General features: G+C 58.3%; 52 protein-coding genes and 2 pseudogenes (2 of these 54 running past the window's edge). 21 read left to right on the forward strand and 33 right to left on the reverse strand.

What is annotated here, in order from left to right:
• Positions 1-4,149, forward strand: the 3' portion of a protein-coding gene (locus tag J3P79_RS07410; RefSeq protein WP_434609354.1) for an RHS repeat-associated core domain-containing protein. It extends 657 nt beyond the left edge of the window; 4,149 of the gene's 4,806 nt are visible here — the last part of the coding sequence; its start codon lies beyond the left edge, outside the window; its stop codon occupies positions 4,147-4,149.
• A complete protein-coding gene (locus J3P79_RS07415) occupies positions 4,149-4,565 on the forward strand; it encodes a hypothetical protein (protein WP_434609357.1) in 417 nt (138 codons plus the stop codon). The genes J3P79_RS07410 and J3P79_RS07415 overlap by 1 nt, the downstream gene beginning before the upstream one ends.
• A 199-nt stretch (positions 4,566-4,764) precedes the next feature.
• Here J3P79_RS07415 and J3P79_RS07420 read toward each other — a convergent pair whose 3' ends face one another.
• The gene (locus J3P79_RS07420) at positions 4,765-6,546 is read right to left on the reverse strand and encodes a bifunctional diguanylate cyclase/phosphodiesterase (protein ID WP_434609360.1); all 1,782 of its coding nucleotides are present in this window, start codon (positions 6,544-6,546) and stop codon (positions 4,765-4,767) included.
• A gap of 129 nt (positions 6,547-6,675) precedes the next feature.
• On the reverse strand, positions 6,676-8,754 hold the full coding sequence (locus J3P79_RS07425) for a carboxy terminal-processing peptidase (RefSeq protein WP_434611391.1): 2,079 nt from the start codon (positions 8,752-8,754) through the stop codon (positions 6,676-6,678).
• 139 nt (positions 8,755-8,893) lie between these two features.
• On the opposite strand from J3P79_RS07425, the gene J3P79_RS07430 reads away from it, so the two are divergent.
• The 4 genes from J3P79_RS07430 (at position 8,894) to J3P79_RS07445 (ending at position 13,519) form a co-directional block, all read left to right on the forward strand.
• Positions 8,894-9,856 carry a zinc-binding dehydrogenase gene (locus J3P79_RS07430; protein WP_434609362.1) on the forward strand — a complete coding sequence of 321 codons (963 nt, stop codon included), beginning with the start codon at positions 8,894-8,896 and terminating at the stop codon, positions 9,854-9,856.
• A gap of 131 nt (positions 9,857-9,987) precedes the next feature.
• A complete protein-coding gene (locus J3P79_RS07435; protein WP_434609364.1) occupies positions 9,988-10,623 on the forward strand; it encodes a DUF1326 domain-containing protein in 636 nt (211 codons plus the stop codon).
• A gap of 2 nt (positions 10,624-10,625) precedes the next feature.
• Positions 10,626-11,414 (forward strand): DUF2182 domain-containing protein, encoded by a 789-nt coding sequence (locus J3P79_RS07440; protein ID WP_434609365.1) that lies wholly within the window; start codon positions 10,626-10,628, stop codon positions 11,412-11,414.
• Between the two features lie 638 nt (positions 11,415-12,052).
• Complete coding sequence (locus J3P79_RS07445; protein ID WP_434609366.1) at positions 12,053-13,519, forward strand: Ig-like domain-containing protein; 1,467 nt, start codon at positions 12,053-12,055, stop codon at positions 13,517-13,519.
• Between the two features lie 25 nt (positions 13,520-13,544).
• Here the strand turns inward: J3P79_RS07445 and J3P79_RS07450 are convergent, their stop codons facing one another.
• The 6 genes from J3P79_RS07450 to J3P79_RS07475 all read right to left on the reverse strand — a co-directional run bounded on the left by J3P79_RS07450 (position 13,545) and on the right by J3P79_RS07475 (position 18,903).
• Positions 13,545-14,198 (reverse strand): HAD family hydrolase, encoded by a 654-nt coding sequence (locus tag J3P79_RS07450; protein ID WP_434609369.1) that lies wholly within the window; start codon positions 14,196-14,198, stop codon positions 13,545-13,547.
• Between the two features lie 34 nt (positions 14,199-14,232).
• A complete protein-coding gene (locus J3P79_RS07455) occupies positions 14,233-15,222 on the reverse strand; it encodes an ABC transporter ATP-binding protein (RefSeq protein ID WP_434609372.1) in 990 nt (329 codons plus the stop codon).
• A complete protein-coding gene (locus tag J3P79_RS07460) occupies positions 15,219-16,019 on the reverse strand; it encodes an ABC transporter permease (RefSeq protein ID WP_434609374.1) in 801 nt (266 codons plus the stop codon). Before J3P79_RS07460 ends, J3P79_RS07455 begins: the two co-directional genes overlap by 4 nt.
• On the reverse strand, positions 16,006-16,842 hold the full coding sequence (locus J3P79_RS07465) for an ABC transporter permease (RefSeq protein WP_162488986.1): 837 nt from the start codon (positions 16,840-16,842) through the stop codon (positions 16,006-16,008). The genes J3P79_RS07460 and J3P79_RS07465 overlap by 14 nt, the downstream gene beginning before the upstream one ends.
• A gap of 5 nt (positions 16,843-16,847) precedes the next feature.
• Entirely contained in the window at positions 16,848-17,654 is an 807-nt protein-coding gene (locus tag J3P79_RS07470; protein WP_434609376.1) for an alkaline phosphatase family protein, read from the reverse strand.
• 181 nt (positions 17,655-17,835) lie between these two features.
• Positions 17,836-18,903 carry an ABC transporter substrate-binding protein gene (locus J3P79_RS07475; RefSeq protein WP_434609377.1) on the reverse strand — a complete coding sequence of 356 codons (1,068 nt, stop codon included), beginning with the start codon at positions 18,901-18,903 and terminating at the stop codon, positions 17,836-17,838.
• 350 nt (positions 18,904-19,253) lie between these two features.
• Between J3P79_RS07475 and J3P79_RS07480 the strand changes: the two genes are divergently transcribed.
• A complete protein-coding gene (locus J3P79_RS07480) occupies positions 19,254-19,979 on the forward strand; it encodes a UTRA domain-containing protein (protein WP_434609379.1) in 726 nt (241 codons plus the stop codon).
• A 7-nt stretch (positions 19,980-19,986) separates the two neighbouring features.
• Here J3P79_RS07480 and J3P79_RS07485 read toward each other — a convergent pair whose 3' ends face one another.
• From J3P79_RS07485 to minC, 6 genes are all read right to left on the reverse strand, one after another.
• Positions 19,987-20,169, reverse strand: coding sequence for a hypothetical protein (locus J3P79_RS07485; RefSeq protein ID WP_434609380.1), 183 nt, complete (start codon positions 20,167-20,169; stop codon positions 19,987-19,989).
• 139 nt (positions 20,170-20,308) lie between these two features.
• The gene (locus tag J3P79_RS07490) at positions 20,309-21,598 is read right to left on the reverse strand and encodes a M18 family aminopeptidase (protein WP_434609382.1); all 1,290 of its coding nucleotides are present in this window, start codon (positions 21,596-21,598) and stop codon (positions 20,309-20,311) included.
• An 84-nt stretch (positions 21,599-21,682) separates the two neighbouring features.
• Positions 21,683-22,318, reverse strand: coding sequence for an RluA family pseudouridine synthase (locus J3P79_RS07495; protein WP_018612476.1), 636 nt, complete (start codon positions 22,316-22,318; stop codon positions 21,683-21,685).
• 100 nt (positions 22,319-22,418) lie between these two features.
• Entirely contained in the window at positions 22,419-22,673 is a 255-nt protein-coding gene (gene minE, locus J3P79_RS07500; protein ID WP_039594520.1) for a cell division topological specificity factor MinE, read from the reverse strand.
• Positions 22,673-23,485 carry a septum site-determining protein MinD gene (minD, locus tag J3P79_RS07505; protein WP_039594519.1) on the reverse strand — a complete coding sequence of 271 codons (813 nt, stop codon included), beginning with the start codon at positions 23,483-23,485 and terminating at the stop codon, positions 22,673-22,675. Before minD ends, minE begins: the two co-directional genes overlap by 1 nt.
• Positions 23,486-23,687: 202 nt before the next feature.
• The gene (gene minC, locus J3P79_RS07510; protein WP_045156646.1) at positions 23,688-24,422 is read right to left on the reverse strand and encodes a septum site-determining protein MinC; all 735 of its coding nucleotides are present in this window, start codon (positions 24,420-24,422) and stop codon (positions 23,688-23,690) included.
• 118 nt (positions 24,423-24,540) lie between these two features.
• Here minC and J3P79_RS07515 point away from each other — a divergent pair, with 118 nt between their 5' ends.
• A complete protein-coding gene (locus J3P79_RS07515) occupies positions 24,541-25,473 on the forward strand; it encodes a lipid A biosynthesis lauroyl acyltransferase (RefSeq protein ID WP_434609386.1) in 933 nt (310 codons plus the stop codon).
• Positions 25,474-25,509: 36 nt separating this feature from the next.
• Positions 25,510-26,670 carry a patatin-like phospholipase family protein gene (locus J3P79_RS07520; protein WP_434609387.1) on the forward strand — a complete coding sequence of 387 codons (1,161 nt, stop codon included), beginning with the start codon at positions 25,510-25,512 and terminating at the stop codon, positions 26,668-26,670.
• A gap of 34 nt (positions 26,671-26,704) precedes the next feature.
• On the opposite strand, the gene J3P79_RS07525 is transcribed toward J3P79_RS07520, so the two are convergent.
• The 6 genes from J3P79_RS07525 to puuE form a co-directional block, all read right to left on the reverse strand.
• A complete protein-coding gene (locus J3P79_RS07525; RefSeq protein ID WP_434609389.1) occupies positions 26,705-27,490 on the reverse strand; it encodes an outer membrane protein OmpK in 786 nt (261 codons plus the stop codon).
• Positions 27,491-27,872: 382 nt separating this feature from the next.
• The gene (locus tag J3P79_RS07530) at positions 27,873-29,168 is read right to left on the reverse strand and encodes a urate hydroxylase PuuD (protein ID WP_434609390.1); all 1,296 of its coding nucleotides are present in this window, start codon (positions 29,166-29,168) and stop codon (positions 27,873-27,875) included.
• Between the two features lie 51 nt (positions 29,169-29,219).
• Entirely contained in the window at positions 29,220-29,723 is a 504-nt protein-coding gene (locus tag J3P79_RS07535) for an ureidoglycolate lyase (RefSeq protein ID WP_434609392.1), read from the reverse strand.
• Positions 29,724-29,877: 154 nt separating this feature from the next.
• Positions 29,878-30,873: an allantoicase gene (alc, locus tag J3P79_RS07540; protein ID WP_434609394.1), complete on the reverse strand. Its 996-nt coding sequence runs from the start codon at positions 30,871-30,873 to the stop codon at positions 29,878-29,880.
• Positions 30,874-30,939: 66 nt separating this feature from the next.
• Positions 30,940-31,455, reverse strand: a complete 516-nt coding sequence (gene uraD / locus J3P79_RS07545) for a 2-oxo-4-hydroxy-4-carboxy-5-ureidoimidazoline decarboxylase (RefSeq protein WP_434609396.1) — start codon at positions 31,453-31,455, stop codon at positions 30,940-30,942.
• Positions 31,452-32,378: an allantoinase PuuE gene (gene puuE, locus J3P79_RS07550; protein WP_434609398.1), complete on the reverse strand. Its 927-nt coding sequence runs from the start codon at positions 32,376-32,378 to the stop codon at positions 31,452-31,454. Before puuE ends, uraD begins: the two co-directional genes overlap by 4 nt.
• A 410-nt stretch (positions 32,379-32,788) precedes the next feature.
• Here puuE and uraH point away from each other — a divergent pair, with 410 nt between their 5' ends.
• On the forward strand, positions 32,789-33,142 hold the full coding sequence (gene uraH, locus J3P79_RS07555; RefSeq protein WP_434609401.1) for a hydroxyisourate hydrolase: 354 nt from the start codon (positions 32,789-32,791) through the stop codon (positions 33,140-33,142).
• A 127-nt stretch (positions 33,143-33,269) separates the two neighbouring features.
• On the opposite strand, the gene J3P79_RS07560 is transcribed toward uraH, so the two are convergent.
• From J3P79_RS07560 to J3P79_RS07580, 5 genes are all read right to left on the reverse strand, one after another.
• Positions 33,270-34,739, reverse strand: coding sequence for a hypothetical protein (locus tag J3P79_RS07560; protein ID WP_434609404.1), 1,470 nt, complete (start codon positions 34,737-34,739; stop codon positions 33,270-33,272).
• Between the two features lie 125 nt (positions 34,740-34,864).
• Positions 34,865-38,605, reverse strand: a complete 3,741-nt coding sequence (locus J3P79_RS07565; protein ID WP_434609406.1) for a calcium-binding protein — start codon at positions 38,603-38,605, stop codon at positions 34,865-34,867.
• Positions 38,606-38,736: 131 nt separating this feature from the next.
• Positions 38,737-39,366, reverse strand: coding sequence for a LysE family translocator (locus J3P79_RS07570; protein ID WP_434609409.1), 630 nt, complete (start codon positions 39,364-39,366; stop codon positions 38,737-38,739).
• Positions 39,367-39,429: 63 nt separating this feature from the next.
• On the reverse strand, positions 39,430-40,779 hold the full coding sequence (locus tag J3P79_RS07575; protein ID WP_039594375.1) for an NCS2 family permease: 1,350 nt from the start codon (positions 40,777-40,779) through the stop codon (positions 39,430-39,432).
• 223 nt (positions 40,780-41,002) lie between these two features.
• Positions 41,003-41,440, reverse strand: a complete 438-nt coding sequence (locus tag J3P79_RS07580) for a MarR family winged helix-turn-helix transcriptional regulator (protein ID WP_434609411.1) — start codon at positions 41,438-41,440, stop codon at positions 41,003-41,005.
• A gap of 81 nt (positions 41,441-41,521) precedes the next feature.
• Here J3P79_RS07580 and J3P79_RS07585 point away from each other — a divergent pair, with 81 nt between their 5' ends.
• The gene (locus J3P79_RS07585; RefSeq protein WP_434609413.1) at positions 41,522-42,688 is read left to right on the forward strand and encodes a PLP-dependent aminotransferase family protein; all 1,167 of its coding nucleotides are present in this window, start codon (positions 41,522-41,524) and stop codon (positions 42,686-42,688) included.
• Between the two features lie 145 nt (positions 42,689-42,833).
• Here J3P79_RS07585 and J3P79_RS07590 read toward each other — a convergent pair whose 3' ends face one another.
• The 3 genes from J3P79_RS07590 to J3P79_RS07600 form a co-directional block, all read right to left on the reverse strand.
• Entirely contained in the window at positions 42,834-43,205 is a 372-nt protein-coding gene (locus J3P79_RS07590; RefSeq protein ID WP_434609416.1) for a glutathione S-transferase N-terminal domain-containing protein, read from the reverse strand.
• A 101-nt stretch (positions 43,206-43,306) separates the two neighbouring features.
• The gene (gene folE, locus J3P79_RS07595; RefSeq protein WP_198726073.1) at positions 43,307-43,852 is read right to left on the reverse strand and encodes a GTP cyclohydrolase I FolE; all 546 of its coding nucleotides are present in this window, start codon (positions 43,850-43,852) and stop codon (positions 43,307-43,309) included.
• 22 nt (positions 43,853-43,874) lie between these two features.
• Positions 43,875-44,747, reverse strand: coding sequence for a tyrosine-type recombinase/integrase (locus tag J3P79_RS07600; protein WP_434609418.1), 873 nt, complete (start codon positions 44,745-44,747; stop codon positions 43,875-43,877).
• Between J3P79_RS07600 and J3P79_RS07605 the strand changes: the two are divergent.
• Positions 44,722-44,814 (forward strand): annotated as a pseudogene (locus J3P79_RS07605) (glycoside hydrolase family 19 protein); the annotation flags it as partial. The gene J3P79_RS07600 and the pseudogene J3P79_RS07605 overlap by 26 nt on opposite strands.
• Positions 44,796-45,361, forward strand: a pseudogene (locus J3P79_RS07610) (lysis system i-spanin subunit Rz). The pseudogenes J3P79_RS07605 and J3P79_RS07610, both read left to right, overlap by 19 nt.
• A 2-nt stretch (positions 45,362-45,363) precedes the next feature.
• Here J3P79_RS07610 and J3P79_RS07615 read toward each other — a convergent pair.
• On the reverse strand, positions 45,364-45,897 hold the full coding sequence (locus tag J3P79_RS07615) for a hypothetical protein (RefSeq protein WP_434609421.1): 534 nt from the start codon (positions 45,895-45,897) through the stop codon (positions 45,364-45,366).
• A 178-nt stretch (positions 45,898-46,075) separates the two neighbouring features.
• Between J3P79_RS07615 and J3P79_RS07620 the strand changes: the two genes are divergently transcribed.
• The 7 genes from J3P79_RS07620 to tnpC all read left to right on the forward strand — a co-directional run bounded on the left by J3P79_RS07620 (position 46,076) and on the right by tnpC (position 53,246).
• Positions 46,076-46,870 carry a DNA adenine methylase gene (locus J3P79_RS07620; RefSeq protein ID WP_434609423.1) on the forward strand — a complete coding sequence of 265 codons (795 nt, stop codon included), beginning with the start codon at positions 46,076-46,078 and terminating at the stop codon, positions 46,868-46,870.
• 811 nt (positions 46,871-47,681) lie between these two features.
• The gene (locus J3P79_RS07625) at positions 47,682-48,107 is read left to right on the forward strand and encodes a LexA family protein (RefSeq protein ID WP_041476085.1); all 426 of its coding nucleotides are present in this window, start codon (positions 47,682-47,684) and stop codon (positions 48,105-48,107) included.
• Positions 48,100-49,377 carry a translesion error-prone DNA polymerase V subunit UmuC gene (gene umuC, locus J3P79_RS07630; RefSeq protein WP_434609424.1) on the forward strand — a complete coding sequence of 426 codons (1,278 nt, stop codon included), beginning with the start codon at positions 48,100-48,102 and terminating at the stop codon, positions 49,375-49,377. Before J3P79_RS07625 ends, umuC begins: the two co-directional genes overlap by 8 nt.
• A gap of 202 nt (positions 49,378-49,579) precedes the next feature.
• Positions 49,580-50,896, forward strand: a complete 1,317-nt coding sequence (locus tag J3P79_RS07635) for a hypothetical protein (RefSeq protein WP_434609426.1) — start codon at positions 49,580-49,582, stop codon at positions 50,894-50,896.
• 74 nt (positions 50,897-50,970) lie between these two features.
• On the forward strand, positions 50,971-51,303 hold the full coding sequence (tnpA, locus tag J3P79_RS07640; protein WP_003173944.1) for an IS66-like element accessory protein TnpA: 333 nt from the start codon (positions 50,971-50,973) through the stop codon (positions 51,301-51,303).
• A complete protein-coding gene (gene tnpB, locus J3P79_RS07645) occupies positions 51,300-51,635 on the forward strand; it encodes an IS66 family insertion sequence element accessory protein TnpB (protein ID WP_003177794.1) in 336 nt (111 codons plus the stop codon). Before tnpA ends, tnpB begins: the two co-directional genes overlap by 4 nt.
• Positions 51,636-51,716: 81 nt before the next feature.
• Positions 51,717-53,246, forward strand: coding sequence for an IS66 family transposase (tnpC, locus tag J3P79_RS07650; protein WP_042944682.1), 1,530 nt, complete (start codon positions 51,717-51,719; stop codon positions 53,244-53,246).
• A gap of 17 nt (positions 53,247-53,263) precedes the next feature.
• Here the strand turns inward: tnpC and J3P79_RS07655 are convergent, their stop codons facing one another.
• Positions 53,264-53,722, reverse strand: coding sequence for a winged helix-turn-helix transcriptional regulator (locus J3P79_RS07655; protein ID WP_003429427.1), 459 nt, complete (start codon positions 53,720-53,722; stop codon positions 53,264-53,266).
• Positions 53,723-53,818: 96 nt separating this feature from the next.
• On the opposite strand from J3P79_RS07655, the gene J3P79_RS07660 reads away from it, so the two are divergent.
• Entirely contained in the window at positions 53,819-54,766 is a 948-nt protein-coding gene (locus J3P79_RS07660; protein WP_003173940.1) for an aromatic alcohol reductase, read from the forward strand.
• An 834-nt stretch (positions 54,767-55,600) separates the two neighbouring features.
• Here J3P79_RS07660 and J3P79_RS07665 read toward each other — a convergent pair.
• From J3P79_RS07665 to J3P79_RS07675, 3 genes are all read right to left on the reverse strand, one after another.
• Complete coding sequence (locus J3P79_RS07665) at positions 55,601-56,119, reverse strand: DUF2846 domain-containing protein (RefSeq protein ID WP_434609428.1); 519 nt, start codon at positions 56,117-56,119, stop codon at positions 55,601-55,603.
• Between the two features lie 211 nt (positions 56,120-56,330).
• Positions 56,331-57,044, reverse strand: coding sequence for a hypothetical protein (locus tag J3P79_RS07670; RefSeq protein WP_310365608.1), 714 nt, complete (start codon positions 57,042-57,044; stop codon positions 56,331-56,333).
• A 379-nt stretch (positions 57,045-57,423) separates the two neighbouring features.
• A protein-coding gene (locus J3P79_RS07675) for a Smr/MutS family protein (protein ID WP_045156639.1) crosses the window boundary here: on the reverse strand, positions 57,424-57,671 show its 3' portion. The gene runs 310 nt beyond the window's last position; only the last 248 of its 558 coding nucleotides appear in the window; its start codon lies off the right edge, out of view — the gene reads right to left on this strand; its stop codon occupies positions 57,424-57,426.

Genomic DNA, 57,671 nt, shown 5'->3' on the forward strand with positions numbered 1-57,671 from the left:
CGGTTGGGCAGCAGCGCGGACGAGCTGGTCAAGCTTGCCGAGTCGGCGCCACAGGTCATGGCGAAGCTTCAGCTACTCGTCAGCGACGAAGCGGCGCTATGCCTGCTGGTACGAACCGCCATGCTTTGGCTGGAGATGCTGCCACCCAGCGATTTAGCGGGCGGGACAGCGGCGGCAGTCGCCACGATGGCCGTGCAATTGGCGATCGATCTGCTGATCGGCGTGGTGCTGACCTTTGTCGGTGCGGGAGCGGGCATTGCCTATCTGACGATGCGTCTGTTCCGCTACGGTGCACGACTGCTGGATGCGGTGAAGCGTTTTATCAGCGCCATTTTCGGGTTGGTAAACGGCTTCATGGGCTACGTGGACCGCTACAAGACCGTGGCCGCACGGGGCATCGCCGCCGGTGTGAAGAAGGGGCGGATGCAGTTGCGCTGGGACGCGCAGCGCAATGCCTCGCTGAAAAAACAAGAACACCACGACGACGCCTCCTCCCAACCGACAAACCCCAACGGCGACCCCGCGGACAATGCCGCTCAGACCCGCACCAACGGCTGCCCGGTGTCGATGGTCACCGGCGAAGAACTGCTGACCCTGGAAGACGGCACCCTCGACGGACGCCTGCCGTTTATCTTCACCCGCCTCTATCGCAGCAGCGCCGCCGAGTTGGACATCGGCCTCGGTCGCGGTTGGAGCCATGCCCTGGCCCATCGCCTGGTGATCGAAGGCGAGCAGGTCATCTGGCTCGACCAGGAAAACCGTCGCACCACCTTCCCCCGGCCCAGCCTGCAACGCCCGGCCATCCATAACAGCCTGGCCCGCGCGGCGATCTACCTGAGCAATGAGCCAGACGAACTGATCATCGCCCAGCCCGGCGAAGAGGCGCCTTTCCTACACTTTCGCGACGGTCATCTGATCGCCTTGAGCGATCGGTACGACAACCGGCTGACCGTCCAGCGCAACATCTACGGCGACATCAGCCGCCTGGACAACGGCGCCGGACGTTGCCTGCGCTTGCGCTACGAACACCGCCACCTGGTCGCCATCGACTACCAGAGTTTTCACCCGGCGCCGACCCGCGACGAAAGCTGGCGCACTGAACAAACGCTGGTTTCCTACCGCTACGACGGCCGTTTCCGACTCATCGAAGCGACCAACGCCGCAGGCGAAAGCGAGCGCTACGACTACGACGACCAGCACGTCATCCTCCAGCGGCAACTGGCCGGCGGGGCGAGTTTTTACTGGGAGTGGCAAGGCCTCGGTCCGGCGGCCCGCTGCGTGCGGCACTGGGCGTCGTTCGCGCAGATGGACAGCCGCTACACCTGGGGCGAGGACGGCAGCGTCACCGTCCATAACCTCGATGGCAGCGAGGAAGTCTACGTCCACGACGACCGCGCGCGACTGGTGCGCCAGGTCGATCCCGCCGGCGGTGAACACCTCAAGGCTTATGACGAACAGGGCCGGCTGATCGCCGAGCAAGACCCGCTCGGCGCCGTCACTGAATACCGCTACGACGAAGTCGGACGGCTGGTGGCGCTGATTCCGCCTGAAGACGAGCCCACGTCCTACGAGTACCGCAACGGCTTCCTGCACGCTCGGCAACGCGGCAAAGCCGTGTGGACCTACCGCCGCAATGACCAGGGCGACGTCATCGAGGCCATCGACCCGGACGGCCAAAGCACCTGGTATCACTACGACGGCCAAGGGCAACTGAAAACCATCAGCTACCCGGACGCCAGCGCCCATTATTTTGTGCGCAACCCCCTGGGCCAGTTGACGGAAGAAACCCTGCCCGACGGTAGCCAGCGGTGTTTTTCCTACGACGCCCTCGGGCGTTTGCTGACCCGCCAGGACGAACACGGCGCCATTACCCGTTACCAATGGGACGCCGTGGGCCGCTTGCTGCAAACCACCTTGCCCGGTGGCGCCACCCGCGCCTGGCGCTACAACGCCTACGGCAAGGTCATCGCCGAGCAGGACGAACTGGGGCGCACCACCCGCTACGAATACGCCGACGACCTGCACCTGATCAGCCGCCGCCTCAACCCCGACGGCAGCGAAGTCAAATATCGCTACGACTCGGCGCGGCTGTTGCTGACGGACATCGAGAACGAATCCGGCGAACACTATCGGCTGGACTACACGCCCAACGGACTGATCCGACAGGAAACCGGCTTCGACGGCCAGCGCACCGGCTATGCCTACGACCTCAACGGTCATCTGCTGGAAAAGACCGAGTTCGGGGCCGATGGCAGCCAGCGCATCACCGCCTACCAACGCGACAGCGCCGGCCGCCTGCTGCGCAAGACCTTGCCCGATGGCACCACGGTCGATTATCGCTACGACGCCCTCGGACGTTTGGTCAGCGTCGACGACGGCCATTGGCCGCTGGCCTACGAATACGACAACCAGGACCGCCTCGTCGCCGAACACCAGGGCTGGGCGACCCTGCGTTATCGCTACGACAGCGTTGGCCGGCTGATCCACTGCCGACTGCCCGACCGCAGCACCCTCGACTACCGCCACGCCCACGGCGGCGCGCTGATCGCCATCGACCTCAACGGCACCTGCCTGACCGAACACCGCTTCAAGGGCGGCCGCGAAACCCAACGTCAGCAAGGCCTGCTGCTCAGCAACTATCGCTACGACGAGCAAGGCCGCCTCAAGTCCCAGACCGTCTGGCAAACCCAGCAACATCAGTTGTCATGGCGCGATTATTCCTACAGCGCCAACGGCAACCTCGCCGCGCTTTCCGACAATCGAAACCGCCGCAGCTACCAGTACGACACGCAAGATCGACTGCTCCGCATCGACTATGCCCACACCCAAGGCCCCGAACGCTTCGCCCACGACCCGGCCGGCAACCTGCTGCTGCAAGACCGTCCCGGCCCGACCACCCTCAAGGCCAACCGCCTGCTCATGGAGGGTGACCGCCACTACGACTACGACGCCTACGGCAACCTCATCCGCGAACGCCGCGGCAAAACCCAATGCCTCGTCACGCACTACCGCTACGACAGCCAACACCGCCTCATCGGCGTCACCAGCCCGGACGGCAGCGAAACGTCCTACCGCTACGACGCCTTCGGCCGACGCATCGAAAAGACCGTGGCCGGCCAGACCACGGAATTCATCTGGCAAGGCGATCAAGTCATCGCCGAAAGCAGCGATAGCCACTACCAAAGCTACGTCTACGAGCCCGGCACCTTCCGCCCATTGGCCCTGCTCGAAGGCGAAGGCCCACAAAACGCCACGCCGTTCCACTACCACAACGACCACCTCGGCACGCCCCAGGAACTGACCAGCCACCAAGGCGAAATCGTCTGGGCCGCGCGCTACAACGGCTACGGCAAACTCACCGAACTCCGGCACGGCGACGGCAAGCGCCTGCAACAACCGCTGCGTTTCCAGGGCCAATACCACGACCGGGAAAGCGGCCTGCATTACAACCGGCACCGGTACTACAATCCGGAGACGGGGCGGTATCTGACGCTGGATCCGAGCAAGCTCAAGGGTGGGCTGAATGGGTATCGGTACACCCTGAACCCGACGGGGTGGGTCGATCCGTTGGGGTTGGAGGGTTGTCCGGGTGACGGCGGGTGTAAGAAGCCGGCGGTTGGGGAGCAGGATCCGGCGGTTAAGGTTGGGGTTGATGAGGGTGAGCCGGCTCTGCCGATGACGGCGGAGCAGCGCCGGGCGCGGATTGACATGTTGTCGGAGGCGAATGCTAAGAGACGGGTTGTTGCTATGGAAGAAAAATACGGTATGCACACCGTCGAGAAGCACAGTCCTGAAATATCAGACGTTGCGCTCAAACAGCGGGCAATCAACGGGGCGAATCCGCATACGGGTGAGATTCCAAAAGGGGCTAATGGAAGCTTAAGCTCCCAATTCAATAGCTGGCGAATTCATTTGAATGCACTCAATAAAGCTATGACGAGAGAAAAACTTGGGCTGGATCCGTTTACAGGTCTGGACCACAAAAAAGACAGAATTGTCAGGCAGGAGCTGCCAGGCGCGGGGCGTGGTTACAAGCCAAATAAAAAGGATAAGAAAAATCCCAAGCTGAATGAGAATTTAAACTGGTTTGAGGTTAAGTTCGGCAAGGATGGCATACCTTATACCGGGTTCCCTATGGAGAAAAAATAATGTTAAGAAACCCTTTTTTAGATGAGGAGTTTGTCCCTGACTTGATGTGGTTCATTGGTCAGTTTGATGTGTATGATCTTGAAGAAACCAAGGGGGCAGAACTGGCTGTTTACAATCCAGATGACGAATGTGACAGAGAAAAATTGATAGTTGAATATGCTTTGGATTTGGAGTGCCTATCCTATAGGCACAAATTCGTATTGATGAGGTTTTTAGGTGAAAAACTTGATGACCCGAATTTTGACTTTCAGAGCTTGTTTGAAATACACGAGGACTGCGCGGGTAGTTGGCCTAGAGGAGAGTGGTATAACTTAAAGAGCCCTAAAGAGTTTCTTCAAAGTGTTTATGTTATTGCAAAAGAAATTTGGGAAAAAGATCTCAGAAAAGCCGCCATTGAAGACCCTGCTACTTGGTAGTTCAAAAAAATGCCAACGCCGTTTATGATGATTTTGTTAGAGAGCCTCAAGCGTTATCATCTAGCGCAATGCAGCCCTAACACAGGCCGCTCGGTCAGCCAGACACACCAAGGCGCTGCCCAAAAGAGGGGGCTGCTACGCAGCCCAGCGGGAGCAAGCTCCCTCGCCACGGGGTTTCGCCAGTGCAACCGATCCGCTGTCAAACCAACAACCCCGCAACCGGCACCCGCCCAACCCCCCCATCAATCAAATACACGCTCCCCCCAACAATCTCCTTGGCATGATGCTTGGCCTGCGAAGCCATCTCCGCCAACTGGCTGGCGTCCAGCTCCCCGCAGGCCTCCGAGCGCAGGTGCACTACCCCAATCGACAGCGACAGCAACGCAAACTCCTGCCGCATTCCCTGTCGATTCAACGCAGTAAAACATCCGGCCTCAAGGTGCTCGGGCCGGTAGAAGCGGCGACAGTGGTTCTGGAAGTCGTTCAGCAGTTGGGTCAGGCGTTTGCGCCAGTCATCCGGGCCGAGGACCAGCAGGAAGTCGTCGCCGCCGATATGGCCGACGAAGTCGCGGCTGGGGTCGATGCGTTCGTTCAGGCATTGCGCCAGGCACAGTAGGACTTCGTCGCCGCGGCCGTAGCCGTAGATGTCGTTGAAAGGTTTGAAGCTGTCGATGTCGACGTAGCAGATCACCGACTCCTGGCGTTGTTGAAGCAGGCGGGTGAGGCATTGCTGGATCGGGACGTTGCCGGGCAGCAGGGTCAGCGGGTTGGCGTAGCGAGCCTGTTGGATTTTCAGTTCGGTGATGAGTTTGAGCACGTCGATGACGCGCCCCAATCCCATGTAACTGCCGTTGAGGGTGATGATGAAATCTTCTTCGATGCGTTGCCGGGCGCGGCTGGTGATCAGGCGGCTGACTTGTTGCAGCGACTGATTGAGTTCCACCGCTAGGAAGTCATCACTCATCAGGCGGCTGATGGGTTTGCGTGCGAAGAGGTCGGTGGCGAAGGGTTTGAGCAGGGCATCGGAGAGCGAATGGCGATGGACGATGCCGCAGGGCTGGCCACGGTCATCCAGCACCGCCAGGGAGTTGAGGTTGGCCTGGCGGCGGAACGCCTCCAGGACTGCCGCCGTCGGGGTGTTGTGGGTCACCGCCGGTTGTTCGTTGAGCAGTGCGCCAAGGTCGTTGACTTCATCGCCCAGCGGCACCACGCCGCTGTCTCGGCGGGGCATCAGCGCCTTGGCGTCCTGGGAAGGGTGTTCCTGGGGGCGGGCAAGCAGGTAGCCCTGGACCAGATCGACGCCCATCTCGATCAACACGGTCAGTTCTTCCTGCAGCTCTATCCCCTCGGCAATCACTTGGGCCCGTGATGCCTGGGCGATTTTCAGAATGGAACCGACGAACTCGCGCTTGAGCGCGTCCTGGTGAATGCCATCGATGAAGTGCCGGTCGATCTTCACGTAATCCGGGCGCAGTTCCGACCAGAGCCGCAGGCTCGAATAACCAGCGCCAAGGTCGTCCAAGGCGATGGAAAAACCCATGGCTCGATAGTGATGCAAAGCGGTTTGCAGGAGCTGGAAATCATCGATCGGGGTTTGCTCGGTCAGTTCGATCACGACTTGGCTGGGTGGGATGCCGAAGTCTTGCAACAACTGCAATGTACGACCGGTCTGGTGCGCTGACTCGAGCAGCGATTCGGGCGACACATTGAGGAACAGCTTGCCCGGCAGTTTCTGTTCGTTGAACCGCTGGCAGGCGCTACGTCGGCAGGCCAGTTCCAGCTCACTGAGGCGCCCGGCCTGGCGAGCAACGGAAAGCAATGCGATAGGGGAGTGCAGCGGGCTGTTGGACGGGCCGCGGGTCAAGGCTTCGTAACCCAGGATGCGTCGTTCGGAGAGACAAACGATTGGTTGGAACAGGCTGTGCAAACCGCTTTGACTCAGGATTGAGCTCAAGGCACTCAGCTGTTCTATCGTGGTCATGGCAGTCTCTGGCGATAAAAAAAGGACGGGGCTCAACCTCTGCTGAGGTGCGCCCGGTCCTGTATTTCACGACAGACTGATGTCAGTTTGATGACACTCCGACGAGCATCACCATTAAATGGCCATCACTCAGTGCTTGGCGACCGCCGTGTTGAGTTTCAGGTAATCCAGGAGGATTCGCCCGGTTTCACTCAGGTAGGCATCGTCTTCCGGCTTGGTCTTTTCCGGTTCGGTGATCAGGTCTTCGTCTTCTTTCTTCAGCTCTTTGAGCGGTTCTTCGCCCTTGGCCTTGCGACGCAGGTTTTCCATCGCCAGTTGCCTGGCCTCGATGTCGGCATGCTGCGCGCGGCGCTCGGCTTCGTTGAGGGTGACGGTTTTTTCCATCATCAACTTCTGCGCCAGGGCCAGCTTGTCGCGGATGAACACGAACTCCGCGTCTTGGGACGAGCGCGCATCATGGTCGGACTTGAGTTGGGCCAGGAACGGCTTGAACGGGTCCACGGCCGGCTTGATCGCGGGGCGGATGGTGTCCCACGGCATGGCCTCGGGCAGGGCGCTTTCACCGATTTCCTTGGTGTCGATGATCGACGGGTAATCGATGTCAGGCAGCACGCCTTGGTGCTGGGTGCTCTGGCCGGAAACCCGGTAGAACTTCGCCAGGGTCAGCTTCAGTTCGCCGTGGTTCAGCGGCTGGATAGTCTGCACGGTGCCCTTGCCGAAGGTCTGGCCGCCGATGATCAAGGCGCGGTGGTAGTCCTGCATGGCGCCGGCGAAAATCTCCGAGGCCGAGGCCGACAGGCGATTGACCAGCAAGGCCATCGGGCCCTTGTAGAACGCGCCCGGGTTTTCATCTTCCAGCACATCGACCCGGCCATCGGCATTGCGCACGAGCACGGTCGGGCCTTTGTCGATGAACAGGCTGGTCAGTTCGGTGGCTTCCTGCAAGGAGCCGCCGCCGTTGTTGCGCAAGTCGATGACGACGCCGTCGACCTTTTCCTTTTGCAGTTCGGTCAGCAGCTTCTTGACGTCGCGGGTGGTGCTCTTGTAATCCGGATCGCCAGCGCGGAACGCCTTGAAGTCCAGGTAGAACGCCGGGATCTCGATGATGCCGAGCTTGTAGTCCTTGCCGTCCTGCTTGAGTTTCAGGACCGATTTTTTCGCGGCCTGTTCTTCCAGCTTCACCGCTTCGCGGGTGATGGACACGACTTTGCTGGTCTGGTCGTTCGGTGCATTGCTGGCCGGAATGACTTCCAGGCGGACCACCGAGCCTTTCGGGCCACGGATCAGCTTGACCACTTCATCCAGGCGCCAGCCGACCACGTCGACCATTTCCTTGTTGCCCTGGGCGACACCAATGATCTTGTCCGCCGGGCCGACCTGCTTGGTCTTGTCCGCCGGGCCCGCCGGCACCAGGCGCACGATCTTGACCTGATCGTTATCGCTCTGCAGCACTGCACCGATGCCTTCCAGGGACAGGCTCATGTTGATGTCGAAGTTCTCCGCGTTATCCGGCGACAGATAATTGGTGTGCGGGTCGTAGGACATTGCGAAGGTATTGATGTAGGCCTGGAAGATATCTTCGGCACGGGTCTGGTCCAGGCGCGCCAATTGGTTCTTGTAGCGCTTGGTCAGGGTTTCCTGGATCTGCTTGGGATCCTTGCCGGCGATCTTCATGCGCAGCACTTCGTCCTTGACGCGTTTGCGCCAGAGGTCGTCGAGTTCGGCTGTGCTCTTGAGCCAGGCGGCATCCTTGCGGTCGACCAGCAAGGTTTCCTTGGCATTGAAGTCGATCTTGTCGACGCCTTTGTTCAACTCCGCCAAAGCGTAGTCCAGGCGCGCCTTGACGCGGTCCAGGTAGCGTTTGTAGATAATGAAACCGGCGTTCAGGTCACCGCTCTTGAGGAAGTCGTCGAATTGGGTCTTCCACTTGTCGAACTCGGCGATGTCGCTGGCCAGGAAATAACTGCGCGACGGATCGAGCAGCTTCAGGTAGCTGTCATAGATGATGACCGAGCGTGCGTCATCGAGCGGCGGCTTGCTGTAATGATGACGCTTGAGCAACTCAACGACATTAAGGCTGGCAATCACCTCGTCGCGATCGGGCTGAAGCTTGTCCCAGCTGTTGGCCGCGAGCGCATTGCTCGAAAGCGTCGAAACGCCAAGGCCAATGAAGAGGGCAAGTGCAGTACTGGGGAACAAGTGCTTCATGCTGATTCGACGCAGGGACAATTGATAACGCATATTAGGCCGTCTTTGAAGTCGCCGGTTCCATGTGGCCCGGGCGCATAATGCAAGAAAGCCCGGCGTTGAAGCAGCGGGCCCAGTCGAGACTCACTATGGAGGCACCGTGAAAGCATTGCAAGGCGTTGAAGGCCAAGTGGTATGGGCAGATGAGCCGAGTCCGGCCTGCGATGCGGGGCAAGTTCGCATCCGCGTGGCAGCCGCCGGCCTGAATCGGGCCGATTTGCTGCAAAAAGCCGGGCATTATCCACCGCCACCGGGCGCCAGCCAGGTGTTGGGGCTGGAATGTTCCGGGGTGATCAGCGAAGTCGGGCCTGGCTCTTCCTGGCAGGTCGGGGACCGCGTTTGCGCGTTACTGGCCGGTGGTGGGATGGCCGAAGAGGTGGTGGTCGATGGTCGCCATGTCTTGCCCGTGCCGGAAGGCCTGTCGATGGCCGAAGCGGCCGGCCTGCCGGAGGTCTATGGCACCGCTTGGCTGAACCTGTTCCAGCTTGCCGGGCTGCGGCCAGGGGAAAAAGTGCTGCTGCATGCAGGGGCCAGTGGCGTCGGCTCGGCCGCGATCCAGCTCTGCAAGGCCTTTGGCAACCCGTGCTGGGTCAGCGTCGGTTCGGCGGATCGGCTGGCCTATTGCGAAGCACTAGGGGCCCAGGGCGGCGTGGTGCGCACCGACGACATCAACAGCCTGAACGACTTCGCGCCGTTCGATGTGATCCTCGATCCGGTCGGCGCGAACTACGCCAGCCTCAACGTGAAACTTTTGTCAGTTGACGGCCGCTGGGTGTTGATTGGCCTCATGGGTGGTCGCACGACCGAGCTCGACCTCGCCCAAGTGTTGGGCAAGCGAATTCAATTGCTTGGCTCGACCTTGCGCAGTCGCAACGACCAGTTCAAGGCCGACCTGATCAGCGACCTGGGCCAGAACGTATGGCCGCTGTTTGCCGATAAACGCCTGAGTCCGCAGTTGGCCAGGACATTTGCAATCACCGATTCCGAGGCGGCGTTCGCGGAGCTGGCGACCAACCAGGTTTCCGGGAAGTTGGTGTTGGTGATTGATGAAGGCCTGAGCTGATTTTGACCTGTGGGGGCATGCTGACCTTTGGTCGGCGGGCCCTATCCGATGCACGCGCCCTGCTAGCGTTAATCAATGAGGGGATGGGGTAACCGCAACTGTCATTTCACCGCCAGGTGAAGAGGTTGATCATGGCCATCGCCGAATGGCGCATGCAGGGCGTCGAGTTCATTGCCTGCAACTGCAATTGGGGCTGTCCCTGCCAATTCAATGCGCCACCGACCCATGGCCACTGCCAGGCGGTGGCGTCGATGCGGGTGGAGCGCGGGTATTTCAAGGAAGTGGCGCTGGATGGCTTGTGCTGGGCTGCCACTTTCTCTTGGCCGGGCGCTATCCATGAGGGCAACGGCAGCTGCCAGGTGTTCATCGATGAACGCGCCGACGAGGTGCAACGCGAGGCCCTGCTGACCATTCTGTCTGGCCTGGAGAGCGACCCTGGGGCCAACGTGTTTCAGGTGTTCAGCAGCACCATGAGCGAAGCGTTCGAACCGCAGTTCGTGCCCATTACCCTGTCCATCGATGTGGATCAGCGCCTGGCGCACCTGGACATTCCAGGCGTGCTGCAGGCCAGCGGCGAGCCGATCCGCAGCCCGATCAACGGCTCGCCGCATCGCGTGCGCCTCTCACTGCCCAATGGTTTTGAGTTCCTCGAGGCGGAAGTCGCCAGTGGCAGCTACCAGACGCATTCAGCCCTCAAACTGCAATCCCGGGACAGCCACAGCCACCTCGCCCATGTGCACTTCACCGGCCACGGCATAGAGCCGTAGCGATGGCAGGACCCCAGGCGGTAACGCCGAGTAAGCGACTGTCAGGCGAGCAGATACTGTTGCTGCTCTGCCTGCTCGCACTGAGCGCCCTGGCCTGGGTAATGCTGCTGCGCATGGCCCGCGACATGAGTGCGCCGGGCGGCATGGCTGATGCGGCAATGGCCGGCATGATCATGCCGTGGAGCCTCGCCGATGCGCTGTTGATGTTCGCGATGTGGGTAGTGATGATGCTGGGCATGATGCTGCCCAGCGCCTTGCCCATGCTGCTGATCTACCAACAGATGCTGCGCAAGCGTATGCGAGCACCGCAGCGACACCTGGCCTTGCTGTTGTTCTGCTGCGCCTATGGCCTGGTCTGGGTCGGTTTTGCCCTGGGCGCTACGGCGCTGCAATGGGCGCTCGAACAACTCGCCTTGCTCAGCCCGGGGATGTGCACCACCAGTACCGCGCTGGGCGCCGGCCTGCTGCTGGTCGCAGGCGTCTATCAGTGGCTGCCGGCCAAGTCGACCTGCCTTGAGCATTGTCGCGGGCCGCTGCATTTTCTGCTCAGCTACTGGCGCCTCGACGTGCTAGGCGGCTGGCGCATGGGGCTGGCCCATGGCGCCTACTGCCTGGGTTGCTGCTGGGCGTTGATGGGCGTGTTGTTTGTGGTCGGCGTGATGAACCTGGTCTGGGTGGCAGTGATCGGTGCCTTCATCCTGCTGGAGAAAAACCTCCCGCAGGGACTGTGGCTCAGTCGTGCCTGCGGTGTGTTATTGCTCGGCTGGGGCCTGTGGCTGCTGCTGGGGTAGCTGAACCCCGTATCAGTCTGGCGAACGGGTACTACTGGAGCCATGATGTGCTCGCGAGTGTTGAGATTGACCTTTTGATGGGCTGAGCAGTAGAGCCACTGAGGAGAGCGGTGAGCCTGGAAGGTTCACCGCAATCCTTGGATCAGCGTGTGTCGTTGTCTGCTCTGCTCAGTGGAGGCAGCTACAAATCTGCACGATCCTCGAAGGTAACGTTATTAACCAACTGATCATGGCCTGACGTCTACTGTCAGAAATAACAGGTGTCATTAGTCGGATAAGGTATATGACCTGTCAACTCTGACAGTAGACGCCACGATGGGAGCCTCCCTAAATTGGAGGCTAGATTTGGAGGCCTGGGGTAGACGGTCGTCACTCTGCTCACGCTCCACCAACAGAAGAGGTGTCGTGATGGCTACTTAGAGAGTTCCGCCTGTCCATGGCTGAAGTGGATGCCAGCAATAAAACGCCCGAAGTTGTCGTTGAGTTCAGGACGAAACGATCCTTCTGGAATTTGCCAGCGCTTTTTCCAGGTTCAAATAACGACAGCGTTGTCTGTTGATCAGCCCGCACCGATCTGTGGGGAACGACATAGAGGTGAGGACTGTTTACAGGCAAGCCTTCTTCATTGAGCCAAAACAATGAAAAAACTGTCGATTCTCGCCTTTTTCATCGCGTTTTTGTTGGGGTGTCATGCGCCTTCACGACTGTTGCATACGAACGATGCCGATGCATTGGGAGCGCAAACAGCAATCAACCTGACCACCCGTTATCATAAAAAAGTAATCGATTGCGGCCCTGCACGGCCGGCTTATTTATGCTCGGGCATCATGCTCAGAGGAACGGTTGCATCGGAATCTTTTTTCTTCTGGAACCCCAGTCCGCTGTCAGTCAGCAGTGGCGGCGTGTCCTTTTCGTTTCTACGAGAGGATGCGAAATACATTCGCCTGAGCTACGGCTATACAAGTGGCTTTATCTTCCAGCCCTATCTTGAGTCCGTACGGGCTGCCGTCCAGCCAGACGTACTGTGTTCCTTTCCCGTGGACAGCAGCACGCTGGAGAGAGATGAGAAAGGTTGCGGGCAGTATCAGGCATTTCCTGGCAGTAGTCGGCAATGCCAGTCACAGGGGATTACCACCGCTGCGCAATGGCTGGCGCACTATCAATCTGTTCCATCGGAACAACGCGCACGGCATCAATGTGGCTTCAATGTCAGCGAGGCGCTTGGTGGTGCGGCGGCAAGCGCGTTCTATGCCAGTCTCCAAGCGCGAGCGCTGGGTAGCGACGATATGAGTATCGCTCCTGTTCAGAATGAACTGCGATTAGCCACCTGGGCTCAGGACATAGGTCGTGACTTGCCTGTCGAAGCACTTTTCTTCGCCCCCGGGGGACTAGCCGGTGCTCAGAATGACCAGCGAAACTTTTACCTGGAAACCGACAAGTGGGTTCCGATTATCGCCTTGACGCTGCCAGCGACCCCGACGGGGAACGCGACGTTCACCTATCGCAGTACCGATCAGGCATTTTTCCCCGGGGGGCCGCTTTCAATCAGTCATACGCTGATGGCGCTGAATGGTTTCAGAATCTTCGCATCGTGGCCGCAGACAGGGGCCGATGCCATGGACAACGTGCTAACTCGCAGGGCTGTGGGAGGAGCACCGCCTTACCGCTATGTGTCCAGCAATCCCCAAGTTGCATCGGTCACTCCCGGCGGTAAGGTGACAGGAATAAGGCGAGGCAACACGACCATTACCGTATCTGATTCCAGCACGCCGACACAGTCATTAACTTATTCAGCGCAGGTGAGCAATACCTGGCTGCTGGGCGTGGTGCAGCCAGGAACTTTCAGTGGCGTCGCGGACTTCCATCGCTGGTTGATCGCATCGGGAGGGTTCATTATCAACAGCAGCGGGCAGTTTCAGAACCTCGAGCGTCTGTATGCACAGCCTTTCCCACTTCCCCGTGGAAGATACTGGCTGGGCGAGCACGGCGGCGCCTGCCCGGCGGGTTATTACACCTACTACCATGCTGAACATACCAATGCGCTTGCTTGCGCCCTACCTAGAGAGCCGAGCGTAACCGGTGCGCTGTATGTAATACCTTATTGATCTGTCGCTGTGTCTTTATGGCTGCCTATTTCCACTGGTGGATCGGCCATCCTGCTCGTTCCGCCTGTTCACGCAGCACCGGATCCGGGTTCACCACATGCGGATGATCCACCCGCAGCAACAGCGGCAAATCATTGCGCGAGTCGGAATAGAAACTCGCGCCTTCCAAATTCTCTTCCTCGGCATCCAGCCAGTCCAGCAACCGCGAGATCTTGCCTTCGCGATAGGTCAGGGTGCCCACGGTCTTGCCGGTGTACACCCCATGGGCGACGTCCAGATCGATCGCCAGGATCTCGTCGATGCCCAGGCGTTCGGCAATCGGCTTGACCAGGTGCGTGCCCGAAGCCGAAATCACCAGGATCCGGTCGCCGGCCTTGCGGTGTTCGGCGATGGCCTTGGTGGCGTCGCTGAAAATGATCGGCTCGATGAAATCCTCAACCCACGGCGCCACCAGGTGTTCGATTTCTTCCGGCGTGCGGCCGATCATCGGCTCCAGGCTGAAGTCCATGTACTCTTCCATGCGCAGCTTGCCGTGGCTGTAGGCGTCCATCAAATCGTTGTTGCGGCGCATGAACGACTCTGGATCGACCCAGCCCAGGCGTCCCATCTGTTCGCTCCAGAGAGTGGCGCAGTCGCCGTGGATCAGGGTTTCGTCCAGATCAAAAATTGCCAAGGCCATCAGCAGGTTTCCCTTCTTAAAATCAACAAAGCCATCAGGCTACCTCACACAGCGCCGAAGGATCGATGGAAAGTGCCAACCGAGCACCGTCAGGATGCAGGTCGGCGGCCGAGCGATTGAGCACATCCACCACCAGTTCCACGCCGCGGGCCTCGACCCTGTAGCGGATCACGTTGCCCAGCAGGCTGTGGCTGCGGATCAGCGCATCGGGTTCGCCGCTGCGATTCAGTTCAATCGCTTCCGGGCGAATGGCGATGCGACCGGTCACCGGCCGTTGCAGCAGTTTGCTCGCACTGTCGGCATCCAACAGGTTGTAGTTGCCGATGAAACCGGCGGCGAAAACATCGACGGGCGCAGTGTAAAGGGTCTCGGCGTCGCCGCTCTGTACGATCTTTCCCTGGTTCATCAGGAAAATCCGGTCAGACATCGTCAGCGCTTCTTCCTGATCGTGTGTGACGAAGATCGTGGTCAGACCCAATTCGCGTTGGATCTGTCGGATCTGTTCACGCAAATGCTTGCGAATCCGCGCATCAAGGGCTGACAGCGGCTCGTCCAGCAGCAACAGGCGCGGCCGTGTGACCAGGGAGCGGGCCAGGGCCACGCGCTGGCATTGGCCGCCGGACAGTTGATGGGGATAGCGGCCGGCAAACTCGTGCAGCTCCACCAGGCGCAGGATTTCCAGTACCCGCTGACGGCTGTCCGAGGCGGCGACCTTCTGCATGCGCAGGCCGAAGGCGACGTTCTGCTCCACGGTCATGTTGGGGAACAAGGCGTAGCTCTGGAAGACCATGCCGATGCCGCGCTTTTGCGGGCTCAGTGGGACGATGTCCTGGCCGTCCAGCAGGATCTTGCCGTCATCCACGGCTGTCAGGCCGGCAATGCAGCGTAACAGCGTGGATTTGCCGCAGCCCGAGGGGCCGAGAAGGGTGACGAACTCCCCCTTGTGGATCTCGCAGTTGATGTCGCTGAACACCGGCGTGCCGGCGTAGCTTTTTTGCAGGTGTTGGACGCTGACGTAGCTCATTGGCTTTTGTCCTTGCTCAAGATGTTGGCCGCCCAGGTCAGGACCAGTACGAAGAAGAAATATGAGATCACCAGCGCACTGGTGAAATGGCCGCTGCTGTTGCGCATGTTGTTGAGGTACACCTGCAAGGTTTCATAGCGGGTGCCGACGAGAATGTTCGCGAACACGAACTCGCCGAACAGGAACGAGAAGGACAGCAGCAGCGCCACCATCAAGCCCTTGCGCAAGTTCGGCAGCACCACCAGCAACGCGGCCTGGAAGGTGCTGGCGCCGAGCAGCTGCGCGGCGTCCATCAGGTCCCGCAGGTTGATGGCTTGCAGGTTGTTGGTGATCGCCCGGTACATGAACGGCAGGGCGACGGTGAAGTAGCAGCCGATCAGGATCCAAGGCGTGCCGACCATCGCCAGCGGCCCGGAACCATAGAGCTGCAACAGCCCCACCGACGACACCACTGGCGGCACCGCGAAGGGCAGCAGGATCAGGATGTTCATCAGCGCATCGAGCCTGGGAAAGTGGTAATGCACCACAAACAGCAGCGGCAGGATCAGCACCACCGAGAGCACCAGCGCACCGACGCAGACCAGCAGCGATTGGCCGAAGGCATGGAGAAAACGTGGATCGCTCCACAGTTGCACATACCACTTGAAGGTGAAGCCGCTGGGCAGCACCGTGGCCGACCAACTGCTGGCAATGGAGTAAACCAACGTTCCGACCAAGGGCAGCAGCAGGATGGCGAACAGCAGGTACACCACCGCACGATGATAGAGCCCGGCGGAGCCCGATTCAGCGCGAGACATGGTAGCTCCTCTTGAGCAGCAGTTGATGGACGATGGTCACCAGGGTCATCAACGCCACCAGCACCACGGCGAGTGCGCTGGCCATGTTCGGATCCAGGGAAATGTCGCCGGAGACCATGGCTGCGATGCGAATCGGCAGCACGTTGAAGTTGCCCGTGGTCAGCGCGTAGACCGTGGCGTAGGCACCGAGGGCGTTGGCCAGCAGGATTACGAACGTGCCCAGCAGCGCCGGCGTCAGCACCGGCAAACCGATATGCCGCCAGAACTGCCAGCCGCTGGCGCCCAGCAGCGCGGCGGATTCGCGCCAGTCTTCACGCAGCGCGTCGAAGGCCGGGTAAAGCAACAGCACGCCCAGGGGAATCTGGAAATAGGTATAGAGAATGATCAGCCCGGTTTTCGAGTAGAGATTGAAATCCTCGATGATCCCCGCTTGCTTGAGCATGATCGTGATGCTGCCGTTGAAGCCCAGCAGGATGATGAACGCGAAGGCCAGGGGCACGCCGGAGAAGTTGCTGGTCATGTTGGCGAACGCGTTGACGAAGTTGCGCAGCCGCGAATCCACTCGACGCAGGGAATAACTGCCTAGCACAGCGATGATGATGCCGAATACGCTGGACCAGAAACTGATCTCCAGGCTGTGCTGGATTGCCTGCCGGTAAAACTTCGAACTGAAGATCTTGCTGAAGTTGGCCAGGCCCCAGCCGAACTCTTCTGATTCCAGGCTGTTGACCAACACCCAGAGCAGCGGGGCGATCTGGAACACGATAAAGAAAATCGCGAATGGCACCAGGCACAACGCTGCCAGCCATTTGCCGCGCGTCATGGCGTTCACTTGAGTAACTCCTGGCAATAAGGTTTGTCGTGATCGACGCCGAGCAATTGGCAAATCGTGCCGCACAGTTCGGTCTGCCGAGGGGCCGCGCTGGCGTCAAGGCTGAAGCCATCCCCGAGGACAAACAGTGGAACCTCGCGTTCTTCTGCCAGCAGGCCATTGTGGGAGCGGTCGTTGTTCATGCCGTGGTCGGACGTCACCAGCACCTGGTAACCGGCGTCGAGCCAGGCTTGCAGGTAGACCGCCAGGTTGATATCGGCCGAGCGGGCGCTATTGCGGTATTGCGGCGTATCGAGGCCGTGCTTGTGGCCGGCATCGTCGATGTTCATTGGATGCACCAGCAGGAAGTTCGGCAAGTAGCGCTGGCGCAGGTGTTCGGCGTCGGCAAACAGATGGGAATCGGGGTAGTGGTCATTCCAGTAGAAATGGCCGTATTGGATCGGCAGGTCGGGGTTGTCGGTGTGACGATCACGGCCGGCTACAAAGGGGGACGCGTTGTAGAGCTCGCTGACCCAGTGGTAGGCCGCGGCCGCCGTACTGAGTCCGCCTTCGATGGCGTAATGGAAAATGCTGCGCTGGTTCGACAGGCGCGAGACGTTGTTGTGCACGATCCCGCTGTCGATGGGTACGACCCCGGTGAGGATGCATTCATAGAGCGGGCGGGACAGGGCGGGCAGTTCACATTCCAGCTTGTAGAGCGCCGCGCGTCCTGCGCCGACATACGCCTGCAAATGTCCCATGGCATGCCGGGCGACCTCGTAGTTGAGACCATCGAGCACCACCAGGATGACGTTGTGCTTCATGGGGACCGGAACTCCGGGCAAAAACCAAAAAAACCGGATTCACCAAGCGTCCAAGGGGGGAGCGAGCTTGCTCGCGATTGTGGTTTGCCAGCCAAAGATAATTGAACTGACACTCCGCCATCGCGAGCAAGCTCGCTCCCACAAATGGATCATCGGTTATCCAGGAGCGGGAGCTAGCGCTTCACTTCATCTCGACAATGACTTCTTCGTTCCACTTCTGCGGCAAAGCCTTGGAGGTCTTCTCCCACGCATCCGCGTCCTTGATCGGCGTCACGCCTTTGTACTGCTCGTTCGGCAGCAGCTTGGCCTTGACCTCTTCCGGCAGCTTCAGGTGCTCGGCGCGGATTGGGCGGGCATTGCCCTTGGCCAGGTTGATCTGGCCAGCGTCGCTGAAGATGTATTCACGGGCCAGCTTGGCGGCGTTCGGGTGCTTGGCGTATTTGTTGATGATGGTGGTGTAGCCGGAGATCACCGAGCCGTCGGACGGGATCAGCACCACGTAGTCGTCCGGGTTGGCCATCTTGGCCTTGTAGCTCAGGCCATTGAAGTCCCAGACCACGCCGACTTCGACTTCACCTTTTTCCATTGTCGCAATGGTCGGGTTGGCCATGGACAGGCGGCCTTGCTTGGCGATCTCGGCGAACATCAACAGCGCTGGCTCGATGTTCTTTTCATTGCCGCCGTTGGCCAGGGCCGCAGCCAGCACACCGTTCGCAGCCTGGGCGGCGGTGCTCACGTCACCGATGGAGACTTTGTACTTGCCAGTCTTCAGGTCAGCCCATTTGGTTGGCACTTCGGAACCGTGCAGCAGCTTCTTGTTGACGATGAAGGCAATGGTGCCGGTGTAGGCCAGGGCCCAGTTGCCGTCCTTGTCCTTGGCCCAGTCCGGAACCTGGTCCCAGGTGCTTGGCTTGTAGGGCTGGACCACGCCCTGTTTTACCGCGATCGGGCCAAAGGCGGCACCGACGTCGCCGATGTCGGCGCTGGCATTGTCTTTCTCGGCGGCGAACTTGGCGATTTCCTGGGCCGAGCTCATGTCGGTGTCGATGTGTTTCAGGCCGTAGACCTTGGCCAGGTCGTCCCAGGTGCCTTTCCAGTTTGCCCAGTCATCAGGCATGCCGACGCTGTTGACGGCACCTTCCGCTTTCGCAGCGGCTTCCAGTGTTTTCAGATCGGTATCAGCGGCCATGGCGGCGGTGCACATGGCAATGGTCGAGCCTAACAGTGATGCCAGGAAAAGCTGTTTCATCCGAAGCTCCTATGGGCGTTTTCAACGCTGCGATTGCGGTTGTGTTGGTCTAGGTCAGCAATACCTGAGCCAATGTAGGCGTCTCCCATGACATTTTGATGTCGATGGGAAGCTCGCCAGCAATCGTCGGGCTCACGGAGAGTCGCTGTGGGATAAGCGTAGACCATGAGCAAACACCCGCCGCGCAAGGCCCTGGCCGTTTAATTGCAAGCGCATGTGTTGACCGTTCGGCGGTTGTGTCATCTATCAGTCATGCGCAGTGCCTAGGCTTGCAGGCATGAGACGTGGATCGATGCGCCATCGAATCCTGCCCCGAAACAGTGCTGGTCTAGTCCAGATAGGTAACGTTGATGCGCGTTGAGACAACCAAAGCGGTGACAACCATCGGGCAGGTCCTGCAAGAACAGCTTGACCACGGCTTGCTGGCGCCGGGTAGCAAGTTGCCGGCCGAACGCAAGTTGAGCGAGTTGTTCGGGACCACCCGGATCACCGTGCGTGAGGCGTTGTTGCAGCTCGAAGCCCAAGGGCAGATTTACCGGGAGGAGCGCCGGGGCTGGTTTGTCTCGCCGCCACGGCTGGCTTACAACCTGATGCAGCGTAGCCATTTCCACGCGATGGTCGCAGCCCAGGGCCGGGTGCCGTCTACCCAGGTGATTTCTGCCCGCCTGCAACCCGCATCGGCGGCGGTCTGCGCCTGGTTGCAACTGCCGGCGTTGTCCAGCGTCATCCAGATCTGTCGAACCCGGCGCATCGATGAGCGACTGGTGCTGTACGTCGAACACTACCTGAACCCGGCGTATTTCCCGGGCATCCTCGAATTTGATCTTAACCAGTCGATGACCGAGCTGTATGCGCACCATTACGACCTGCATTACGGTCGGGTGAAGTTCGAGATCGTGCCCACCTCGCTACAACCTGAAGCGGCAGCGGCATTGAAAGTATCGGTTGGCAGCCCCGGGCTTCGGATTGCACGGGTCAACTACGACCAGCACCAACGACTGATCGATTGCGATCTGGAGTTCTGGCGGCACGATGCAATCCATGTCGGCGTGGACGTGCCGGAACAACCCGTATGAGGCGTATTCAGTAGGAGTCGTTGAGTTTTGCCAGGATCCGGAACAACACGGTGACAAGAATCAGCAACATGCCGATCCACATGGCAAACACCCCGACGTTCTTGTCGCGGAAGTTAAAGCCGATGGCCAGCAGGATCATGCCGGCAATGATGGGCACCAGCATGGCGTTGAACGAGGACATGGAGATCATGGCGACAGCCTTGTCGGGAAAGATAAGGTCAGTCTAGTTGTGGTTTGGCGGGGATGGGCTGATGTGTGTCACAGGCTGCTTTCAGAATCTGGAATGAAAACTGTTGTGGCGAGGGAGCAAGCTCCCTCGCCACAAAGGCTCAGGGCAACTCGCGAGACGCGTAGAACGCGCTCAGCACTTTCACCAGGTGCGCCAGGTCATGGCTGCCGCACAGCTCACGGATCGAGTGCATGGCGAAGGTCGGCAGGCCGATGTCCACCGTGCGCACGCCCAACTGGCTGGCGGTGATCGGGCCGATGGTCGAGCCGCAACCCATGTCGCTGCGCACCACGAAGCTCTGCACTGGCACTTCTTCGGCCATGCACAGGTGACGGAAGAATCCGGCGGTTTCACTGTTGGTGGCGTAGCGTTGGTTGGTGTTGACCTTGATCACCGGGCCGGCGTTGAGCTTGGGGCCATGGTTGGCGTCGTGCTTGTCGGCATAGTTGGGGTGTACGCCGTGGGCATTGTCCGCGGAGACCAGCAGGGATTTCTGGATGGCGCGTACGAATTCTTCTCCTTCGGGCAGAAGACGCCGCAAGGTCTGTTCGAGCATCGGACCGTCCGCGCCACACGCCGAGGTAGAGCCGACTTCTTCATGGTCATTGCACACCAGCACGCAGGTTTCGTCGGTCTCGGCGGTCAGCAAAGCTTGCAGGCCCGCGTAGCACGACAGCAGGTTATCCAGGCGCGCGCCCGCGATGAAGTCGCCGTGCAGGCCAATGACCGCCGCGCTTTGCGTGTCATAGAAGCTCAACTCGTAATCGAGCACCACGTCGGCGTTCAGGCCGTGTTCACGAGCGAGTTGATCGGTAAGCACGGCGCGGAAGTCGACGCGTTCGTCGCCGGCGAACTGGGCGAGGATCGGTGGCAGCTCGTTTTGCGGATTGATCGCCCAGCCCTGGTTGGCTTCGCGATTGAGATGGATCGCCAGGTTTGGAATCGTGGCGATCGGCGCCTTGAAATCGATCAGCTGGCTCTCGACCTTGCCGTCACGGCGGAAGGTCACACGGCCGGCTAACGACAGGTCGCGGTCGAACCACGGCGCCAACAAGGCGCCGCCGTATACTTCGACGCCCAGTTGCCAGAACCCCTGGCGTTGCAGTTCCGGCTGCGGCTTGACCCGCAGGCAAGGGCTGTCGGTGTGGGCGCCGACCAGGCGGATGCCGTCGTGCAGTGGTGAGTTGCGGCCCAGTTTGAAAGCGATGATCGAGGAATCGTTGCGCGTGACGTAATAACGACCATTGGCCTCGGTGGCCCAGGTTTCGCGCTCATCAAGACGCTGGTAACCCGCCGCTTCCAGGCGCTGGGCGAGGCTGGCGGTGGCGTGAAACGGGGTAGGGGAGGCCTTGAGAAAATCGATCAGGCCTTGGTTCAACTCTGCGCGCATAAGTAGCTCCATACAGCGATGGGCGGGAGTTTACCGTATTAGCAGCGTCGATGATCATCCCCGCCACGATATGGGTACTGCTTGCTAAAACGGCGCTGGACACTCGAAGCGCAGGCGCTCGCCGCTTTGCGGGTGGGTGAAGCTGAGCATGCTGGCGTGCAGGCACAGGCGTGGCCAGGCGGCGAGGGCTTGCGGGTGGGCGTAGAGCCCATCGCCCAGCAACGGATGACCGATGGAAAGCATGTGCACGCGCAACTGGTGCGAACGTCCGGTGATCGGTGTCAATTCGACCCGGCACCAGTCGCCGCAACGTTCCAGTACGCGCCAGAACGTCAGGGCGTGTTTGCCCTGCTCATGGTCCACCACATGCCGAGGTTTGGTTGGCGGGTCGTAGCGCAGGGGCAAGTCGATGCTGCCGCTGTCCAGTTCCGGTTGGCCCCAGCACAACGCTGTGTAGGCTTTTTCAGTCTCTCGATCATGAAACTGCCGGGACAACTCACGATGAGTGTCCGGATCGCGGGCCAGCAGGATGATGCCGGAAGTTTCCCAGTCGAGCCGGTGCACAATTCGCGCTTCCGGATAGCCGTTTTCCTGCAGGCGGGTGATCAGGCAATCCTTGTTGTCGTCCGCCCGGCCTGGCACGGACAGCAGCAGGGTCGGTTTGTCGACCACGAGCACGGCGGCATCCTGATGGATGATGCGAATGTTGGACAGGGGCATTAAACAGTCTCGTACAAACGCCAACGGCGGCTCGGGCCCTGCTCAAATCCCGAGGGAAGAGAGGAGAGGGCCCGAGCCGCCGTGGCTCCCACTGGATCGATCAGCGATCCGGCAGGGTGATATTGAGTTCCAGAATCGAGCAGCTGCCCTGGCTTTCCAGCGCCACATGCACGTCATCGTTGCCGATATTGACGTATTTGCGGATCACTTCCACCAGTTCCTTCTGCAAGGCCGGCAGGTAGTCAGGGGTGCTGCGTTGGCCGCGTTCGTGCGCCACGATGATCTGTAGACGCTCTTTCGCGACCGAGGCGGTACTTGGCTTTTTGTTGGCACGAAAGAAGTCAAAAAGGTTCATTACCTACCTCCAAACAGGCGCTCGAAGAATCCCTTCTTCTCGACGTTCAGGAACCGGTGTTCCAGGTCTTTGCCCAGCAGGCGATCAACGGTATCGCTGTAGGCCTGGCCGGCGTCGCTCTGATCGTCGAGGATCACCGGCACGCCCTGGTTGGATGCCTTGAGCACCGCCTGGGATTCCGGGATTACGCCGAGGAGCCTGACGGCGAGAATTTCCTTGACGTCTTCGACGCCGAGCATCTCGCCCTTTTCCACGCGCTCTGGGTGGTAGCGGGTAATCAGCAAGTGTTCCTTGATCGGCTCTTCGCCCTTCTCGGCGCGACGGGACTTGCTTGCCAGAAGGCCCAGCATGCGATCCGAGTCACGTACCGACGAGACTTCCGGGTTGGTCACGACGATCGCTTCGTCAGCGAAGTACATGGCCAGGTGGGCGCCTTTTTCGATACCGGCGGGGGAGTCGCAGACCACGAACTCGAAATCTTCCTTGAGCTGCATCAGGACTTTTTCCACGCCTTCCTGGGTCAGCGCGTCCTTGTCGCGGGTCTGGCTGGCGGCCAGCACGTACAGGTTTTCGAGGCGTTTGTCCTTGATCAGGGCTTGTTGCAGGTTCGCTTCGCCATTGACCACGTTGACGAAGTCATAGACCACGCGACGCTCGCAACCCATGATCAGGTCGAGGTTGCGCAGGCCGACGTCGAAGTCGACGATGACTGTTTTGTGGCCGCGCAAGGCGAGGCCGGTACCGATAGCGGCGCTGGTGGTGGTCTTACCCACACCACCCTTGCCGGATGTAACCACGAGAATCTTGGCCAAGGTGTTTCACCCCTAAGGAAAAAGGACTGTGTCAGCCCCTGAAAAACATCTCTGGAAAACTGCGGCAACTGGACAGGCTTGGCTGGAATCGGATATTGGGGCGGGGTCTACCTCCGGTAAACACTGCCTGGTCCTCTTTCCTACGTCGTTTAAGCTGTTTTCGCTAAGTTTTAGAGATGCTTGGAAAATGCGGCAGTATCCGTTAAAGCCGAATGATGTTCAACACGTCGCCCGACAGGCTGACCTGGACGCCGGCACCCCACAACGGGTCGCGACGCAAATCCTCGGAAACCTTGTATTGCCCGGCGATGGAAACCAGTTCGGCGCTCAACTGCTGACAGAAGATCCTTGCCTTGGTGTCGCCCTTGACACCGGCCAGCGCACGGCCGCGCATCGGGCCGTATACATGGATGTTGCCATCGGCCAGAAGTTCCGCGCCCGGACTGACCGAGGACACGATGACCAGATCGCCACCCTGGGCATAAATCTGCTGCCCTCCGCGCACCGGCGAGGTGATGACTCGGGTGGGCTTGATGGTGGGCTCGGGTGGTTTCTCCGGTTTTTTCGGTTCGGCCGGGCTCAGCTCCAACACCCGCTCACGGGCGCCGGACGGCGGCAGTACCGGAATATCCACGGCGATTGCGGCGGCAATGTCTTCGATACGGCTGGCGCGGATCGCCAGGGTGCGCAGGCCGTGTTGGCGGCAGACGCGCATCAGGCCTGGCAAGTCCACTGAACCTTCGCCGGCCGGCAGCTTGTCCAGTGCCAATACCAGCGGTGCGTTGCTGAAGAAATTCGGGGCCTGGGCGACTTTTGCCGCCAACTGCCGGTCAAGACCTTCCAGGTCGTTACGGGCCAGTTCCAGCACCGTAATGGCGAGCATGCTGCCCTTCAGCTGGAACACGGGATCTTGGTCTAGCGGTTCGGTTTGGCTCATGGTCGGCGTACAACGACTTGTCACTAAAAGTGCCGAGACTTATAACGAGATCGCCCGCGAGCCGCAAGCCGGGTCGAACAATGTAGAATGCGCGGCCGAGGTCTTTGTGGAAGCTGTAATGGATCGCCCGCGTTTTCGAGCTGCTTTTTTTCACCCACGTTTCTGGCTGCTGTGGTGTGGCCTGGGATTGTTGTGGCTGATCGTTCAGTTGCCCTATCCGTTGCTGCTGCGGATCGGTCGTGCGCTGGGCGCGCTGATGTACCGGGTCGCAGGCGACCGGCGGCGCATCGCCCGTCGCAACCTGGAGCTGTGTTTCCCCGAAAAGCCAGCCGCCGAACGCAAGCGTTTGCTCAAGCAAAACTTTGCGTCCACTGGCATCGCCTTTTTCGAAATGGCCATGAGCTGGTGGTGGTCGCGTTCGCGCCTGGCGAAGCTGGCCCACGTCGAAGGACTGGAGCATCTCAAGCAAGCCCAGCGCGATGGCAAGGGTGTGATTCTGATGGCGCTGCATTTCACCACGCTGGAAATCGGCGCCGCATTGCTGGGCCAGCAACACACCATCGACGGCATGTACCGTGAGCACAAGAATCCGTTGTTCGACTACATCCAGCGCCGCGGCCGCGAACGGCATAACCTCGATTCCCTGGCCGTGGAGCGCGATGACGTGCGCGGCATGCTCAAGCTGCTGCGCGCAGGTCGGGCGATCTGGTACGCGCCGGACCAGGACTACGGCGCCAAGCAAAGTATTTTTGTGCCACTGTTCGGCATCCAGGCGGCAACGGTCACCGCCACCACTAAATTCGCCCGCCTGGGCAAGGCGGTAGTCGTACCGTTCGTCCAGGAACGCCTGGCTGATGGCAGCGGCTATCGCCTGGTGATCCAGGCACCGCTGGAGGATTTTCCGGGGGAGACCGAGGAAGCCGATTGCATTCGCATCAACCAATGGGTAGAAAAATCGGTCAGCCAGTGTCCCGAGCAATACCTCTGGGCCCATCGGCGCTTCAAGACCCGTCCGCCGGGCGAGCCGAAGCTGTACGACAAACGCGGTTGAGTATGTAGCCTAATTGACTAAGCACGGAGCATTGCGATGACCCCAGCTGAACCGGTGACAGGTTTGATTCTTTCCGGCGGCGGGGCTCGGGCGGCATATCAGGTGGGCGTATTGGCGGCCATCGCCGAATTATTGCCGGATGGGGCACGAAACCCGTTTCCGGTGATCGTCGGCACGTCGGCCGGCGCGATCAATGCGGTCAGCCTGGCGAGCGGGGCGATGGATTTCAAGACTGCCATCGAACGGTTGACGGCGTTTTGGCAAGCGGTGCGCAGCCATCAGGTGATGCGCAGCGATTGGCGGGGCGTGCTCGCCCAGGCGACGCGTTTCATCACTCACAGTCTATTGGGCCTGGGGGCCAAGTTGCCGGTGGCGCTGGTGGACAGTTCGCCGTTGCGCGAATTGCTCCAGGCCCAGTTCCACGCGTCGGGTATCGAGCAGGCAATCGCCGAGCATCAGCTGCGGGCGGTGGCGGTGACGGCGTTTGGCTACGAGTCCGGACAGGCGGTGACGTTCTACCAAGGTCGCGGCACCATTGGCGCCTGGTTGCGACATCGGCGCATCGGTGTGCCCACGCAGTTGTCCGTGGAGCATCTGCTGGCCAGTTCGGCGATCCCCTTGCTGTTCGCGCCAGTCAAGATCGGCCCCCAGTACTTTGGCGACGGCGCGGTGCGTCAATCGGCACCCATCAGTCCGGCCTTGCACCTGGGAGCCAATCGTGTGCTGGTCATCGGTGTCAGCGGCAACCCGCGCGGTGCGGGAGGCCAAACTCCCCAGGAGCGCAGCTACACCGGCCTGCAGCCTACCTTGGCGCAGATCGGCGGCCACATGCTCAACAGCACGTTCATCGACAGCCTGGAAAGCGACATCGAGTTGCTGGAGCGCCTCAACCAGTTCAGCCATCTGCTGCCCGACGGCGTTCCCGCCCACACCCTCGGCGCGGCACCGGTGGAGGTCCTGGTGATTTCGCCAAGCCAGCCGATCGATGAGATTGCCGCACGTCATCGACAGGAGTTGCCCCGTGCGTTGCGGATGTTCTTGCGCGGGCCCGGGGCGACGAAGACCAGCGGGGCCGGCGTACTGAGCTATCTGCTGTTCGAGGCGGGGTATTGTGGGGAATTGATCGAGCTGGGACGTCAGGATGCGTTGGCGCAGCGTGAGGCGTTGAGCCGGTTCCTGGGGTTGGCTCACACCTGATGTGGGAGCGGGCTTGCCCGCTCCATGAAGCGGATCAGAAGTGATACTTCAACAAGAAACTGGTATTGCTCTGGTTGGTCTTGAAACCACCGCTGTCTTCGATCGCGTACTTGTTTTTCCAGTAATCGTATTCCACCCCGACATACAACTGCTTGGCGCCCAGCTTCATGGCCTTGCCCAGGTCATATTTGATCTGCGGGACGATGTGCAAGTTGGCGTGGTAGGTGCCCTTTGAGTTCGTATCGTTATCCACGACCCAGTCGATGAAACCATCGAACAGGATATCGGAAGACCCCACCGGCATGGTGTAAGCCCAGACCGGGGTGATCTGCCAGACGTTGTCGCCGGCGCGCGATCCTTCGGTCTGGCGGTTGTAGAAATTCAGCTGGAAATAATCGAAACCGGGGATCGCCAGGTCGAAGCCCGGGCCGATCAGGTACGACTCGTTGTCGCCTTCCCCGAACTCATACGTCATTGCCAGCAGCACGTCCTTGATTGGCCCCATCTCGAGCTTCTGGTCAAAAATCTTGCCGAACGACAGACGTGGGCTGAACTCGCCGTAATAGGTATTCGGCCCGGACTGACTGTCGTCCTGGCCGTTATAGAAGATCCGGTCGAGGAAGAAAAAGTTGTCGCCGTATTTCCAGGCATCGGCATGCTCGAACGTCACGGTCTGCTGGATGCGTGGATTGATCTGGAAGTCCTTGCCGTAGAGGTAGCTCAGGCTGTTGTTCTGCCATTGGAACAGGTCTCCCGCCATGGCCTGCCCCCCGGCCAATAAAGATCCCGCAACGATCAGGTTGGTGCACGTACGTTTCATTCGGTTTGCTCCCAAGGTAAGTGGTATCGCGTTTCTTGTCGTCAGCGCTCTGGTGTGGCGCTTTTTCCACGGATAAACATCCGTTCGGTCAGCTTTTTGTTTGTGACAAGAGCTGAAAAACAGCGGCATCGGTCAGGATCCGATTGTTATTTGGAGGCGTCCGGATTCGAACGGCCGCGCAGGATACGGGCTTGCATGGAGAGGCTCAAGTGCGCTGCGACAGCGCCTTGGCGGCGAATGTGGGGCATTGGGGTGGGGCGCGTGCATGGGGTGCTTTCCTCTTGTTGTTATTGTCGAGGCGCAGGCGGCCGCTGACGGGCGACCGGTGGTGTGCCGGTCAGCCTGTCTGCGGTATTGCATGTGGGGCGAAATGTACTGAGGACTAGTGGGTCCGCGCGCCTTGGGTGATCCAGGCGCCAATCAGGTCGCGCTCTTGCTGGGTCATCTGGGTGATATTGCCCAGTGGCATGATCTGGGTGGTCACGGCCTGGGCCTGGATGCGCGCGGCTTCTTGCTGGATCTGCTGCGGCGTATCGAACATCACCCCGCCCGGAGCCGCGCTGAACAGCGGGCTGGTGGGCTTGGCCGAGTGGCAGACCGAGCAGCGTTCCTGAATGACACTGTGGACTTTCTCGAACGACGGGCCCTGGGCATTGGAGGCCTGGGCAGGCGCGGCGGCCTGTGCCGGTGCTGCGGGCTTGGCGCCGCCACCCACCGCTGTCTCCGGCAGCGGCTGATACTCGATCACGCCCGGCACCTTGGCGACTTCCGGCGCGGTGGGCATCGGCTTGGGACCGGTGACATAGGCCAGGCAGATCATCGCCAACGCGCCGACCGGCAATGTCCAGGCAAACCGATTGCTGTCATGGCGCGTGTTGAAGTAGTGACGCACCAACACCGCCGCCACGGCGATACCTGCCAGGATCAGCCAGTTGTATTGGCTGCCGTAGGTGCTCGGGAAATGGTTGCTGATCATGATGAACAGCACCGGCAGGGTGAAGTAGTTGTTGTGGCGCGAACGCAACAGGCCTTTGGCGGGCAGTGCCGGGTCCGGGGTGCGGTTCTCGGCGATGGCCGCCACCAGCGCGCGCTGGGCCGGCATGATGATGCGGAACACGTTGCCGACCATGATCGTGCCGATCACGGCACCGACGTGCAGGTAGGCGCCGCGACCGCTGAACACCTTGCTGAAGCCGTAGGCCGCGGCAATCAACAGTACGAACAGGATCAGGCCGAGCAGGGCGGGACGCTTGCCCAAGGCCGAATCGCAGAGAAAGGAGTAGACGAACCAGCCAACGAACAACGAACCGATGCCCAGGGCCACGCCTTCAGCGCCGCTCAGGCTGCTGCCCGGAGCCAGCAGGTAGACGGTCGGGTTCCAATAGAAGACCACGCACAACAGCGCGATACCCGACATCCAGGTGAAGTAGGCTTCCCACTTGAACCAGTGCAGGTTGTCCGGCATGGCCGGTGGTGCGAGTTTGTATTTTTCCAGGTGGTAGATACCGCCACCGTGGATGGCCCACAAGTCGCCGGCCAGGCCGCTCCTGGGGTTGACGCGATTGAGGTTGTTTTCCAGCCAGACGAAGTAGAACGACGCGCCGATCCAAGCCACGCCAGTGATCATATGAACCCAGCGAACGCTCAGGTTCAGCCATTCCAGCAAATGTGCTTCCACAGTCTTTACCTCTCGCCCGTCACCCTTGTCTTCGGGTGATCGGACCTTCTCTTATTGGTGGGGGGCGAGGATCAAACATTCATCCTCTTTGAAAAAATGCTCATCGCAGTTATTGCCTGTGCCACTGCGATCAACCACCAGGAAGTCATCCCGCTTTTCGATCGTCAGCACCGGGTGGTGCCAGACGCCGCGATGGTAATTGATGCCCTGCCTGCCGTTGGTAACGAAGGCGCGGACCAAGCCTGATACAGGTGCATCGCCAAGTGGCGCGACCACGATCAGAAAGGGGTTGCCGAGCAGCGGAATGAAGGCCTGGCTGCCCAGCGGATGGCGCTCCAGCATGCGTACGGTCAGCGGCATGTCCAGCGCGTCGGCGCGGAAGATGCTGATGATCGCCTTGTCGTCCGGCGTAGCGGTTTCAACCGTCGCCAGGCGATGGAAGCGCATGGTCGAACCGTTGTTGATCATGAAGTGATCGCTGCCGTCGGTTTCGATCACGTCACCGAACGGGGCGAAGGCTTCTTTGGTCAATGGTTCGATCTCGAGTGTGCGCATGCTGGTTTTCTTATCCAAAAATTGTGTGTTGTTGATTCAGCTTTTTGTGGCGAGGGAGCTTGCTCCCGTTGGACTGTGCAGCAGTCCCATTTTTAAAAAGCGGGGTCGCTTCGCAACCCAGCGGGAGCAAGCTCCCTCGCCACAGGTGCGCCGCTTATTTCGACACCTTACCGAGCACCCGCAGGCGACTCACGCCACCGTCCGGGAACACGTTCAGGCGGATATGGGTGATCGGGCCCAGTTCCTTGATCTGCTCGGCGAACGTGTGTTCAGCGTGCATTTCCAGTTTCTGGCTCGGCAGCAGCTCACGCCAGAACAGCGACTGGGTTTCGATCTGGCTGTCGGTGCCGCCCTTGACGAACGCGCCCTGGATCGAGCAGCTGTCCGGGTAGTTGCCCTTGAAGTGCAGGGTGTCGACGACGACTTTTTCAACGATACCGGCATGGCCCAGGGCGACGATCACCCAGTCATTGCCCGGGGTGCGACGACGGGCGGTTTCCCAGCCATCGCCCATGTTCACGCCACGACCCGGGTTGAGGATGTTGCTCATGCGGCCGAAGTGTTCGTCGGAGCAGGCCAGGGCGCGGCCACCATTGAGCGCGGCAGCCAGGTCGATCTGTTCGTTGTCGCCCACGGCCGACCAGTCGCGGTACGGGACGCCATAGACCCGCAGACGGGCCACGCCGCCATCGGGGTAGATGTTGAAGCGCAGGTGGCTGAAAGCCTGGTCGTTGCTGATTTCGTGGTAGTGGTGGCTGTTGCCTTGCAGCTCGACGGCCGACAGCACTTCGGTCCACTGGGTGTTGTCGTCCGGCTCGCCTTCCGCCAGGAAACAGGCTTCAAGGGAGGCCGATGGCGGGTAGTTGCCTGTGAAGAATGAAGTGTCGATGTCCACGCCCTTGATCGAGCCTGGCACGCCCAGGCGGATCACCGCGCTGTCGTAGCCTTCGAAGCGCTTGCGGCGCGACTCCCAGCCGTCCATCCACTTGCCGTTGTCGTCGAACACGCCCTCCTTCCACACGGCCGGGGTCGGCTGGAACAGGCGGTTGGCGTCGGCGAACCAGTCATCGGTGACCGAGATGATCCTGGTGCCCAGGCGGGCGTCGGCCAGGTTGACGAACTTTTCGAACGGTACGGCGTAAGCTTTCATTCTTCTTGTCTGCCTTTGATAAGTTGGCTGGGGATGCTTGCGGGACCTGGTGTCGGATGCCGCTCGCTAAAGGGTCAGTAATCGGAACAACGCGATCTTGTTGATCTCGGCCAATGCGCATTTGAACTCAGCGTCTGCCGAGTGGTGGATGCGCGTTTCGAACGCTGCGAGGATCTGGTGCCGGTTGCTGCCTTTTACCGCCATGATGAAGGGAAACTTGAACTTGGCTTTATAGGCCTCGTTCAGCTCGGTGAAGCGCTGGAACTCTTCGGCCGTGCATTGGTGGATACCGGCGCCAGCCTGTTCGTTGGTGCTGGCTTCGGTCAGTTGTCCCTGGACGGCGGCTTTGCCGGCCAGGTCCGGGTGAGCATTGATCAGGGCCAGTTGGCTGGCATGATCGGCGCTCAACAGGATGTCGCTCATGCGCTGGTGCAGGTTCTCGATTTCGTCGATCGAGGGATCCTGGCCCAGGTCGAAGGCCTTCTCGGCCACCCATGGCGAATGTTCGTAGATGTCGGCGAAGGCTTTGACGAACGCTTCGCGGCTCAAGGTGGAGGGCTTGAGTGTCTGGAAAGCGGTCATTTGGACGCCCCCTGATACGGATGGGTTTGCTGCCAGTGGCGAGCGATGTCGACGCGGCGGCTGAACCACACCTGCTCATGGCCCTTGGCGTATTCGAGGAAACGCTTGAGAGAGGCCAGGCGCGCAGGGCGGCCGATCAGGCGGCAGTGCAGGCCGATGGAAAGCATCTTGGGTGCTTCGGCGCCTTCGGCGTACAACACGTCGAAAGCGTCCTTGAGGTACTGGAAGAAGTCGTCGCCCTTGTTGAAACCCTGCACCTGGGTGAAGCGCATGTCGTTGGTGTCGAGGGTGTAGGGAATCACCAGGTGCGGCTTGCCGGTAGGGTTGTTCGGCTCCCAGTAGGGCAGGTCATCGTCGTAGGTGTCGCAGTCGTAGAGGAAACCGCCTTCCTCCATCACCAGCCGGCGGGTGTTGGGACCGGTTCGGCCGGTGTACCAGCCCAGCGGCCGCTCGCCGGTTATTTCGGTGAGGATGCGGATCGCTTCGAGCATGTGCTCGCGTTCCTGGGCCTCGTCCATGTATTGGTAATCGATCCAGCGATAGCCGTGGCTGCAGATTTCGTGACCCGCAGCGACCATGGCGCGAATCACGTCCGGATGGCGCTGGGCGGCCATGGCAACGGCAAAAATCGTCAGGGGAATGTCGAATTCCTTGAACAGCTTGAGGATCCGCCAGACGCCGGCACGGCTGCCATACTCGTACAGCGACTCCATGCTCATGTTGCGCTCGCCCTGCAGCGGTTGCGCCGCGACCATCTCCGAAAGGAACGCTTCGGATTCCTTGTCGCCATGGAGGACGTTGCGCTCGCCGCCTTCTTCGTAATTGAGCACGAAGGACAGGGCGATGCGGGCATTGCCCGGCCATTGGGGGTGGGGAGGGTTACTGCCGTAACCGATCAGGTCGCGTGGGTAGTCAGCGCTCACTGCAGTTTTCCTTCTTGTTCGAACCATGTAGGTGGCGCCCTGGTGATGAATTTCCGGCTGGCGTCACGACGATGGGTTGATTGTATACAACTTTATTTGCGACTTGTAAGCCTGTTTTTTGCATTTTTTGCTACGAGCTTGCGTTGTCTACACTGCAAGAAACCTGCCTGACTGGTCAGTTATTGCCGCATCAGCTAGCGTAACCGTTGGGTTGGGCGAAAAACGGGGGCCAGACCTTGTTGCCGGGCGCGCTAGGCAGTTGCGTATATTTTATTGTGTACAATTACTGTTTAAAATGTCTTAATTCGTCATCGCCGTATCGTTGTGTGCTCCGCAACGGTGCGGCCTGTCTTTCAACTGATTCAGGAGGCGTCGGGCCGGACTGCACAGCAGCGAGGCGCGCACAATCAATGGGACGTTTGACTACTCACGTTTTGGATGCCGCACACGGCTGCCCTGGAAGCTCGATCAAAATCGAGCTGTACCGTGTCGATGATTCGCAGTTGCAGTTGGTCGCCAGTGCAACGACCAACAGCGACGGTCGTTGCGACGCGCCGCTGTTGCAAGGGGACGATTACCGCAGCGGGGTCTACCAGATCCAATTCCACGCCGGTGACTATTACCGCGCCCGTGGGGTTCAACTGGCCGAGCCGGCCTTTCTCGATGTGGTGGTGCTGCGCTTCGGTATTTCGCAAGAGCAGGATCATTACCACGTACCGTTACTGATATCGCCCTACGCGTATTCAACGTATCGAGGCAGTTGATCCCCCAAGCAACTGCCTTGTCCTGGAAGCGACTGCGCATAAGCTTCTTTGGTTTTCAGCCCGCTCACACTGCGGGCTTTTTTTATGGGCAGCCTTTTGGAACGTGGGCGACAGCGGCACTTGGCGGCTATGTATTGTCCCTGACGATGAACACCGTCGCGGTTGGCGTATTGTTGCTGGGAAGTGTCTGGATGCCGCCCCTGAGGCTGATGAGCTTATTGTCGTTGTGGGCACTTTCCATTGCATTCATGGTTTCGTGACCGAGTTGATTTCGCAACACAAGGCCGAAATCCCTTGGGTTGATACGCGGGATGATGATGTCTTGGGTTTCAGTGCGATGCAGTGTCATGAAAAATATGAAGTCATGCTCTGCGCGCTTGAACACCACGTTGGGAAAAGACGGTAACGAACGGGCCGGGAAAACCATGTAGCCATTGCGCTCGAGTCGTTCGGTCATGAATTTCATGAACTCGATATCATCCGCTATCACTGGGAAGGTGCGTGACGGCGGCAAGAATAAGCTCGGATCGAAGTCCAGTCGTGCCAATGGTCCGGTCGGGGAAGGCAATGGCAGTTGAAGAGAACGATTAGACCCTGCAAGTTCTGCAGAGATGGGCAGTGTCGGTAGCATCAGAAGAGGGTCGGTCAACACCGGGTGCAGCGAGGCCGTTTTATCCTTCCAGTTGTTGAACACCTGTCTCAGCGTGGTCAATCCCCGGGCATCGGCGAAATTACTGTCGTTGGCGAGTTCAAATTGTCTGCGTGAAAACTTGCTCTGAGTGTCCGCCCTCAGTTCTGGAAAGAACTCGATGGCATAGCCCACCAGCGGCTTTTCAAAAGGAAGTCTCGGATCAATTGTCCAGTGGCTGTCGGGAGGTACCTGGATGGCGGCGCGAGGCTGCTCGCCGGTGTGAAAGAAAAGAAGGTCTTCAAATGTATCGAAGTCATAAGGGGGATGCCTGGGATCCTTGATGTAGATGACGGAGCGTTGCCTCGCCTTGTCGTTCTCCACCGTCTGGTAGTGATGGCCGTCTATGGTGATGTGATCAGATGCCGCAAATGCCGAGGAGATACGCCAGCTGTCGATTACGGAGGGTTCTCGAGGCGCCTGGTCTCGTGTCATGGCGCCTTGCTGACGCCAAAGTAAGCTGCCCGTCATGCGTTCCAGGCGGGGGCCTGAGGGAAGGAGTTCACTGTCCAGCTTGGCCCGGAAATGTTGTTCGGAATCCCTTGCGACCTGGACCGTCTCACCGCTTTCCAGGTTGACATATGAGCGCGTGCCGAACGTCCGGATTCCGGTTGTTGTGTCTGGGGCAGGTAGCCTGTCGGCGAAAGCATGCCTGAGATAATAGCGAGTCAACGAGGCCGAGGCGCTCGGACCGGCCGTGGGCGTGGATGCGCTTAGGCTGGCTATCACGACGGTGGGAGGGGGCGCGGCATCCGGTCCGGATGCTTGTCCCGTTGCTGAATCCTGCGTTGCATCAGGGTTCCACGGCCTTGTCGGCCTGGAAGGTCTCTCCGGTACCGTGTCGGGCGCAGTGGGGCCGGCTTCGGAAGAAGTTCCGGCATTGAGTCGGGGTTTTTTGGGAGGTGCCATTCAGTTCGTTCGTCTCTTGTAAAAATGAAAATGCAAATCGCCCTGGCAAGGGCTCTCGAATATCAAGTCTCGTCGAGGGTCAAGCTGTAGATGCGGTACTTATGTATCGCAAAGGGATCTACCTGTTAGTGACTGTGTTTCAGGAATCTGAGAGTGAGCTGAATGGCGAGTTGTAAAGGATCGATGTCCTGTCCGAGATACCGTTCGGTTGGTAAATGGGTTCTGCTGAAAGCCCCGTGCAATATCGTGGCAACTTCAAGGTCATCAGCTTCTGTCGGCGTCACCCTTTCCGACAGCTCAACGAACACGCTGCGCAGGGTCTTCAATACATCGGTGGAAAAGACGGCGTTTTCGTCGAGGTTTCGCTGGATGAAATCCTGAAATCGAACGATGTGGTGTTCACACAGATTGACCTTCTTCAGTTCGCTCGCTTTTAGCAGGCGGAGTCGATCCGTACGCAGGCACCATATTCGTTTTTCCAGATCGTAGATGACGGTCCCTGCCGAACCATCCCTGACGGCAATATTGCGTACTTTGATTTCCGTGGCAGCCAGCGTGGACAGTTCCTCTGGAAGTGCTTCGCTGGGTGTTTTCGGGGGGCGAAAATATCGGGCATCGATGGCGTCTGCATCGACACTTTCAAAAAGGATGTCGACGGCATGGACAACGCCGTTGGCAGTGATGACGTTTATCTGGTCGATCAGGTCTTGCGCGCCATATTCAGGTAAATGAATGAGCACGCTACCGATCTGCAACAGATGGGGATGCAGTTTTATCGGTACGTGGCCAAGGCCAGTGGCATCGAGTTCCCAAGTGGATGCGACTGGCAGTCGAGGCGTCGCAGTTGCCAGGGCGCCCGGCGTGCAGAGGCGCAACGTCATGTGTGGCTTCAAATGAACCAGATAGGTAGAGCCTTCACCCATCAGGACTTCAATACCCGTCAACACAGGGGGCGGCGTCAACTGGGCGCATGTCGCCTGGGCTCCCATGACGAAGGCCTCTTTGTCCCTTGGAAGGCGGTAGGCGTAGGTGTGTTTTGTCGGTGGGAGTGGCAATGGCAGGTCAGATGTCCAAGCCAATGGGGTTGCTTTCGTGATTTTGCGGTCCAGGAAAACCGCGGGGGCGGGAGAGGCGGGAGCAAGCCTGTAGGACTTTCCGTCCTGCATGGCCAGGATGAAAAGGTGTTGCAGCCTCAGCTTGGAGTACAAGCATCGGTCGGCCACCTTGGCGGTGTAACGTTCATCGGAGCTTGCCAGGTTGGCAATGTGTACTCGACTTTTGCCGAAGTGCAACGTCAGGTCACACTTCCCATACCGGAGGGTGTCGAGATCGCCGTCATTCGTTAGATGGATATTGTACTGGGCTTCGATTTGCGTCAGTTCGGCGCTTGAATAGTCCACATGGAGCGTCGTGGCGTAGGGGCTAGGTTGTTTGATGTCCACTGTGGTTTCGCCGACAAAGCGGGAAAAGAAGTAATCGCTGTCTTTGTCGTGGGGAACTGTCGATGTCGCTTTATCCAGCAATATGGACGGGGTCCTGGATGTTCCTTGCTTGGTTACAACAATGCTGGCCTTGTGGGAAGCGTTCCCTTCCAGTATGTCAGGCAAGTCTGGCGCGAGCTGGTAACCCTCTTTTGTCAGGAAAATCAGCTTTTTGTTGTTGAGCTGCCTGCGATTCCCAACAGTTTTATACACATCCCTGATGACGACGTGACGAGCATCCAGATCATTCGAATCGAAAACCGAGGTAATGGTCAGATCATGTCCCGTGACCTGCCAGTCTTCAATCAGGTCGGCCCTCCAGTCCAACAGGACTACACTGCTATCCAGTCCGTCTTCCTTCAGGGTTATGCAGCCGGGTTTATGAGCAATGACGTATGAATCGTTCCCGGGCCCACCATCGGCCTCAAGGTTATTTGCACCCAGGAGATAAATGCTGTCATCGCCTCCACCTGCTTCGATGCTGTCATGACCCCGGGACTTGATGATATTGGCGGTGTTCGTGCCCTTGATGATATTTGTGCCACCTTCATGGATCTCGATATTTTCGATACTCTTCAGTACGGTCTGGAGATGTTCTGTGTTGTCGGCTTTGGTAATGAACACTTGGTCGCCAGCGAGATCGACACGGTATCCCCGTTTCGATAGCTGATGACTTTCGGGGCGGCCCGCCAGGATGAGTGTGTCGCTGCCTTGCCCGCCATCCAGCGAGCTGGGTCCGACACAATCCCCGCGCTTGTTGGGGAGCGCGTTGGTTCCTTCAAACACGAACACATCGTCTTTTTCACCCCCGCTCAGGTGTTTGATGCCGTCGTCGTAGCGAAAGGTGTTCTGCTTTTTTTCGACGCCCAGGATGGTGTCGTTGCCGCCGCCAATATTCCAATGGACATTTTTATGCACGGCCGATGCGCCGAGTGTGGCACCGGGCGTGTTCGCATTGATGCCGTCGCGAGCATCGACGGTATCGTCGCCGTCCACGATTTTTGGTCTGAGATGGGTCTCGGGGTGTTTTTCACCGGTCAGCCAATGTGTTGCGTTGAAGGTCACGTCTTCAAGTTCGACATGGAACGCGCCGTTCACGATGGCTTCGGTGGTGTCCTTCAATGGCCCCTTCAGCAGATGAGCCGCTTCGCCTTGAAGCTGTTTAGTGTGTTCGGTGGTGGCTTTGGCAATGATGTAGCGGTTCTGGATTTCCTCGTCCGGTTCCAGAAGCCAGAACGCGAGCCAACCGGTGCGAAGGCGCTCATAGGCAGTGAGTTCGATGTACTCGTCGATCTCTTCGACTTGGCGGACGGCCCCCCAGACCTGCGACCCGACCGCCAGGGCGAGTCCGGCCACCAGACCGACTGGGCCGGCGGCGGGAAAGCCGGCCAACGCTGCTACGCCTATGCCCACGGTCATCACCGCGCTGGTGATGCTCAGGGCTGCGCTGACGTAATGATCCGTCGCTTGTCTGCCGGTGCTTTTAGCAGCCGCCTTGAAGGCGTCAACTGCGCTGACAATATCGATCGGAAGTGTCAGTGCGCTGGCAATCAGCCCGCCGCCACGGCGAAGTCGCAAAGCCAATTGTGTCTGGGCGAAATCCTTGGCGGCACCTTGAGCGGCCTTGAACATGCGCGTGGCTTGCCTGACGACGGCGTCTTCAACGGCGATCGACGTCATTTCCGCTGAGAGACTGATGCTGTTGAAGACAACGTTGTAGTCGTCCTTGTTCTTGATAGCGTCCTGCAGCCCTCGCAAACCACTATAGACACCAAAGGCCTGCAGCCCCAGGCCGGTATGGGACATGGTTGTGCTCTTGGCCTTGTTGGCCCAGGTCAGTGTGGTGTCCTGGAGGGCCTGGGGGATGTTGAGCTTCTGGGCGTAGCTCAGGATTTTATCCAGTTTTCCTTGATGGCTAGCCGTGACAGGCTTATCGGCGGGTTGAAACAGCAGGGGAGGAGCGGCGAGAGGTCGTTGGCTGGCCAGTTCGAACAGCAATGTCGTCAATCGGTAATCTTCGGGATCAACGATCGATCTTACCTGCGCTTCGATAGCGTCCGCGCTGAACTGCAGCGAGTTGATGAAGAATCGATTGGGTATACGGAAGAAGGTGTTCTGGCCGTTCAGGGGCTGCCCACCAATCGTTGCACCCAACGCATCCAAGCCTGAGCGGGTCACGGTCGAGGAAGCGATATTCAGTGGGCCATATAACTCGTCCACGACGGCCAGTTGGGCACGCCTGCGTTTTCGTTCTCGATCAGCCGGCACATCATCAGCCAGGCCAAAGTCCAGGGTGTTGCCGGTCTGTTCGTTGGCGCGAGCGCCAATATCGGCAACCACCACGGCAAGGTCGTCCGGCGAAGGACGAGGGGGACTTTCAAGCATTCGGAACATCCATGTTCGAGGGGGAAAACCCTAATATCCAACGAGTTTCCTGAACATGTATATCGAAGGGGTGTTGCGATATGTTTTCCCTGCCTTCCTTGGCCAGGCCATAAGACGGATCGAGTGCAAGCTTAGTGGTTGGACAAGAGAGAGGCCGCGCCGGCGCTGCCAAACAGCCCTGCGCTGATGCGGTTGAACCAGCTTTGCCCCTTGCCGCTGCGCAAGTAGCGTGCCGCTCCGTGGGCGCTGAGCCCGTACATGACCTTGCAACCCAGGTCGAGCACCGTCCATGTGGCAATCATGATCAGCAGCTGTGGCAGGAAGGGTTGTTCGGCGCTGAGGAACTGCGGCAGGAATGCGGCAAAGAACAGGATGTCTTTCGGATTGCTCGCCCCCAACACGAATGCCCGGCCAAACAGCGCACGGAAACGAGGGACCGCGGTGGCCTGCGGCACTTCGGCACCCTCGGACGGCTGGCGCGATTGCTGCCAGCTCTGCCAGGCGAGGTAGAACAGGTACAGCGCGCCGACAATCTTCAGCGCGCTGAATAGTTGTTCGGAGGCGAGCAATAGTGCTCCCAGCCCCAACGCCGAGGCGCTCAACAGGCAGATCGAGGCAATCACTCCACCCAGGAACGCCGGATAGGCGCGTCGCAGGCCGTAGTTCAGGCTGTTGCTGATCATCAGCAACGATAACGGGCCTGGGATGAGGATCACCACCAAAGCGGCACCGCTGAACAACAACCAGGTTTCCAGATTCATTGCTTTGCTCCTGATGTACAAAAGCCCCACCCAACGGGGTGAGGCGGATAAGGCATGTACCGCTTACAAGAAGATGAACTTGGCGATGAAGATCGCGCAGAGCACCCACAGGCTGACGGAAATTTCCTTGTGTTTACCGGTGCCGGCCTTGAGCACGACATAGGTGATGAAGCCCAGGGCGATGCCATCGGCGACCGAGAAGGTCAAGGGCATCATGATTGCGGTGACGATCGCCGGAATACTGTCGGTCGCTTCGTCCCATTCTATGTGGGCCATGCCGCCCATCATCAGCATGGCCACATAGATCAAGGCGCCCGCCGTGGCGTAGGCCGGGATCATCCCGGCCAGCGGTGCGAAGAACATGGCGGCAATAAATAGCACACCGACCGTCACGGCGGTAAGCCCTGTGCGGCCACCGGCCGCGACACCGGCGGCGCTTTCCACGTAGCTGGTCACGGGCGGCACGCCGACCATGGCGCCGAAGACGCTGGAAGCACTGTCGGCCTTCAGCGCCTTGGACAGGTTTTCGATCTTGCCGTCGGGTTTGACGAGGCCGGCGCGCTGGGCGACGCCCATCAAGGTGCCGGCGGTGTCGAACATGTGCACAAACAGAAACGCCAGCACCACGCTGATCATGCTGACGTTGAACACGCCGGCCACATCCATGGCCATCCAGGTCGGTGCCAGGCTTGGCGGCGCGGACATGACGCCGTTGTAGTGCACCAGCCCCAGGCCCCAGCCGGCCAGCGTCACAGCAATGATGCTGATGAGGATCGCACCAAATACCCGGTGGTAGCTCAGCACGGCGATCATCAGGAAACACACGGCAGCCAGCAGCGGCCCTGGTTCATGGAGCGAGCCCAGCTTGATCAGCGTGGCGGGGCTGTCGACGATGATGCCGGCAGTCTTCAGGCCGATCAGCCCGAGAAACAGCCCGACCCCCGCGCCCATGGCGTAGCGAAGGCTCACCGGAATACTGTTGAGCAGCCATTCACGCACCCGCGACAAGGTCAGGACCATGAACAGCACGCCGGAAACAAACACGGCGCCCAGCGCGGTTTCCCAGTTGTAGCCCATGGTGCCGACCACGGTGTAGGTGAAGAAGGCGTTCAAACCCATGCCCGGCGCCAGGCCAACCGGCCAATTCGCATAGAGGCCCATCAACAGGCAACCCAGCGCTGCGGCGATGCAGGTGGCCACGAACGCGGCGCCATGATCGATGCCTGCGTCGGCCATGATGTTGGGGTTGACGAAAATGATGTAGGCCATGGTGATGAACGTCGTCAGGCCGGCAATCAACTCGGTCTTCACCGTGGTGCCATGCAAGCTGAGTTTGAAGATGCGCTCCAGCCAGCCATTGCGTGACGGCGGCGAAAGATCCAAGGTCTGGGCTTCGGGTTTGCGGCTTTCCACAGCGAGTACTCCTCAAGAGTTTTATTGTTATTTCCGGCACCGCACGCCCCCTGAGGGTGGTGGCGAGGCTTTGAGGCAGGTAAGGCTGGCGTAGTAGTTGACCTGTTGGTCAGGAACTCGCACGAAGCGAATTATGCTTTTGTATACAAATAAAGCAAATAATGTTTTCTGTGTTGTCGACGAAAAATAGGGCAGTAGGGGTATATCGCCAGTGTGGGGGCCCTCAGTCGCCAGATTTCCCGAGCGCCTGGTTCACCGCCAGCCAGCCATCCACCGCCGCTTCCCCGGCCTCGGCAAACACCCGCTCAAGCAATTTCACCTGCTCACGGCGCAGTGCCTGTTCAAATCGCTGGCCCTCGTCGGTCAGTGCCAATAGCCGCTTACGCTTGTCGGTCTCGGATGCGGCGCTGTTGACCAGGTGCATCTCCATCAATTGCCTCAACGGCATGTTCAACGCTTGTTTTGTCACGCCCAGCAACGCCAGTAGCTCCTTCACGCTCAAGGATGGGTAGCGGGCGATGAAAAAAACGATGCGCTGGTGTACCCGGCTCAAGCCACGGCGTTCGAGCATTTCATCGGCCTTGGCGGTAAACGCCTGGTAACCGAAGAAGAACGCTTCCATGGCCATCTGTTGGGATGTTGGTTTTTTAAGGTCAAGCATGTTGACGTTTCCAGAGATGGCGGAGTAATTTCAGTCAAGCAGTTTGACTTATTTCCCCAACGCCTCGCTACAGGTGACCCCATGGCTTTTTCCGAACGTGTGTCGCGCCTCAAAAGTTCTTTGATTCGAGAAATCCTCGCCGCGGCGCAGCGCCCGGAAGTGATGTCGTTCGCCGGTGGCCTGCCGGCAGAGGCCATGCTGCCAAAGGTGGAGTGGGAGGCAATGCCGCTGTCCATGGGCCAATACGGCATGAGCGAAGGTGAGCCGGCCCTGCGCGAAGCACTGGCCGCACAGGCGCGATCGCTGGGCCTGGCCTGCGAGGCAAGCCAGGTTCTGGTGGTCAGCGGTTCCCAGCAAACCCTCGATTTCGCGGCCAAATTGCACATCGACGTCGGCACCGAGGTCATGCTCGAAGCGCCGACTTATCTCGCGGCCTTGCAGATTTTCCAACTGTTCGGCGCCGACTGCATCACCGTTCCCTTGGAGGCGGACGGCCCGGATCTGGAGCAGTTGCGCGCCCGGTTGGAGCGCCATCGCCCGGCGTTCATCTACCTGATCCCAACGTTCCAGAACCCTTCGGCGGTCCGCTACAGCGAGGCCAAGCGCGACGCGGTGGCGGCCCTGCTGGATGAATTCGGCGTGACGCTGGTCGAAGACGAGCCTTATCGCGAACTGACCTTCGACGGCGGCAGCGCCACTCCGATCGCCAGTCGATTGAAGAAGGCCAGCTGGATCTATACCGGCACCGTGTCGAAAACCCTGTTGCCGGGCCTGCGGGTCGGGTATCTGATCGCCAGTCCGGACCTGTTCCCTCATCTGCTGCGGCTCAAGCAATCGGCGGACCTGCACACCAATCGCATCGGCCAATGGCAGGCGCTGCAATGGATCGGCACCGAGCGGTACCGCAGCCATATGCATGAACTCAGGGATTTCTATCGGGATCGGCGCGATCGGTTCCAGGCTGCGCTACTCAGGCATTTTGCCGACATTGCTGACTGGAACATGCCACAGGGCGGGTTGTTTTTCTGGCTGACGCTCAAGCAACCACTGGACACCCGCACCTTGCTCGCCGCCGCCCTGGCGGCCGACGTGGCGTTCATGCCGGGGGAACCGTTCTTCCCGGAGCCGGACCAGCATCCGGGACACTTGCGCTTGAACTTCAGCCACATCGACCCGGCGCGACTGGATGAAGGACTCAAGCGGCTGGCGGGGGTGGTGCGGGAGGCGTTGGCTGCAAAAACAGCCTGATTGGTGCGGTGACTGGGCTGGCCCCATCGCGAGCAAGCTCGGCTCCCACAGAGGACCGTGGTGAATACAAATCCAGCGTTCACCAAGTCACCCTGTGGGAGCCGAGCTTGCTCGCGATGAGGCCAGTCGCCACACCATAAAACTATCAGGCCGCAGAAAACCGCTTATCCAGATAATCAATGATCACCTTGGACTCATACATCCAGGTGGTCTCGCCATTCTCCTCGATACGCAGGCACGGCACCTTGATCCGGCCACCCTGTTCCAGCAGCGTCTGGCGATCCTGCTCGTTGTTCTTGGCATCGCGCAGGGCCACCGGCACGTTGAGGCGGCGCAGGGCACGGCGAGTCTTCACGCAGAACGGGCAGGCATGGAATTGATACAGCGTCAGCCCGCGAGCCGCCTGGTCCACTTGCGCCTGGGCTGGTGCCGGGCGCTGTTTCTTGCCGGGCCGGGTGATGAAGTCGATGAAGATGATGAGCTGGCCCAGGCCAACTCGAAGCGCTTTGACGATCACGTTATAGCCTCACGGCGGGAAGAAGAGGGCGCGCAGCTTACCTGATTTTTCATGGGCGAAAAAAAACCGGCGATCAATGCCGGTTTTCTTGGTGGGACGAGTTACTTGATGAGGCTGAGGAATTCCATGCGGGTCGCCGCATTTTCGCGAAACTCGCCAAGCATCACCGAAGTAATCATCGACGAGTTCTGCTTTTCCACGCCGCGCATCATCATGCACATGTGCTTGGCCTCGATCACCACCGCCACGCCCAGGGCTCCGGTCACCTGCTGGACCGCATCGGCGATCTGGCGGCTGAGGTTTTCCTGGATCTGCAGGCGACGGGCGTACATGTCGACGATGCGCGCAACCTTCGACAGGCCCAATACCTTGCCGCTCGGGATGTAGGCCACATGGGCCTTGCCGATGAAAGGCAGCAAATGGTGCTCGCAGAGCGAGTACAACTCGATGTCCTTGACCAGCACCATCTCGCTGTTGTCGGAGCTGAACAAGGCACCGTTGGTGACTTCTTCCAGGGTCTGTTCATAACCGCGGCAAAGGTACTGCATGGCCTTGGCAGCGCGCTTGGGCGTGTCGAGCAGGCCCTCGCGGGAAACGTCCTCGCCCAGTTGGCCGAGAATCGCGGTGTAATTCTGTTCCAGTGTCACAGAGGCTGATTCCATAAGGGTTTCAGGAGGGTACTTGTTCTGTCTGTACCAATTTTGTACCAATCAAGCTGTTTTCGAGTTTCCCGAGTTCGCCCCAGTCGGTGCTGGAGTTGATCCATCGGGCATAGGTCGAGAGCAACATCTGAACGCTGTGACCCAGCTGAGTGGCAATAAACGCAGGGTTCATACCCGTCATGAGGCACATGGTAGCGTATGTGTGTCGGCAGTTGTATTGCCGGCGGGCGCGAATCTCCAATTCGGTCAGTGCCGCCTGGAAGTGCTTGTCGGTGACGCTGGACTGCTGAATGAACTCGAAATTCTTCGTGGGCGGGAAGACATAGGGCGACTTCGCCTGCTTCCTGCGGCTCTGCTTCGCACGTCGTTCGGCGATTTGCTCCGCCACCTCAATGGCATGCATCGCCCGGCTATTGAGCATGACTTGCCGTTCATTGCGGGTTTTGGTGCGCTCCTCAATCCTATAGTCCGCGACGATCCGACACACGGTGGCTAAGCGTTTCTGCTTGTCTACTTCGTTCCACCGTAGGGCCGCTATCTCGCTAGGTCGCATACCGGTATAGAAGGCGAACTCGAAGTAAGCCGCATAGATCCGCATCGAATGGTTCAGCGTCTTATAGAGATGTTCAATGATGGCGTTGGCCTCTGCCACCGTGAAGGGGTCGATGGGCTTTTTCGTTTTCACGGGAAGCTCGATGGACTCGACCGGGTTGCGATTGATCAGGCCGTCTTTGACGGCGGTGCTGAACACCGTCGTCAGGCGCTGGATTGCCGAGCGCTTAACGACCGGCGATTTGCAATCTGTGCTGGCTGCGATTTTGCGCAACAGCACCGAGGTGATGCCGTCGACGGGCACCCGCAAAATAAACGGCGGGCTCAACGGCTTGGCAGATCGTCAGAAGCTGTGGGAGCAGGCGAGGGCGATACTATGCGTCTCGTCGACCTGATCCCGCTGCAATACCGCGTGCTGGTCGTCGGGCTTCTACTGTGCGCTTTGGCCGCCGCTTCGTCGGCCATCGCCTGGACGGTCCAAGGCTGGCGATACGGTCAGCAACTGGAAAAACAAGCCCGGCTCCACACCGAAACCCTCAACCAAATCACCCTGGCCTCGGCCGCGCTGCAGCGTACCGAACGGGACAAGCGCCTGGCCCTGGAGCAGCAGTTGGCCGCCAATGACCAAACCCACTATCGAGCGCTAACCGATGCCCAACGTGATCAGGATCGCCTGCGTGATCGCCTCGCTACTGCTGATGTCCGGCTGTCAGTCCTACTCGACGCCACCGATACCGCCAGTGGCTGTGAAGTGCCTGCCACCACCACCACCACCACCACCACCGGCACCGGCGGCGTGGTCATGGAGCCACACGAGCCCGACTTGACCCGGCGCATGCTCAACGAACTATCGGCATCACCGATGCGGGAGATCGGGCAGTGATTGCCTTGCAGGCATGCCAAGGCTATGTAAGGAGTTTAAACTTACAGGGAAGAGAATAAGTCTATCGTTTTAGGCGTGCATCAAAGCGCAAGTCGTTTTCATATTTTGGCTTCTTTGAAACTACCGCCAAAATCTCGTGAAGTACTGCTAGCCCTGTGGAAACGATTGACACAATTAGTATGTAACCAGCCAAGCTGGCATAGTTGCTTCGGTTCAGTATTATGATGTCAGTTGTCAAAGCAAGAACCAAGACTCCTATCATTGCGCCCAGGCCAGTCCTGATGATCGTTATAAAGCTTGTTCCAATTTCTGCTGTTAGATTATGAAAGGCCACGAACCTTTCTTGTATGGTCTCGGATGTGAATCTCATGCCGTAACGTATAGCAGTTGCTGCCATATACAGAAAGATGAGGTAACCAGCATGGTTTATTAACTCAGCAGAGGCGAGTAGTCCGCCAGTTATGCTGTCAAGCGCTTTAGGGTTCGTTGCATAAATAGCTACCGGAAGTGCACCGAGCAACGTCGCTATCGCTAGCTCTGAGAGAGCTTTCTTAGCTAGATACTTGAAATCAATTCCCTGCTTTTCTCTCTTCATAAGCTTCAAAAGAACCTATTAGGTTATAGAAAGAAGCGACCGAGTCGAGTGCGCCAACATCCGACCCGGTCGCCGTCCCTGCAGATGTCCCCGCAAGTCCAGCCAAGGCTCCTGCTCCGTGCACAAAGCGCGGCGAGCCTAGCACCTGTTTATCTATACAGTAAAGGTCTCGCTTTTAATGAGTTCACCCATCATTCCTTGGATGGGCGGCAAGCGCCGCCTAGCCGACCGCCTCATTCCGCTTTTTCCGCCTCACGAATGCTATGTAGAAGTCTTTGCCGGCGGTGCCGCGCTTTACTTCATGAGACCCCAGGCAGCTCCGGTTGAAGTCCTGAACGATGTCAACGGCGACCTGATGACGCTCTATCGCGTTGTGCAGAACCACCTGGAAGAATTCGTGCGCCAGTTCAAATGGGCGCTCAGCTCGCGCCAGGTGTTCGAACGGCAGAAAATGACCCGTCCCGAAACCCTCACCGACATCCAGCGCGCCGCCCGGTTCTTCTACCTGCAGCACCATGCCTTCGCCGGCAAGGTCACCGGGCAGACGTTCGGCACCGCGACCACTGGCCCGGCCATCAACCTGCTACGGATCGAGGAGAACCTCTCGGCCGCATGGCAACGACTGTCCGGCACCTACATCGAAAACCTCCCCTGGCTTGATTGTGCTGAGCGCTACGACCGCGCTCATACGTTCCATTACATGGACCCGCCGTACTGGCAGACCGCTGGTTATGGCGTGGACTTCCCATTCGAGAATTACGAGCGGATGGCTGACTTCATGCGCCGCTGCAAGGGCAAGGTAATGGTCAGCATCAACGACCATCCGGACATCCGCCGTGTGTTCGAAGGCTTTCACTTCGAGACGCTGGACATTAGGTACAGCAACACGAATCAGCGTCAGGGTAGGGCTGAGGTCAGCGGTGAACTGGTGATCATGAACTGGGAACCTAAAGACTTACTCGGACTGTTTTAACTACAGAGCTACGAAGCCAGGACAGCCCATACCCCAGAGCTGTAAAAGCTCGGTAAGCTTGATAAGGAGCTCAACTGTAGCCGCCAAAAGAGAAATTATATTCATTTTTCACTCTCGCAAAAGTATGCCGCTCTGAATGATGGCGGTGTTTGTGGGCATGGATATCGCTGTTTTTTAAATTAGTTCTTTTAATGTGTGTTGGTCAAGCATTGGATTAGCTGTTTTAATGAAAATTAATGCATTCGATGTTTTGGGGTGATTGACAAGGGCGTCTCATACTAGCGTGTTTCTAAGGGTGCGGATAAAAAATACTTAAAAAACATATAGTTGCGATCAATCTGGAGAGGTCTTCGTGAGATGAGCTGTAAGGTTGGGTAATTATCGCCGTTACGCGTAACGCATCGGAAAACGCTAGGTAAACCGATGTAGTTATTGCCGTTACGCGTAACGCATTGGAAAGCGCTTGGTAAATTGCATAGTTATTATCGTTACGCGTAACGCATTGGAAAGCGCTTAGGTAAATCGCATAGTTATTATCGTTACGCGTAATGCATCGGAAAACGCTTAGGTAAACCGCATAGTTATTATCGTTACGCGTAACGCATCGGAAAGCGTTTAGGTAAATCGCATAGTTACTATCGTTACGCGTAACGCATCGGAAAGCGCTTAGGTAAAGCAACATAGTTATTATCGTTGCACGAATCTCCCAGCCATAAGCTATCCCGCCTGTCAGATTTTCCTATACAAATTGACTGCGAACCTTGTACAAGATTTACTGTTTTTTTGTACAGTATTTTTGGATCGGTGCGTCATGAGCTTTTCAATTCTAGGCCCTATTGCTGAGGGTGGCTTGAAGCTGCCCCTGTGTTCGTTTCGTGTGCCCGCCGGGTTTCCATCCCCAGCGGCGGACCACATCGAAGCGCACATCTCATTGGATGAGGTTCTGAACATTCGCGCCCCGCATGTCTACCTGGTTTCCATCGCCGGGGAGAGCATGCAAGGCGCTGGGATCTTTGAAGGGGACCTAGCCGTTGTGGACCGTGCGATGGAACCTGCGCATGGTCACATCGTCGTGGCGCTGCTGAACAACGAACCCGTGTGCAAGCGCCTCTGCATCCGTGGGAAGGAGGTGATTCTCCTGTCGGAGAACCCAAAGTACCCACCGAGGTACGTGCTTGAGGGCGACGAGCTGATTATCTGGGGCGTCATCACCTGCAGCGTGCGCAGCCATGTCTAAAGCCCAGCCAGTTTTCGCCCTGATCGATTGCAACAGCTTCTATGCCAGTTGCGAAAGAGTGTTTCGGCCGGACCTGGCCCGCGTGCCCATTGTGGTGCTGAGCAACAACGACGGCTGTGTGATCGCCCGCAGCTACGACGCCAAGCCCTACGTGAAAATGGGCGAGCCGTATTTCCAGATCAAGCACAAGCTGCAGAAGCACGGCATCGTCCCGTTCTCCTCGAATTACGCGCTCTATGGAGACATGAGCGAGCGCGTTATGACCCTGATTGAATCGATGGTGCCGGCCGTCGAGGTCTATAGCATCGACGAAGCTTTCGCGGATCTGACCGGCATTGACGGTCGGGATGCCCTCGGCCGCAAGATCCGCAGCCATGTGCTGCGCTGCACCGGCATTCCTGTTGGGGTGGGGATCGCTCACACGAAAACCCTGGCAAAGCTGGCGAATCACACGGCCAAGCGGCTCCAAGTGCAAACGGGCGGCGTGGTCGATATCTGCGACCCCTTCAAGCGTGACTGGGTGCTGCGCAATACGGACGTAGCCGAGGTCTGGGGCATCGGCCGTAAGATGAAACTGCACCTAGACGCCATGGGCATCAAGACAGCGATGGACCTGGCGAAGGCTGATCCATGGACACTGCGCAAGAAGTACAGCGTGGTGATCGAGAAGACCGCCCGCGAGCTGGCCGGCACGCCGTGCCTGGAGCTGGATGAGCCGGATCCGCCGAAGCAGGAGATTTGCTGTAGTCGGATGTTTGGTAAGCGGCTCACGGAGCTTGCACCGATCAAGGAGGCGGTGGCCACCTACATGATGCGTGCTTCGGAAAAGCTCAGGGCGCAGAAGTCGCTGTGTAAGAAGATCCGCGTCAGTATCCGCACCGGTATGTTCAATCCGGAGGAGGCGAAGTATGCCAATGGCGTGCTGATTGACCTGCCGTATCCCACCGATGATGTGCGGTTGCTGACCAAAGCTGCGGTCGACGCGCTCGACCGGATCTTCCGGCCGGGCTTCAAGTACAGCAAGGCTGAGGTGTTATTGATGAACCTTTGTCAGCAAGGTGAGTACACCGACGACCTATTTGCCACCTCTCAACCAGATGACGCCACGAATTTGATGGCGGTGTTAGACCAGGTCAACGGGCGATGGGGTAGGGGAACACTACGATCGGCCAGCGTGCCCGTCGACTCAGATTGGGGCATGCGTCGAGAGATGGTGAGTCGGAGCTTTACGACTAGACTTGATCAGCTATGGATGGTTCGCTGTAAGTAGGTGGCCCGTGAAAGATTAGCCATAACTCGTGGCAATACAATAGAGCTTGTCTCAGTCTCTCCACGAGAATTTGCAGTGATTTCAGCTTTAAAAGCTCGTAACGATGGTGAAGGCTGGTTGAGTGAATCGACTCGGGGGCGACCTTAAAGAGTAGCACCTTGTTCAGTTCAAACTACCTGTGGCCATTTAAAAGGACCCTATTATGCCTATTGAGCACCGCCCACCGACCCAAGCGACAGTGAAAGAGCTTTATGCCAACGCGTACAGGTGCGCGTACCCATCATGCCAGCGGCCGCTATATAAGGTGGATTCATCAACCGGCGAGAGATTTTTGAACTCCAACGTTGCTCATATATGCGCTCGTAGTGAAGGGGGCGAACGTTGGGACGCCTATATGACGGAAGAGGAGAATCGTTCGATAAGAAACCTCCTAATACTTTGTCTTGAACATGCTTGGGAGGTCGACCGACCTAATAGAGTGGACGCATTTCCCCCTAATGTACTCAGAACCTGGAAGCAAGAACAGCTCAAAGAGTTTGATGCTATAGGAGGGCAAGGTTGGATGCTTACATCCGAGATGGCAAGTGAAGCATTACGTGCGTCTGTAGAGGGCATTACGATCAAAGACTCGGTTTTGCACCTTGGAGGTTTAGGCGGCGCTGGTCCTGGTGCTGGGGGTGGAGGCGGCGGGGCTGTGGGGAAGAACGCGAAGGCAGGGGATGGTGGCCACGGTGGAAGTATTCGTTACGAAAGCATTTGGAACAGCGAAAGTGTTTTGAATTACCAGCTCCCCTCGGGTGAGTCCCCTGGAGCTGGCGGCGGCGGAGCTGGTGCGGAAGGTGAAAATGCGGTGGGTGGCGGCGGAGGTGGTGGAGGAGAAAGCGTTTACACGACGCTTTCTCTAGATCAGCTCCATTCTCCCGAAGAGCCATTAACCGTAGAGGTGTACATTGGTGAAGGTGGAAAAAGTGGGCGGCATCCAGGTGAACATTCCGGTAACGGAGGCGACACTGAGCTGCGCTTTGTTACAGCCGACGGGAAGATAGTAAGATCTATTGTAGCTAAGGGAGGAGCGAGGGGGCAGCCAGGCTTCGCAATACCCCCGGAAGCTCGGGAGGTGACAACTGCAGAAATTGACTCCGGGCTTGTTGTGTCGACGCTCATGGTCGCTGATGCATTACATTCAAAAAACGGTCTGCTTTATGTGTTGGGAGGCGCCGCAGAGAGCTGGATCATTCCACAGCTACCAGCAGATGTAGTCTGGCCAGCGACGGTTGTTGTATCTATGGGGCAAGTGCCGGCCTCTCTTTTACTCACCTTTTTAATTGTTGTTGATGATCCAAATGGACAAGAGATTTTTAGACTGCCGTTTAATGTGATTAGGGGCGAGGATCGGCCTGTAGCTAATTTTACCCAGTGCATAGCTGTTCAATTCGGTGCAGAAATCGCCGGGATATGGAGTTTGCGGATTTTATCAGGTGATTATGAATGTAACCGTCCGAGCAACACATCTTCCTGATGCCATCGGTTAAGGCGATGGTGTCCACCTAAATTTAAGTGGACACCATTTTTAGCCTTTTTAAGCGGACGCCAATGCCACAAGAACGCCGTTCCTATTCCAAGTCCTTCAAGGCCCAGGTCATTACTGAGTGCGCCCATCCTGACACTTCAATTGCCAATGTCGCCTTGACCCACAACCTCAATGCAAACCTCGTCCATAAATGGATTCGGGTGCATGCGCAGAAAAACCTGGCACTGCAAACTGCCTTCATCCCGGTCAAGACTTCGCCGCCGGTGCCGATGCATCAGGCCCTTCCTGCCACGATCCGAATCGAAGTGCCGCATCCAAAAGGTGTAGTCGTGGTGAGTTGGCCAGCAGAAAATGCAGCGGCGTGTTCTGCTTTCCTACGAGACCTGCTGCGATGATCCGCGTCGATTCCATCTGGCTCGCCACCGAGCCCATGGACATGCGCGCCGGCACTGAAACCGCGCTCGCACGAGTCGTGGCGGTGTTCGGTGCGGCGAAGCCGCACTGTGCCTATCTGTTCGCCAACCGCCGCGCCAATCGAATGAAAGTGCTGGTGCATGACGGCGTGGGGATTTGGCTTGCCGCCCGGCGTTTGAATCAAGGACGCTTCTTCTGGCCGGGTGTGCGACACGGCTCCGAAGTTGAGTTGGATGCCGAGCAACTTCAGGCCCTGGTGCTCGGTTTACCTTGGCAGCGCGTCGGTGCAGGCGGAATCATCTCGATGCTTTAACATCTGCCATGGCGTGCTTGCCAGCGCAATTGGCCCATCAGTCTATCGTCGCCATCAGCCCTCTCTGGCAAAATCGGCGGCATGACTTTGCATCCAAATCTCGATCAATTAAACCCTGAACAACTGCGTGCCCTGGCGGCGCAGTTGATCCAGCGCGTCGAGACAATGGACAAGCAAATCACTCATCACAAGTCGGTCAACGAGAAACTGGCCCACGAGATCGCGCTGCTCAAACGCTTCAAGTTTGCCAAGCGCAGCGAGCAGTTGAGCCCGGATCAAGCCAGCCTGCTCGACGACTTGATCGATACGGATATCGCCGCTATCGAAGCCGAACTTGAGGCGCTGCAACCGGCACCTGTCGAAGCCAAAGTGCGCCAGCAACCCAAGCGCGCACCGCTGCCACCGCAGTTTCCTCGCACACTGATCCATCACGAACCGGACAACAGCCACTGCCAGTGCGGCTGCGCCCTCAAGCGCATCGGCGAAGACGCCAGCGAAAAGCTCGACTACACGCCCGGCGTATTCACCGTCGAGCGTCACATCCGTGGAAAGTGGGCCTGCGAGCAGTGTGAAACGCTAATCCAGGCGCCGGTACCGGCGCACGTCATCGACAAAGGCGTCCCGACCGCAGGCCTGCTGGCCCACATCATGGTGGCCAAGTTCGCCGACCATCTGCCGCTGTATCGCCAAGAGAAAATCTTCGGCCGCGCCGGGCTGCCCATCGCCCGTTCGACACTGGCGCAGTGGGTGGGTCAAACCGGCGTACAACTGCAACCGCTCGTGGAAGCACTGCGCGAGGCAGTGCTGGCCCAGCGAGTCGTCCATGCCGATGAAACACCCGTGCAGATGCTGGCACCGGGTGAAAAGAAAACGCACCGAGCGTATGTCTGGGCCTACTGCACGACACCATTCTCGGCACTGAAGGCGGTAGTCTACGACTTCAGCCCGAGCCGTGCTGGCGAACATGCGCGCAACTTCCTGGGCACTTGGAACGGCAAGCTGGTCTGCGATGGCTTCGCAGGCTACAAGGCCGGCTTCGAAGGGGGCATCACCGAAATCGGCTGCATGGCCCATGCTCGCCGCAAGTTCTTCGACCTGCATGTGGCGAACAAAAGCCAACTGGCCGAACAGGCGCTGCACTCAATCGGCGGCCTATACGAGGTTGAACGAAAGGCCAAAGAGATGAGCGATGAAGATCGCTGGCGATTACGTCAAGAAATGGCGATTCCTATCGCGGAGAAGTTGCATGAGTGGATGCTGGCTCAGCGCGAACTTGTGCCCGAGGGCTCGGCCACAGCCAAGGCTCTGGATTACAGCCTGAAACGCTGGGTAGCGCTGACGCGCTACCTCAATGATGGTGCTGTGCCCATCGACAACAATCGGGTCGAAAATACGATCCGGCCTTGGGCCCTTGGCCGTTCGAATTGGCTCTTCGCCGGATCACTGCGCAGCGGTAAACGAGCGGCGGCAATTATGAGCTTGATTCAATCGGCACGCATGAATGGGCATGATCCGTTCGCGTATCTCAAGGATGTACTGACGCGGTTGCCGACACAGAGGGCCAGTGCAATTGACCAATTACTACCGCATCAATGGGCACAGGGCTCCTAACACGCTATGAGCTACATTCAGTCCGACGCGTCTGAATCTAATGGTGTCGATGGAGGTATTTGCCATGCGGGTTTTTTGTCATCCTGACTGTCGAAAATACGCCGCGCCTTGCGGAAATCCTCAACGTTCTCGACAACCCAAGTCCAGATAGGTGACATGCGGATCAACAGTCCCATACCCAGCGGCGTCAGCTCATACTCGACACGTGGCGGAATCTCACCGAACTCCCGCCGAACCACTAGCCCATCCCGCTCCATGGAGCGTAGCGTCTTGGTTAACATCCGCTGAGTCACCCCAGTCATCTGCCTTTTTATTTCGGCATGGCGCATCGTGCCGTAAACCCCCAGGGCATGCAGAATACCTAACGACCAGCGGCTACCTGCGTGAGCAAGCACTTCTCGTCTGACGCCATCATCGTCTTCTCTAAGCGTTCGGCAAATTGTTTCTGCCTGGCTGAGAGCCTCCTGATCGGTCATTTCATTCTCTGGTATCACAGGTGTGCCTTCTTACGAACGTTGCCTAATCGTGCAAGCATTTGTTCATCTTACAGGCAACAGGTCTCAGGAGAAATCATGACCGAAGTGACCCAGCTTTCCCCCCAATCCATTCTCGTTCTAGGCGCCGGTGAGCTTGGGCTGCCGGTTCTGCGCAATCTTGCGCGAGTAGCAAAGCGCGCGCCCGGCTCCACAATCAGCGTCCTGCTCAGGGATTCGACCATCAACACTCAGGTGCCCGAGAAAAAGGTCGAAATCGATGAGCTTCGAGATCTTGGCATCCAGATGGTGGCCGCAGATCTCGTGAATAATTCAATCGATCAGTTGGCTGAAGTGTTCGCACGGTTCGATACCGTAATAGGCTGCGCAGGCATGGTTGCAGGCCGGGAAACCCCGATGAAGCTGGCTACAGCAGCTCTCAAGTCCGGTGTGAAGCGCTACTTTCCTTGGCAGTTTGGTGTCGACTTCGAGGTAATCGGTCGGGGCAGTCCTCAAGATCTGTTCGATGCTCAGCTTGATGTACGCGAATTGCTTCGCGCCCAGGATAAAACTGAATGGGTAATCATCTCGACGGGTATGTTCACCAGCTTTCTATTCGAGCCAGTATTCGAGGTGGTTGACTTCGAAAACGATACCGTGAACGCGCTAGGCAGTCTTGAGACCAGCGTGACGCTCACGACTCCAGAAGACATTGGTGCGTTGACAGCGGAAATTGTTTTCTTCGAACCTCGCTTCCGCGATCAGATTGTGTACCTCTCGGGAGATACAGTGACGTACGGAGAGGTTGCGAGCCTCCTCGAACGTGTACTGGGTCGCCCGTTCAAACGTAACGTGTGGACTGTTCCGTACTTGCTCCAAGAATTGGAGAGAGACCCAACGCATCACATCAAGAAGTACCGCGCTGTGTTCGCCCAGGGCAGAGGCGTGGCCTGGCCTAAAGCAGGCACTTTCAACGCGCAGCAGTCGACTCAAGTCACGACCGCTGAGGAGTGGGCCCGTGCAAATCTGGCAACCTCATCAGCATAAGGGCAGTAGCTGAACGAACGTTCTCGCGCTCGGAGTTGACCTGCTAAAAAGCTCCTCAGTCTGATAATGGGCGCTGATAACCGAAGCTAAGGCGCGGAGAATGGGTCTGGTAATCCAAGACGACCGAATCTTTATCTTATCCGCACCATCTGCCGAGGTCTGAGGCGTCCCACTTCACTATCTATTGAGTTTTCTAAGCGCGAATTCCGAACCACGGTGACTTAACCAAGCGCTTACTAAAGCCTTGCAAATGAGCGTGGTTTTGAGGAGCACGGGGGAGAATGGTGTGGTCAAGGTGTGTCTGCCGGACGCTTACTTATGAATTTGCCCGACTACCGATCGAGATACGAATTCAGGAGGACTGAGCGCATAATATCGACATAGCTCTGCGGGGGAGGGGCAGTTGGTTTGTTTTTGGCAGAAAGCCGGCACTGAGCGAGCAAAAAGAAGCTTCCGCTACGAAAACGCCCCGCTTCGTAGCAGTCGAAGCGAGGCTTTGGATGGGCGATTCTCGTACCAAACGTTGCATATGGAGGGAAAAATCAGGTGGATCTAAACACACAACCCTGACTTAACCGCCAAGCAAAACCCAGAGGACGTATCGGTATCCTTCTCGACCAGCGCTGCACGGATGTAATGCGCCAAGCTGCGGTTGCTAGATATTTGCTACGGGAGCGGCGAAAAAAGCGGCGCTAATCAAGCGGAACGGCGGGTTCGGCGATCAATCCATCCAATCCATCATCGGTAGGCTTGAAGGACGCGGATCCCTATCCGCGTTGGGATAGGGATCTTACGAGGAGCTTGGTCGAGTAAGCTGGCAATTTCGATAGAATACTAGATCGGCGTAGGGGGCACGAGGCGGCAAAAACTCACTCTCTCCTCAGCCATTTCTTGAGGCACCATAGCCCAACGGAAAAAAAGCCGCTCACCACCGAACAGTCCATCTTTAACAGTGCCCAGAGTCTGATCGTCAGTAGGGCGCGTTTCAAGGATTTGACCAGCGATGAAATATACGTTCCCTTTTTTTACAGTGAGATTGAAGCGGTCTCCGATGAAAGAGCCCCCAAGCGGCGGCGTGTTGGCCTCAAAGACGTGTGAGCCTTCAGGCAGCTGGAGTTTCAGATAGCCCCCAGATGGTAGCTCTGCCACCTGCTGATCATCGAGTTCAATATATAGGTTCACTCGGCGAGCGGCCCTGTGTACTGGACGATAAACGTAGACTGTAGCGCTATTGGCGTTTGCTTCTGCCGGCCCTTGATAATAAGGCCGGTGGTCTAGTGATGGACCGCTAGAGCAACCTTGCAGCAAGCTAAGGATGCCCAACAGGCAACCAGTAAAAAATATACGGAACATCAGAACAACTCCCTTCTGTATGGGTTGCAGAAAAACGCTAATTGCATAGCGGAACCATCCATCGACTTAGTCTAACCCGCAGACGTTTAGCTATGCGCTATTGCACTAGCTTGGAGCATCCCAATTCTGGGAGTTCCACCAATAGGGACACGGGCTTTGATAGGACTTGGGGCAGAAATGAGGCAAATTCTACCCCTAACGTTGCCCTGGCTCATATCATCGAGTACGCCTTGTCAAAATCACTGAAAGCCTGTTCGACTTTGTAGCGAAGCATCAATGATGCAGAAAGCTTAACCATCGCTTCGAAAAGCACGTGCCCTGATTTAATCTCACATTGACCAACGCATCGCCCACCATATCCGCCGGGCTCATATGCGTAGACAGTATAGAAAACACCACGAGAGTCTCGGTTTAAACCGGCAGTGATATGCGTTACAGGGCTATCCCCGTTTGAACCGTCAGGAAGCGTAAATTCTAAGACATCATCAAAAGGAATGAACATAGCTGAAGCGGACATTACGAACAGACTTGCGATGTCTAGCGCTTCCTCAACTGATTTAAGCTCAGGGCGTCCATATTCGTGCTCAAGAATATTTCGCATTTTGACCACTTTACGCAAAAGGCTCGGAGCCAGTAAGCCAAGCGCTCTCAATCGCCTTATCTTTTCCGGTACATCCAATCTGAGTGATTGATACCCAAACGAGATCAGCAGTTGGTCAAGCTGACAGACAATTGCGCGCTTCACATTAGTTGTCGCATTGATAAGGGCCGACAGTCCGCCTCGTTCAAAATCGTCTTCCGCTAAGCTCAAGAATTCCACAGGCGAGGTTTTAAGCTCCACCAATACGAAGCTCCCGCCACCTAACGCGACTGCACATTTGCTCATATCGAATCCATGAGCGAGGCAAAACTCTTTAATGTCCATTTTTTAGACCCGACTTGTCGTTTAGGGCAATGAGCAGATGTCAGTTCCTACCTGCACTTGAACGCACGCTGAGATGCATATGTGGGATGGATTGGGTTCGGCTATGAAAAGGCGTCGTCGCAACCCGACGCAGGACTTTCAAGGTATGGGTTGGGCGGATCTCGTACCAATTTCCGTACCAATCGTTGCGTTTCGGCGAGAGAAATCAGGTAACCCTGAGCACAACCCACCCGATTTCATTACCTCTCACAACCAAGCAGAACCCACCCTACATAGCGGTGTAATTCTGTTCCAGAGACATGAAACTACCTGTGGGATTTTACGCAAAGGGCAAGGGTACGGTGGCGGACACGGCGCTGCAAGCTCGGCAATCGAGGGGTTACTCGTCGCGGCCTTCCATCATGGTGCGCTTGAGCATCACGTACACCGCTCCAGCGCCGCCGTGTTTCGCCTGGCAGGAGGTGAAGCCAAGCACTTGCGGATGTTGGCGCAGCCAAGTGTTGACGTGACTCTTGATCATCGGTCGCTTGCCGTCCAGTCGCACGGCCTTGCCGTGGGTGACGCGCACACAGCGGATTTCGAATCTGGTGGCTTCGGCCAGGAACGCCCAAAGCGTCTCGCGGGCCT

Source organism: Pseudomonas sp. R1-7 (assembly GCF_051132105.1).
GTDB lineage: Bacteria > Pseudomonadota > Gammaproteobacteria > Pseudomonadales > Pseudomonadaceae > Aquipseudomonas.

Coding starts and splice junctions, on each gene's coding strand:
- J3P79_RS07415 (WP_434609357.1), top strand. CDS start 4,149: ATGTTAAGAAACCCTTTTTTAGATGAGGAGTTTGTCCCTGACTTGATG.
- J3P79_RS07420 (WP_434609360.1), bottom strand. CDS start 6,546: ATGACCACGATAGAACAGCTGAGTGCCTTGAGCTCAATCCTGAGTCAA.
- J3P79_RS07425 (WP_434611391.1), bottom strand. CDS start 8,754: ATGAAGCACTTGTTCCCCAGTACTGCACTTGCCCTCTTCATTGGCCTT.
- J3P79_RS07435 (WP_434609364.1), top strand. CDS start 9,988: ATGGCCATCGCCGAATGGCGCATGCAGGGCGTCGAGTTCATTGCCTGC.
- J3P79_RS07440 (WP_434609365.1), top strand. CDS start 10,626: ATGGCAGGACCCCAGGCGGTAACGCCGAGTAAGCGACTGTCAGGCGAG.
- J3P79_RS07445 (WP_434609366.1), top strand. CDS start 12,053: ATGAAAAAACTGTCGATTCTCGCCTTTTTCATCGCGTTTTTGTTGGGG.
- J3P79_RS07450 (WP_434609369.1), bottom strand. CDS start 14,198: ATGGCCTTGGCAATTTTTGATCTGGACGAAACCCTGATCCACGGCGAC.
- J3P79_RS07455 (WP_434609372.1), bottom strand. CDS start 15,222: ATGAGCTACGTCAGCGTCCAACACCTGCAAAAAAGCTACGCCGGCACG.
- J3P79_RS07460 (WP_434609374.1), bottom strand. CDS start 16,019: ATGTCTCGCGCTGAATCGGGCTCCGCCGGGCTCTATCATCGTGCGGTG.
- J3P79_RS07465 (WP_162488986.1), bottom strand. CDS start 16,842: ATGACGCGCGGCAAATGGCTGGCAGCGTTGTGCCTGGTGCCATTCGCG.
- J3P79_RS07470 (WP_434609376.1), bottom strand. CDS start 17,654: ATGAAGCACAACGTCATCCTGGTGGTGCTCGATGGTCTCAACTACGAG.
- J3P79_RS07475 (WP_434609377.1), bottom strand. CDS start 18,903: ATGAAACAGCTTTTCCTGGCATCACTGTTAGGCTCGACCATTGCCATG.
- J3P79_RS07480 (WP_434609379.1), top strand. CDS start 19,254: ATGCGCGTTGAGACAACCAAAGCGGTGACAACCATCGGGCAGGTCCTG.
- J3P79_RS07485 (WP_434609380.1), bottom strand. CDS start 20,169: ATGATCTCCATGTCCTCGTTCAACGCCATGCTGGTGCCCATCATTGCC.
- J3P79_RS07490 (WP_434609382.1), bottom strand. CDS start 21,598: ATGCGCGCAGAGTTGAACCAAGGCCTGATCGATTTTCTCAAGGCCTCC.
- J3P79_RS07495 (WP_018612476.1), bottom strand. CDS start 22,318: ATGCCCCTGTCCAACATTCGCATCATCCATCAGGATGCCGCCGTGCTC.
- minE (WP_039594520.1), bottom strand. CDS start 22,673: ATGAACCTTTTTGACTTCTTTCGTGCCAACAAAAAGCCAAGTACCGCC.
- minC (WP_045156646.1), bottom strand. CDS start 24,422: ATGAGCCAAACCGAACCGCTAGACCAAGATCCCGTGTTCCAGCTGAAG.
- J3P79_RS07515 (WP_434609386.1), top strand. CDS start 24,541: ATGGATCGCCCGCGTTTTCGAGCTGCTTTTTTTCACCCACGTTTCTGG.
- J3P79_RS07520 (WP_434609387.1), top strand. CDS start 25,510: ATGACCCCAGCTGAACCGGTGACAGGTTTGATTCTTTCCGGCGGCGGG.
- J3P79_RS07525 (WP_434609389.1), bottom strand. CDS start 27,490: ATGAAACGTACGTGCACCAACCTGATCGTTGCGGGATCTTTATTGGCC.
- J3P79_RS07535 (WP_434609392.1), bottom strand. CDS start 29,723: ATGCGCACACTCGAGATCGAACCATTGACCAAAGAAGCCTTCGCCCCG.
- alc (WP_434609394.1), bottom strand. CDS start 30,873: ATGAAAGCTTACGCCGTACCGTTCGAAAAGTTCGTCAACCTGGCCGAC.
- uraD (WP_434609396.1), bottom strand. CDS start 31,455: ATGACCGCTTTCCAGACACTCAAGCCCTCCACCTTGAGCCGCGAAGCG.
- uraH (WP_434609401.1), top strand. CDS start 32,789: ATGGGACGTTTGACTACTCACGTTTTGGATGCCGCACACGGCTGCCCT.
- J3P79_RS07560 (WP_434609404.1), bottom strand. CDS start 34,739: ATGGCACCTCCCAAAAAACCCCGACTCAATGCCGGAACTTCTTCCGAA.
- J3P79_RS07565 (WP_434609406.1), bottom strand. CDS start 38,605: ATGCTTGAAAGTCCCCCTCGTCCTTCGCCGGACGACCTTGCCGTGGTG.
- J3P79_RS07570 (WP_434609409.1), bottom strand. CDS start 39,366: ATGAATCTGGAAACCTGGTTGTTGTTCAGCGGTGCCGCTTTGGTGGTG.
- J3P79_RS07580 (WP_434609411.1), bottom strand. CDS start 41,440: ATGCTTGACCTTAAAAAACCAACATCCCAACAGATGGCCATGGAAGCG.
- J3P79_RS07585 (WP_434609413.1), top strand. CDS start 41,522: ATGGCTTTTTCCGAACGTGTGTCGCGCCTCAAAAGTTCTTTGATTCGA.
- J3P79_RS07615 (WP_434609421.1), bottom strand. CDS start 45,897: ATGAAGAGAGAAAAGCAGGGAATTGATTTCAAGTATCTAGCTAAGAAA.
- J3P79_RS07620 (WP_434609423.1), top strand. CDS start 46,076: ATGAGTTCACCCATCATTCCTTGGATGGGCGGCAAGCGCCGCCTAGCC.
- J3P79_RS07625 (WP_041476085.1), top strand. CDS start 47,682: ATGAGCTTTTCAATTCTAGGCCCTATTGCTGAGGGTGGCTTGAAGCTG.
- umuC (WP_434609424.1), top strand. CDS start 48,100: ATGTCTAAAGCCCAGCCAGTTTTCGCCCTGATCGATTGCAACAGCTTC.
- J3P79_RS07635 (WP_434609426.1), top strand. CDS start 49,580: ATGCCTATTGAGCACCGCCCACCGACCCAAGCGACAGTGAAAGAGCTT.
- tnpA (WP_003173944.1), top strand. CDS start 50,971: ATGCCACAAGAACGCCGTTCCTATTCCAAGTCCTTCAAGGCCCAGGTC.
- tnpB (WP_003177794.1), top strand. CDS start 51,300: ATGATCCGCGTCGATTCCATCTGGCTCGCCACCGAGCCCATGGACATG.
- tnpC (WP_042944682.1), top strand. CDS start 51,717: ATGACTTTGCATCCAAATCTCGATCAATTAAACCCTGAACAACTGCGT.
- J3P79_RS07655 (WP_003429427.1), bottom strand. CDS start 53,722: ATGACCGATCAGGAGGCTCTCAGCCAGGCAGAAACAATTTGCCGAACG.
- J3P79_RS07660 (WP_003173940.1), top strand. CDS start 53,819: ATGACCGAAGTGACCCAGCTTTCCCCCCAATCCATTCTCGTTCTAGGC.
- J3P79_RS07665 (WP_434609428.1), bottom strand. CDS start 56,119: ATGTTCCGTATATTTTTTACTGGTTGCCTGTTGGGCATCCTTAGCTTG.
- J3P79_RS07670 (WP_310365608.1), bottom strand. CDS start 57,044: ATGGACATTAAAGAGTTTTGCCTCGCTCATGGATTCGATATGAGCAAA.